The sequence below is a fragment of the Enteroscipio rubneri genome (assembly GCF_002899715.1).
GTDB lineage: Bacteria > Actinomycetota > Coriobacteriia > Coriobacteriales > Eggerthellaceae > Enteroscipio > Enteroscipio rubneri.
Genome location: NZ_PPEK01000015.1, coordinates 1 through 57,671 on the forward strand (window position 1 = coordinate 1; position 57,671 = coordinate 57,671).

Here is a 57,671-nt window from a genome sequence, read left to right on the forward strand (position 1 = left end):
AGTACGTGGCCGAGAGCGAGTGGGGCTCGAGGCGCTATCTGGACGTGACTCTGCTGGAGGGGTAGCCGCACCGGACGGCGGGCTTATGAGGCTGTCGGAAAAGTGCGCAAGATTCTTGACGGTACCAGTATAATCGCTTTTCCAAGGGTATTTTTTGCTGGGTTGGGTTCAAAACGGAGTGGATACCTTTCGAAAACGTAGAACGCGTAGCCGGAACTACAAATTGGAATTTCTTTTCGTTGCTGCTTTATGCTTTTGATGGGATTATTGGCTTTTCAACAATGCCACTATCTATCGCATCAATGACGGTCATACGTGAACGCAGTGCCTCCAATTTGTCTTAGGGACTGCAAAGAAGAGTAACGGATAGCGAACAATAATCAGAGCATTATTAGAAAGAGCTATTTATGAAACGAGCCATACCAGTTAATTGGGTTTTAATTGCAATCATTGCGATTATTGGCAGTGTACCGCTCTTTACTACGTATCTTCCCGGGCTCCTCGACATGACCTTATTTTTCACCTTTATCGGATAGAGTAAATTGCCCAAGGACTCGAGAATGGACAGTTCCCTGTATACCTCCAAACCTCTCAGATAGGGGGCTTCGGGTATTCTGTTTCAGTAATGTACGGAGACGCTTTCCTCTATTTTCCTGCAATTTTGCATCTCTGCGGACTCTCTGTAACAGCTTCATATAAAGTATTTGTTCTGCTCGTTAATGTTTTTACTGCGTCTACTGCGTATTATGCATTTTCGCGCATTTTTGCAAATAAAAGCATAGGTGTGATAGCTAGCCTACTTTGGACCCTTTCGCTTTATCGTTTGGAGTGCATTTACCTTAGAGCGGCCGTTGGCGAATACTCAGCCCTCTCTTTTCTTCCCCTTGTGGCACTTGGAATAGTATATATTTTTTCCAAAGACATAAAGCCTTCCCACTATGGTTGGGTTCTTTGCAGCATGGGTGCTTGTGGAGTTATTTTTCCCATGTATTAAGTACCGAACTGCTCCTACTCGTATCTTTACCGGTGATAGTTATTGGTTTATCCTATAATCACTCCAGAGAAGCAATAAAAAGGCTACTGCTCGCACTCGTGTTAGCTCTTTTGCTGTCACTGGCGTTCATCGTTCCTTTTCTCGATTATTACTTTAATGCAAACTTAGCCGCCTCATGGCTCGCAGAAAGTTCTGTACGGGAACGCGCTGCTAATCATGCTGCACAGATTTCTCAGCTTCTCACCCTTTCCCTAGAATTATCAAACGGCAGCAATCCCTTATCTGGGCATAGGTGGTGAAATGTCCTATGCACTCGGATGGTTGCTAATATCCGGGGATGTTCTCTGGTCGGTACTCCTTGCCTATGATTCAGAGCATAAACTTATCAATGGCGTTGCAAGAAAAATGGGCACCACTATCCTGGTATCTGCTTTTTTAATAGGATTTGCTGCAACAACGGTGTTCCCTTGGAACGCGCAACTAGGCGTCCTGAATAAAGCAATTGGCTTTTTAGCGTCGATTCAATTCCCATGGAGATTATTAGGTCTTACAAGTTTTCTTTTGGTGGTGGTTTCGTGTCTTGTAGTGCATGCGGTTCTGTCAATGAAAGAATGGCTTAATTTAATCATTGGGGTCTTTTTGCTTTCTGCTTACTTCCTGCGGGATATGCGATTGACAGCTTTTTGCAAAATAACGAACCATTGTCTGAATTTACCGTCGACATTGACCCTGTAGCAGATGGCGTTGCTGGCGGAGAGTACCTTCCCCAAGGCACTAATCTGGAAAGCTTGCTAAATTCGGATGCAGCCCCGTCGGATATAACGGGCGAGGTCGAGGTGCTTACATACGAGCGGAAGGGAACTTCCGTTTCGCTTTCAATACATTCGCACAGTGATGAGCAGCAGACTATTCTTCTACCGCTTCTTTACTACAGAAATTATGTTCTGACGAGCGAAGAGTCTTCCGAAAGCTGCGAAATGCAAGTTGGCGATAATAATAGAACTGAATTAGTGATTCCCCCGCATTTCGAAGGAACCGTGCAGGTGTATTATTCTGTGCCTATGGTGTGGCGAGTTGCCAGTCTCGTTTCTTTCGCTACTTTTGTCGCACTAATGCTTTCCTTTTAGAAAATGGTCTCAATAAGTACTTTGTGCAGCAGCACAGGACAGAATCGAACCTTACCTGCGTGTGTTGACGGTTGTGCTTCTGTCATCTCTTCTCCACAAAAGAGCAGCAAAGAAAGGGACAACGAAGGCAATGGGGAAAGTATAGCGAACGATGAAGTTGCATGGGCCGATCAGCGTTATGCAGAGCACGAGAAGCGTGGGCAGCAGGGCGAGTAAGACTCCGCTGCGGTGCTTCTTGCGAGCATGATAGCCGACAAGGAGTAGAAGAGCCCATATGTAGGTTGATCCCTGAGTGAACAAAGAGAGGAGAGGGGCATTGTCCCATAGGGCTTGGTATAGGGCGAACGATTTGCTCGCGATAGCAGTGAAGATGCTGTCGGTGTGTTGGAAATCATAAAAGGGAGCAATGGATGAAACGTTCTCTATGGATTCGCGGCTGGTTTCCAAGTTGTAGTTGTAGGGATTGGCTTCAGTGGGATAAAAATATCCATAGTAATTCATCATCGTCGCAGCAAGACAGGTTCCCGTATGCTCTGCCAGCAGTTGCCTCCAAACGGAAAAAAAGGTTTTGATGTCGTCTGGGGTGGCAAATTTATTGAAGGTGTTTTTCACAGGATCAGACAACAAGGGGTTGTACTTATCCTGCATTGTTTCGTAATCAAACACTTTATCGATTGCATCTCTTTGCGCCAATGTGATTTCGTCGCCAAAGGTGTTCACGCAACGCGCGACTTGCTGGGCTGGAATCGAGATCATTTCGCGGGAGCTTCCGGAAGTGATGCTTAGAGCCGGGAATAGTACGTTGGACAGCAAGATGCTTATAGCAATCGGTCCCATAAATGTGCAGATGACAGCCCTCCTGCTCATCGAAGATGTTTTTAAAAATGCGAGCACCATGATAATGAGCGCAAAAACGACGTAACCCTTTTTGAGCAAGCAAAATCCCAAAAGACTGATAACTAAAATTGCCCAATTCTTCTTCGTCATCTCGTATGTTTTCGATCCGATTCTGAAAAGTGAAATTGAAAGCAGTAGCAAAGAGCAGGCGAACAACGTATCTTTGGTTCCTAGGAGGGCGTATTCGGGAAACCAGGGAAAGAGAGCCACGAACAGTAACAGCCCAATGCGGATCCTTCGTGGCACATGGCACTGCTTCAGAAAATTGATACCATAGCCGATTGTGGCGATAGTGGCCAGGTACTGCCCGACGATATACAGAAAGTAGCCAATGCTACATGAGCCAAATACGTTCTGACCAAGCAAAACGCTTCCTCCCATGAGGAGGGTATGGACGACAGGATGGTGGGCGTTAAGCGTAACGTTTTGATCAATGAGAACAATGGATGCTGAGGTGGCTTCGGGAAGCCCGAAGAGCTGAGAGATTTGATTGAGGGTGTCGCCCGGGGCGAACAGCCCTGGGAAAAAGGCGATAAGCAGGGGAAGCCAAGCTACGCCCAGCACGCAGCTCGGTGCGAGAACGGGATGCGATTCGAAGAGAAATAGGATTCGGTTGCGCGTCCGTCCCGTATCGATAGCTTCTCGGCTACCGACGTTCGAGGCGGTCTTGTCAGCAAGGGAAAAGAGAAAGGCGAAACCCATATACCCCAAGCATGCGAAGGAAACGGCAGAGATAACCGTAACTGCCGTGCCGAGAAATCCATCGAAGACAGCCCACGGATCTCCGAATGACTCGCATGCTTTTCCGAAAACCATAGCGAAAGCGAAGAAAACCGAAAGGAAGAGGCAGGGTAAGTCTAACGATTGCTTTTTCGACAGAGCTCCGATGAGACATCGGGCAATTAATAGTATGAAAGCCAGTTCAAGAAAAAGAACAAGGCTTTCCGAGGGCGGAACTGCGATTGCGGCAATAAAACGGTTCGCGCTTCCCACAGCATCGAGCGGGCCTATATTGAGGTTAGTTCCGAACAACACGGCCAAGGAAATGACCGCAGCAATGCGGTTTTGCCTGCGTGATAGGCTAGGGAAGAAGAACGCTATCCAAAGATAAGTGCCTTTCGGCCGAGAAACTGCTTCTACCAAGGGAAGCTGCCTTTCCTTTAAGTCCATTGCCTGTAATTAGCATATCTCGTTATTTGCTGCGGCTTTTACGCGTAATTCTGCCGATCATTTTTCCAACAAGCTCCCGCTCTTCTTTATTCATGGAGCAACAATAGGCGACAAAGCAATATCCTATGGTAAAAATCGCAATTCCCAATGCCAGCAAAACCCAAGAGCCAAGTGATCCTTGAAAATGATACACGATGAAGAAACCAGCTGTGCTGTAAGCGGCTAGGGGAAGTGCCACGCGGGCGGTGTTCTTCCAGTAATCGCGCACGTCCAAATGCGCGGTTCGATAGTAATACACGTTCATGATGACGCCGTTCCCGATCAACATCGATAGACCCGTCACTATAGCTGCGCCCATTGCCCCGTAAACGGGCGCTATCAAAATGACAAGAAGGATGTTGGCTATGGCCATTCCAAGATATACCTTACCGCGAAAATAATATTTATTCATCACTTGCAAGATAACCAAGGCAAGATTTTGAATGAGATCGATGGTGAACGGAACCATGAGTACGGCAGCGAGATAGTATGCATCGGAGAACTCCGAACCAACCCATAGCCGGATAAAGTCTTTGCCGAAGACAATGAAGCCGAAGAGGATCAGCAGCAGGGGGTACAAGGCGATCCGACCAACTCTGGTAAACAGGTCGGAAATTCCCTTGGTGTCGCGATCTGAGAAATACATCTCAGACACTTTTGGCATAAATACCGATGATATAGCCGTTCCTATAGGCATGTAGCACATGCATATCTGCGATGCGATCGAGTAAAGAGCCACCGTGGATGTGCCATAGATATAGCCCAGTATAAGCTGATTCGAGCTCCAGAATACCTGGTCGGCAATCTGAACCAACAGCATGCCGGATGAAAAGAAGAGCAGGCTTTTTAGCAAATGATCGGTATCTGCGTGCTTTCTGACTTTTGCTCCAAGATGCCGACGGGCAAATAGGCGCTGCGCAAGAGCGCATAGCACGTTAAGGGCGAGTTGTACGAGGCATGCGGTCAACGCATAGGGGAAAACGCTCAGCAAAAGCACAACCGCTATCGGCTGAATGAGAACGGAGGCAAGTTGGGTGCTTTTCAGAAAGGCAAACCGTTCGTGCGCGTTGATCACGGCGACGTTGATGGTGTTGTTCATGGTTACGATAAGGTTCACGACCAAGACGGCTATCATAACCGAGCCTTCAAGCAGCTGGTTTTCCGACAAAGAGGCTGCATATGCCGATCCGAACAACAGCACGACTACGCCGCCGATGAGAATGGCGGCTAGGGAAACCACCCTATATATGTTCCTGCTAATCGCAAGGGTGTTTTCCATGCCATTAATGTCTCTCGAAGAGAAGTATTTGCAGTAAAATCTTGTGACACCTCCAGCGAACGTCGAATTAAGTATGGCCATGTTTGCCATGACGGAGCCGATAAGCTGGTAGAGGCCGTACTCGTTGGTTCCTAGTCCATTTATAAGCAAGGGAACGTAGATGATCCCCACAATGGCTTGAGCAAGCGTGTAGGCGTATGAGAGAACCACGCCCGACATGCGTCGGGCGTTTCGCTTCTCAGCGCTTTCGAGGGGAGTGCTCATGCGTGATTCCGAAAGCTGCGAACCGTTCGGAATAGTTTGTTGAGGCTCCGCCTGGCACGGTAAGCTGCAATCGGATGGAGTAGAGTAATACGCTTAACCGTTCGTTCGAGCAGGGGCCGGCGTGCATAATAGGGATTAGACAAGTAGTCGGGAACCTGTTCGATCACATGCTGCGCTAGCGATCGGATGAAGGCTTTCGATGAGGGCAGTTCGGATCCTGTGAGCATGGCGACTGTATTGAAATAGCATATATCCATGAAGTAGCAGCTCAGTTCATCCTCGTAGATGTTGTACATTCCGAGAGAGCGCGCGTCATTGAGGATCATGTCAGAGGACGCGATCCTATCGTGTAGCGCTTGGCTGCTCTTTACCGTTGTGGATACAGTGGAGCTGCCGTATTGGCGGTAGTTATAAAAAGACTCGCCTTCTATGACGCTCATAGTGTGAATGCCGTAGAGCCAACGCAGCAAAGTCGGCGTGTCTTCGTAGAGCATGTCTTCTGGAAACAGCATGTCCTGCCGCTTGATCAGCGAAGCCTTGAAAAGATGGGCCCAAATGGGATCATGGCAGAGGACGAGCGTTTTGCGTTCGTCGATACCAATAGGCCCGTCGCAGCTCAACGGGGTGTTCCTTTTCTGGGGTTCAATGATTTTATCGTGTAGATCGACAAGCTGATACGGCGCGACGACCGCATCAGCTCCGCTTGTAGTGATTGAGTCATGCAGTGTTGAAAAGGCAAGGGGCGACACGGAGTCATCTGCGTCGACAAAGCCAATATACCGACCACGGGAAAGCGCTATTCCCCTGTTTCGGGCAGTGCCTTGCTTTCTGTTCCTATCCATGGAGACAACGGTTATGTTATCTACCTTTTCAGCATAGGAGAGAGCCATGGCAAGAGACTCGTCATCGGAGTGATCATCGACGCAGATAATCTCAAGAGCAGCGATGCTCTGGTCTATCAGGGACTCCAAACACCGTGAAAGCAGGTGGTCATGGGCTTTGTTGTAGATGGGGACAATAACACTCACCTCGGGGGACGTGAGGCGGGATTGGCGCAAGATGGAAAAATCGGAAGGAGTATTGATATCGGTAGAAGCCAAAGCGATCCTCGATCATTACATGTGCGACCCAAAGGGGTTCGCCGAGTCTTTCTTGCGGTGGGTTGCCGCTCATAAGCCCAAACGAATGATCATATTAATGTGTATCAAAGCCATTGTGTAAGGCGTTCGGAGATATCCGCATTATAATCATTGACGCTGTGCTGAATCTAGAGACGCGGGAGATAAGAGATGCTCGATAACAAGACGATACTGGTCACCGGTGGCACCGGCTCGTTCGGCAATGCGTTTACGCGCTATGTGTTGGAAAACTACGACCCGAAGAAGATCATCATCTACTCGCGGGACGAGTATAAGCAGTTTATAATGCGCAACAAGTTCATGGAGTTCGATTCGAAGCTTCGGTACTTCATTGGGGATGTTCGCGACTCGGAACGCCTCCATCGTGCTCTGCGCGATGTCGATTACGTTGTTCATGCGGCAGCGCTCAAACAAGTTCCCGCTTGCGAGTACAATCCCATGGAAGCCGTCAAAACCAACATCGATGGCGCCATGAACCTCGTGAATGCTTCTCTTGATTCAGGCGTGGAGAAGGTCGTTGCCCTTTCCACCGATAAAGCGGTCAACCCCGTTAACTTGTATGGCGGCACGAAGCTCGTGTCGGACAAGCTCTTCATCGCGGCAAATGCTTATAGAGGGCAATCGGGCACCACGTTTTCGGTGGTTCGGTATGGCAATGTTGCGGGCTCACGCGGTTCCGTCATCCCGTTTTTCGATAATCTGATAAAAAGCGGTGCGGCAGAGTTGCCCATCACCGATTTCCGCATGACGCGCTTTTGGATATCGCTAGACGAAGGTATTCAGTTGGTCATTAAGGCGCTCAACGAGGCAGAAGGTGGCGAGACGTTCATATCGAAGATTCCCTCGTTCAAGGTGACTGATCTTGCTACGGCCATGGCCCCTGAAGCCAAACAGATCGAAGTCGGTATCCGGGAAGGGGAGAAATTGCATGAATGCATGGTTCCCGCAGCCGACAGTTTGACGACTTACGAGTATGAGAATAATTTCATTATCTACCCGCATATGGAGTGGTGCGATCTTTCGAAGATCGACTTGCGCGACGGAAAGAAAGTCGAGTCAGGATTCGTATATGATTCAGGTACGAATACCGAGTGGCTTTCTGTGGATGAACTGCGCAAGCTTCTTTCAGAAATGACCATTAAGTACTAGGGGTTACTGTGCAAACACTTGCCATCGAGGGCGGAAAGCCGACTAGCGATCACATGATCGGGTATGGGCATCAAAGCATATCGGAAGAGGATGTGAGGGCGATTGTCGACGTGCTGCACGGCGACTTCCTCACGTGCGGACCAGCTACAGAGGCGTTCGAGGAAGATCTCAAGGAGGTAACCGGCACCTCCTTTGTTACAGCAGTTGCCAATGGAACGGCGGCGTTGCACGTTGCCTGCCTTGCGGCGGGCATTGGATTTGGCGATGAGGTAGTCGTATCCTCCATAACCTTCGCAGCCTCTGCCAATTGCGTGCTGTACTGCGGGGGAACACCCGTCTTCGCCGACATCGACCCCGATACTTGGAATATTTCGCCCGATGCCATACGGAGCCGAATCACGTCGAAAACCAAAGCGGTGATCGCTGTTGACTTTGGTGGTGTGCATGTTGATTCGGATGCCATTCGTGCTATTTGCGAAGAGCATAACCTCGTATTTATTGAGGATGCCGCACATGCGATAGGAACGAGCCATAACGGCGCTGCGGTCGGTTCTTTGGCGGACATCACCACGTTCAGCTTCCATCCGGTCAAAACTGTGACTACGGGCGAGGGTGGTGCAGTGACAACCAACGATCCCGCCTTAGCCGAGCGCATTGCTCTATTTGCAAAGCACGGTATCACGCGTGATGTGAATCTTTTGCGCAATCCTGATGAAGGCGGCTGGTATTACGAGCAGTTAGAACTCGGCTATAACTATCGCATGAGCGATATCCAAGCAGCCCTCGGTTCGAGTCAGCTAACAAGGTTGGGCGAGTTCTCTGCTCGCAGGCGAGAGCTCGTTGCGTTTTATAATCGCGAGTTCTCAGATATTCCAGAGGTCTCTTTCCAGAAAGATGTTTCGCCAGGTGAGACGACTCGTCATCTCTATGTGCTGCGTTTCGATGTTGAAACATTGAAAACATCTCGCAGATTTATCTACGACGCATTGCGCGCCGAGGGCATTGGGGTAAATGTGCATTATCTCCCCGTCTATCGACTGCCGTACTATCAGGACAAGGGGTACCCGGCAGATTGCTGCCCGCAAGCCAATTGCTTTTATGAGGAGGCGATAACGCTGCCGCTTCATTTTGGCTTAGCGGACGAGGAGGCTCAGCATGTGGTAGACGCGGTGCGAAAAATCATAGATTATTGCCGAGCGGTCAGCCGATGAGTATCGTAGCTGTCATAACAGCTCGAGGAGGCTCCAAAAGGATACCTCATAAGAATGTGAAGAGCTTTTGCGGTAAACCTATTATTGCATACTCCATTGATGCTGCTTTGAGGAGTAGTCTATTTGATGAGGTGATGGTGTCCACCGATGACGTGGAAATTGCGGATATCTCTCGACAATACGGAGCGCGAGTGCCGTTCATGCGAAGTACAGAAACAAGCAACGATTTTGCAACGACGGCTGATGTGCTGGCGGAGGTTTTAGAGGTATACGCTAGAGGCGGAATGGCTTTCGATGAAGTTTGCTGCATATACCCAACGGCGCCTTTTGTGACACCGCAGAAGCTTAACGAGGCTAAGCGGCTTTTTGATCGCGGCTGCGATTCGGTTCTCAGTGCCGTTCGGTTCTCGTTTCCGCCGCAGCGAGGGTTTGTCGTTTGCGAGGGTCGTCTTTCCTGGTGGTTTCCTGAATGTTCCAATATGCGAAGCCAGGATCTTGAGCCTATTTACCACGATGCCGGACAGTTTTACTTTGTTCGCTCGAAAGTTATCATTGAAGAACGGTCGCTCATAGGCCCGTATTCGCAGCCATACGAAGTGGCTGAAGATGAGGCGCAGGATATCGATACACCGAGCGATTGGAAGATCGCCGAGATGAAATTCGAGAGGATGCTCGCTCATGAGTAGGCTGAAGGATGCATTAGCTTCGAACCGTCCGTATTATATCGCCGAGATGAGCGCCAACCATGGAAACGATCTTGCGATTGCGCTGCGCATCGTAGATGCCGCAGCGGAGGCTGGCGCAGACTGCTTGAAAGTGCAAACATATACGGCGGACACATTAACGCTTGATTGCGATAACGAGTATTTCACCATTAAAGGGGGGCTGTGGGACGGTAGACGTCTGTACGATCTCTACTCCGACGCATCCTTTCCTTGGGAGTGGCATGAGCCGGTAAAAGCCCGGTGTGAGGAATGGGGTTTGGACTTTCTGTCCACGCCGTTCGATGCTGGAGCTGTCGACTTCTTGTGTGAATTGGGTGTAGACGCGTTCAAGATCGCCTCCTTCGAGTTGGTGGACATTCCGTTATTGGAATATGCTGCTTCCAAGGGCAAGACGATGATCGTTTCAACCGGTATGGCTTCTGTTGAGGACATAGAAGAGGCGGTGGCTGCGATTCGGGGCGCAGGCAATCAGGATATATGCCTCTTACGCTGTTGCAGCGAATACCCCGCCGATCCCGCCGATATGAATTTGGCCAGCATACCCGATATGGCCAATCGGTTTGGTTGTCATGTGGGATTCTCCGACCACTCAATGGGGCACCTTGCTGATGTCGCTGCGGCGGTTTTGGGTGCTCGCATCATTGAAAAGCACTTCTGTTTAGGGCGGGATATAGAGACGGCGGATTCCGAGTTCTCGATGACGCCTTCCGAGTATCGTGCCATGGTGGATGCGGTGAATGCTGCGGTCGATGCTGTCGGGGGGCCTTGCTACACCCCCTCCGAAAAAGAAGCGACGAGTCTTGTTTTTAGGCGTTCGATTTTCGCGGCCGCCGATATTGCCAAGGGGGAACCATTTTCCGAGAGAAATATCCGTGTGGTTCGTCCCAGCTATGGCGCAAAACCCAAATACTACCATCAGATGATCGGAAGGCCTTCAGATCGTACCTATGCCTTCGGTGATCCGATTGTGTGGGGTGAATGAAGCTATGGTGGACAAAAACTTCGCGTTCCGATCAGAGCGGCTTTCCTATCGGGGTATAACAAAAGAAGATGCCGAGATCATCGTCGGCTGGCGTAGTGATCCTGATAATTACAAAACCTTTTTTAATCGGCGCCCGATTACGCTGGAAGAGCATTTGGCGTGGTTTACGAACTACCTTGACGATATGACTCGCTACGACTTCATGGTCATAGATGAAACGGGCGCGCCCATCGGAACCGTCGGTTTGTCCGGGATATCGACTGATGCATGCGAGATCAGCTATATGATCGGAGCAAAGACGGCTCGTGGCAAGGGGTATGCGAAAGAGGCGGTGCGAGCCGCTACGCAACTTGCGTTTTCGGAGTTCGGTGTGAGGTATGTGGATGCGCGCATTCTTCCAGGAAATCACGCATCAGAAAAAGTGGTTGAGGGATGCGGTTACGCAGAAGTTGAACATGTGTTTCGCATTGAGCGAGCGGATGACGCGGGTGGTGGATGCTTTTGATGGACGGATCGCTTGTCATTCGAACTGACGCTAATCCTTCCATAGGCTCGGGACATGTCGTTCGCTGCGTGTCTATCGCGCGTGAGGCGCGTTTGCGAGGCCTGCAAGTACTCTTTGCGGTTTCCGATAAAAAGTCTCAGGAGGTTGTGGAGGGTCGAGGAGAAACGGCCGTGATTGTGGGTGGTGACCCACGTTCTTTCAATGAGCGCGATGCTCATACCGTTGCTGATTTTGCGCAACGCGTGCAAGCTGTCTCCGTTTTGGTTGATTCCTATGCCGTATCACATTCTTTCATGGATAGACTCCATCGGCGCTGCCACGATTCTGGAAGTCAGCTCGTGTATATTGATGATGTATACACGTTTTCCGAGGGCTTCGTACCCGATCCGATCCCTTGGAGCCTCGATGTGGTGATCAACTACGGCTTCATCTTTTCTGAAGACCAGTACCGAAACTTGTACGGCCCAAATGTCCGATTGTGCATCGGGCCGCGATACGCACCGGTGCGAAAAGAGTTTCATAATGCAGGGTATATCGTCAGAAACGATGTCGGGCGTATTCTGATCACGAGTGGGTCAACCAATCCGAATCGAACGCTTGAACGTATGGTGGAAGGTTGTCGGCTCGCGTCGGTCGACGCTGCCCTGGATGTGATCGTCGGAGGGCAGGCGGACTTCGACGATCATGTACTAGATGGATTGGACGCCACAATTCATCGCGGGGTTTCTAACCTCGCTCCGATTATGAAGCGGGCCGATATAGCCATATCTGCTGCGGGATCGACTTTGTATGAACTCGCATGTGTTGGCGTTCCGACCATCGCCGTTCCGATCGCCGAGAACCAGATGGGAAATATCCGAGGTTTTGACTCCTTGGGGCTTGGTCTCGGCGTAGCCGAACTCAATTGGGCTTCGGCTGCTGTCGCCAGCGACCTTGATACGTTGGTTCGAGATTCGCGAATGCTCCGATATTTATCGAAGAGAATGACTTCATGTATTGATGGCGCTGGCGCAAGACGGATGCTGAATGAATTCGGTTTCCTTATGCATTGAATGCACGCTTTTTATTCGTCCATGAACTTAGAGATGGCCAACACGGCATCATCGATTGACACGGGAACCGCGATGCGATTGGCGTCGATGCCGTATCCCTGTGCTGCGATGCTTGCAATCTGATCGTAGGCTTCGTAACTGCGATTCCCTTGTTCAAAAGCAAGTTTGTACAAAAAGATAAGAAAAGGCTTCTTGCCAGATTCTATAAAAGGCGCAAGCTGAGCCGAAGACCCTAAGCTTATTAGAATGGAGTCATCGAAGCACGGTGTCTGGCACAGTAACTCCCACGATCCCTCGGAAAAGTCTATGCAGCTTTCACCGAAAGCCGTTGCAAGAGTAGATCTTGGATGCGCTCGCACATAGCAAGGGCTGTCAAATATTTGAGCTGCTTGAACCATTTGATCAATGAGCTGCGACCCTTCGTTCTCCTGTTTTGTTCGGGGGACATCAAGGATGATGGTCTTTTTTTCATTGCGGAGCAGCTTTTCGTTTTGGGGTGCGAGGCAAGCCAAGGGTTCGAGAACATGCGGGGCCACTTCTATTGCCTCGCAAGGGATATTCGGACTATATTGCAGTAGTTCGGGTTTTTTGGCATATAGCCTGCATGGATTGTAAAGCATTTTTTTTGCATGCAGTTTTGTGAGTGTGGACTGTATGGCTCGTACATAGGGGAAGCCGCAGAGGGATGTGTCGGGAGGTTTGTCAAAGTAGAAGGGCTGAAGAAAAACATTACCATTGTAAATACCCGTCCCGTCCTCGAATAGTACCGTTTTAACGTCAGGATTTATTTTCCGTAAAGTTTGAAGAACATCAAGGGCTGCTGGGGTAGGGCAGGCAAAGGCAAAATAATCGTAATGGATGTTTTTGAGGTGCGATAAATTAAGGCGGCTTCCGCCTAAGCATGCGTAAAGTTGCCACAAAAAGCGTTGTTTGAAGTTCGCACAATAGTGTTCTGTGCAGAGGTATACAAAACGAAAGCGGTTGGTTTGACGATACACCTCGCCTAATTCTGCGGCACCGCTGAATTGGCTGTAAATTATGACATCAGAAGCGTCGTCCTTGTTCGCTTTGCTCGAAGCTAAGAGATACGAGTTGTAGAGCTGGAGAGGAGTATCTGCGAAATAAAGCCAGTTTGTCATGTTTGCTCAATTCAAGTACTTCTCGTATTGCTGCAACGAGATATGGTAAAACATACTCCGTGATTATAGCAATGAAAGACAAACTATCGCATTTATATTCGAAGTCGGTGCTGACGCTGGTATTCCGAATGCGCTGCCGGCGTCAACGTATATATTTTCGAAAGAATGTCTAATATGCGCGCTCCTCTATTATCCATAATCATCCCTGTATATAACGCCGACCGTTTCATCGGCAAATGTCTTGATAGTTTGATATGCCAATTCGATGCTGCAGAAGTTGAGATCGTCTGTGTTAATGATGGCTCGGAAGACCGGTCGGGAGTGATCCTTGCAACCTATGTCGGCCAATATGCTTCTTTGATTGTGGAAACGCAGGAAAATCAAGGTGTGAGCGCGGCTCGAAACGCCGGCATCCGGCGTGCGAGTGGTCATTATGTTATGTTTGTAGATGGGGATGACTGGCTATGCGCGGATGCGGCTGAGAACCTCCTGCCCATTTTAAGATCCCTGCAGTATGATTGTGTATTCTTCGGGCTGCGTGAATCCGGGGCTCCAGGCGACGAGCCTTGTGCGGAATCCCGTTCGATTGAAGGCGTTAAGGGCGGTCCTGATGATGTTGCGGCTGCGATTCTGGGATTTCAAAGTCCGTTCCAAGGCTATGCGCCCGGAAAGGTGATCCGTAGAAGCATTCTGCTAGCTGGCCCTTCGATTATGTTCGATGAACGGGTCTCCATTCTGGAAGATGAATGGTTTTGGATAAATGCAAGCTGCCGATGCGAGAGAGCTTTCATTCTGAACGAATCTTTTTATGTTTATCGTCGACGACAGGGAAGCCTGTCGTCGGGGCTCAACGAAGACCGTAGTCGACAAGAGTTATGTATGCGCAGACGGGTGCACAAGTATGTTCGGATCCATTATCCACGTCAAGAAAGACTGGCTCGGGGGAGAGCGGCGCAATGCGTTGCCGGTCTCGTCCGCTATTATTATGTTCATGAAGACAATGCGTCGCTCAGAAGCATCAGATCTGCTTGGAAAGCTTATCCCGGGTCAACCCTTCTTCTTTTGCCCGGAGTGCCGGTAGGGAGGAAGGTGAGTGTCTTACTGTGTGATGCGGCCATGGCATTGCATGTTTCGCCGATCCTTTTGAAGCCGCTCAGATCCTTGCTTTCAGAGGGCATGCCTGAACAGTGAGCAATAAGGGCGTTCGGGCCTCCGAGGCTTGATTAAACGTCTAAAGCATGTACTTAACGAAAGGTATCCACTTAAACATTGATATAAGCTTGCAAATTGCTGGAGTATAACCGTTATACGCGCACAGGATTTTGAGCTTTTGTGCTAAAGGAATATCAAATGAGTGAAAGTTCGGTTTATGCGTGGCGCGCAAATTGGAGATGATCGTCATAAGCTCATGCTCGGTGTCCTTGTCGCCCCTCTCCGACCAAATGATCTGCTTCTCCATTGAAAAAAGCATTCCGAGCACAAAGTTATCGACTGAGATGCTCGGATCGACCTTTTGAATATAGGAGCAGATATCGACGACGTCAAGATAGATGTCGTGTGCTTTCTTCAACGAGTATGAACTGGTGAGCGATTCGTTTTCCCTCACGTAATCATATAGGGTTTCACGAACAAGGGCGACGGTGTCTGCATAAAGAAAGATGCCGACGCTTGTCGGGGTATCTTCGGCGTAGCGAAATTGTTCAGGGAACCAGACTCCGTGGTCGAAGAAAAGGGATTTTCGAACAAGCTTGAAGCAAACGCTGTTGAAGAGAATGGGCACAATATAGTTGATTTGAAGCGTAAGCGCTTCTTTACCATTTATGGTTTCGGCCTTTCCCGGTATTGTGTAAATGCCGAGGGATTTAATTCTTTCTCCATCGGAATACAGGACATTATCAGCTTGGCATATCGCTACATCTGCTTCATGGGCTTCCACGGCACGCAGCATTTTTTCAAGCATAGTTGAGTCAATGAGGTCATCGCTATCAACACATGCTATGTAAGTACCGCGTGCTGCTCGGATCCCTGCATTCCTCGCAGCACCCAGCCCTTGGTTTTCCTGAGTGACCACAACGATCTCGGGGTGAGTAGCCGCATAGGAAGCTATGACCGCGTGCGACTCGTCCGTACTACCATCGTTGACGATGATAATTTCGAAATCCGTGAACGTTTGTCCAAGGATGCTATCCAGGCAACGGGGCAGTGTGGAGGCTGTGTTATAGACGGGAACCACGACGCTTATCTTTACCATGCGAGCGCTCCATGTAAAACTGTTGTTTGTCTGTCGAGGTTAATTGCAGTTGCTTTCAATTAAATAGGCTTTGCTTTTTCATTTATCATTATAGTATAGGAGAAGATGCGGATTGTTATGGCGGATCCTGTGGCATGACTGAAACTCCAGGAGTATGCTCGGCTCAAATGCGAAGGCATTGACGCATAGATACTTCAAAGCTCGTGCCGCTTTGGCTTTCAACTTAAGGTGTTGGCATGTATACCCCTCAAGACCATACGTTTGTGGTGTGCGCTTATCAAGAAAGCGAATATCTAGAAACATGCGTAAACTCACTCACGAGGCAGTCGATTGCAACGAATATACGGTTCGCCACCTCGACACCTAACGCGCTTATCGAAAAGCAGGCGGCGCGATGCGGCGTTCCTGTTACGGTGAACAAGGGAGAGGCCGGTATCGCCGGTGATTGGAACTTCGCCATTTCGTGTGCGGAGACTCCTCTGGTTACTATAGCCCACCAAGATGATGTGTACTGCGAATGCTATGCTGAGCGAATGATGGAAAGGGTGAACGAAGCGGTTCGCCCATTAATATATTTTTCAGATTATGGTGAGTTGCGAGACGGCGTCGAAGTCGATTCTTCTGAGCTTTCGGGGATGAAGCGTCTATTACTGAATCCATGCAAAATTCGGGCGTTGCAGAGTTCCCCCTTCATCAAACGCCGTGTCTTGTCGTTGGGTAATCCAATATGCTGTCCAGCGGTAACGTACGTGCTCGACAACTTGGAACAGCCTTTGTTCCGCTCGGGGTTTAAAAGCAATTTGGACTGGGATGCATGGTACCGTTTCTCCCAGCGTGACGGTTCGTTTGTGTTCGACGATTGGGTTGGAATGTATCACAGGGTCCACGAGGGATCGGAGACGTCGGCTTGCATAATGGATGATGTAAGGACAAAGGAGGATCTGGCGATGTTGAAGAGATTCTGGCCGGCGCCTTTCGCCCGCATGATCAACCGTGCGTATTCCGGTGCCCAGCGATATAATTAACGGAAGTGCTTCATGAGCGAAAGAGATAAGTTTGCTGAAAACCCTACTGATCATACCTGCGTATAATGAAGAAGAGTCGTTGAAAACGACTATCGATTCACTGCGAAAAACAGTCTCGCAAGTTGACCTGCTTATCGTGAACGATGGTTCTCGCGACGGCACCGTACGTGTGTGCCGCGAGAACAGATACCCTTTCCTTGATCTCTCGACGAATCTTGGACTGGCCGGAGCCTTCCAAGCGGGAATGAAGTACGCATACCGCCATGGGTACGACTGCGCTATCCAATTCGATGCCGACGGGCAGCATCTGCCTGAATACATCGAGCCGTTGGCGAAGGCCGTGGAAACCTACGACATCGTAATAGGATCGCGGTTCCTAGGTTCGAAGAAACCGATGAGCATGCGCATGGTGGGCAGCACGCTGATTCAACTCGCCATCAGGCTCACTACGGGCGAGAAGCTCACCGATCCCACGTCAGGAATGCGTGCGTTCAACGCGCGCATGATCGAACAGATGGCCCACGGACTGAATTTCGGGCCTGAACCCGATACTGTTTCCTACCTGATTAAACGAGCCGATGCGAAAGTAGTCGAGGTGCCGGTGGAAATGGGAGAACGTGCGGCGGGGGAGAGCTACTTGAATCCGTGGTCATCGGCCATGTACATGCTGCGCATGGCGATATCGATTCTATTTATCCAGTTCTTCCGCAAGCGCATCGGGGGTGGTGCGAAATGACGCTGGAGCTGAGGATCACGCTGCTCGTCGTGTCGCTGCTCACTCTCGTGTTCATCACCCGCAAGGTGCGGGATGCGAAGGTGCGCCTCGAAGACTCCATCTTCTGGTTCTGCATTGCGGGCCTGCTGCTTCTGGTCAGTATCTTTCCCGGCATCTTTTTTTTCCTGTCCGATGTGGCCGGCACGTATTCGACGGTCAACTTCGTGTTCCTCTTTTTCATCTTCATTTTACTCATCCAGTGTTTCACGTTGAACATGCGTATATCGCAGGTGGATACGAAGCTCAAGGAGCTGACGCAGCAGTTAGCAATAGAGAAGTTCGAACGCTATCAGAACGATAGGGAACGCGCCGTGTCTGCAACCGGCACCGATGTGGACGATGCTGGAAAACCGTAAGATGTTTCCGGTTCGGTCGGACGATTTATCGGAGGTTTCATGAAAGGCATCATACTAGCAGGCGGCTCGGGGACGCGCTTGTACCCGCTCACCACGGTGACCAGCAAGCAACTGCTTCCCGTGTACGACAAGCCGATGATCTACTACCCGCTATCGGTTCTCATGATGGCGAGCATCAAGGACATCCTCATAATTTCTACCCCGTGCGACCTCCCCAATTTCAAGCAGTTGCTTAAGGATGGCTCCGATTACGGCATCAGGCTGTCGTACGCCGAACAGCCGTCGCCGGATGGGCTTGCTCAGGCGTTCATTATCGGCGAAGAGTTTATCGACGGCGATTCCTGTGCGCTCGTGCTGGGTGATAACATCTTCTACGGCAATGGTCTTGAGCGCCACCTGTGTCAGGCGGTGGAGAATGCTGAGAGCACGGGCGGCGCCACGGTGTTCGGCTACCATGTGGATGATCCTGAGCGCTTCGGTGTGGTGGAGTTCGACGAAGATTTCAATGCTGTCTCGATTGAGGAGAAGCCTCAGCATCCCAAATCAAATTATGCCGTTACAGGGCTCTACTTCTACGATTCCCGTGTATGCGATTTCGCAAAGCAGGTTAAGCCTTCTGAACGAGGTGAGCTTGAGATAACAACGCTCAACCAGATGTATCTGCAAGAAGGGTCGCTCAATGTCGTTACGCTTGGTCGAGGATATGCGTGGCTCGACACGGGCACCATGGAATCGCTCTTCGAGGCGAGCGAGTTCGTGCGCGCCGTCGAGCGTAGTCAGGGGCTGTCGGTTTCGGTTATTGAGGAAATTGCCTATCAGAATGGCTGGATAGGTAAAAGTCGTCTTATTGAGGCGGCGCAAAAGTATGGGAAATCAGTCTATGGCCAGCACCTCTTGAAGGTCGCTGAGGGCAAGATCATTCCGGCCAAGGAGCGTGGCTAATTGAATATCCTCATTACAGGGGCTCGTGGGCAACTTGGAAACGAGCTCAGGCGACTTCTGGAAACAGGATATGCTGAAATTGGCGCCATTCCTGCTGCATACGAAGGTGCACAGGTGGATTATGTTGACTTCGATGTGCTCGATATATCAAACGCTCCTGCAGTCGAGATATGGTTCGACGAACACGGTCCGTACGATATTGTGTTCAATTGCGCTGCGGCGACGAACGTCGATGGATGTGAAGCCGATGAGGCCCGCGCGTATCACGTGAACGCGGCAGGTGCGGAGAACCTTGCATTGGCGGCGGCATCGTGCGGTGCCAAACTCGTCCATGTGTCGACGGATTACGTGTTCCCCGGAGATGTGCCGGAGTCTCGTACTGAGGACGATCCCGTCTGTCCCGTGTCGGCATACGGCCGTACAAAGTGGGCAGGAGAAGTACTTGCCCAGGCTGCCTGTGATCGTGTATTTATCGTGCGCACCGCATGGCTTTACGGCTACGTCGGGAAGAACTTCGTTAAAACGATGCTTCGTCTTGTGCGCGAGAGTGGCAAGATATCGGTAGTGGCCGATCAGATGGGCAACCCCACTAGCGCCAACGACCTTGCCTACGAGATGCTCAAGATCGCGCTTACGGATGAGTACGGGACATACCACTGTACAAACAACGGAACCTGCAGCTGGTTCGATTTCGCTTCGGCCATCGTTGACGGGGCCGGCGTGCCATGCGAGAAAGAGCCTTTGAGTTCTCAGGAGTACAAGCGACGTTTCCCGCAATCGGCAGATCGTCCGCAGTATTCGAGTCTGTGCAACAAGCGCCTCGAAGCGACGCTGGGCGACGAGATGCGCCCCTGGCAAAAGGCCCTTGCCAGCTACCTGAACAACCTGGCCGAACGGGGAGGCACCGAGTGAAGACCTATCTTGTGACCGGAGGAGCCGGGTTCATCGGCTCGAATTTCGTATTGCACCTGCTGAACAAGCATGACGACATTCGCGTGGTGAACGTCGATGCGCTCACGTACGCAGGTAACCTGGAGAACCTGAAGTCCATCGAGGGCGACGAGCGTCACGTCTTTATCCAGGCTGACATCCGCGACAAGAGTGCCATGGAAAGGGCGTTTGCGGAATATCAGCCGGACTTTGTGGTGAACTTCGCCGCAGAGTCTCACGTTGATCGGTCGATCAGGAATCCTGAGGTATTCGCCGACACGAACGTCATGGGCACGGTCACCCTGCTCAACGTGGCGAGGGCGGCCTGGGGGCAGGCGGATGGCCGCTATGGCGTCCACAAGTTCGTTCAGGTGGGCACCGATGAGGTGTATGGTTCGCTGCCGCTCGACGATCCTGAAGTGTTCTTCCGTGAGGATACGCCGATCAACCCCCACAGTCCGTATTCTGCATCGAAGGCGGCAGCTGATCTCTTCGTCAAGGCATACGGCGACACCTACGGGTTCCCGGTGAACATCACCCGCTGCTCGAACAACTACGGCCCCTTCCAGTTCCCTGAGAAACTCATACCCCTCATGATCAATAACGCGCTGCAGCACAAGAGCCTGCCCGTGTACGGCGACGGCCTGAACGTGCGTGACTGGCTTTACGTGGAGGACCATTGCAAGGCCATCGACATGGTCGTTTCAAACGGTACGGTCGGGGAGGTGTACAATGTCGGCGGCCATAACGAGCGTCCAAACATCTTCATTGTGAAAAAGATTATCGAGGAGTGCTCGAAGGCGGCGGACGATGCGGAGATAACCGATCAGCTGATTGCCTACGTTGAAGATCGCAAGGGCCATGATCGCAGGTACGGTATCGCCCCGGATAAAATAAAGGCGGATTTGGGCTGGTATCCCGAAACGGCATTCGAAGTCGGCATCGTCAAGACTATTCGCTGGTATCTGAACAACCCCGAATGGGTTGAGCATGTGACGAGCGGCACTTATCAGGATTATTACCGTGCTATGTACGAGGGTAAGTAGGGAGATTGGCGTGACAACCGTAACATCAGGTAACTTCACGTTTTCGGATACGTCTATCGAAGGCGTGAAGATCATCGACGTTAAAGCCTATGGTGACGAGCGCGGCTACTTTATGGAAACGTACAAGCGGACCGATTTCGCCGTTGGCGGTATCGACTGCGAGTTCGTGCAGGACAATCAGTCTTCATCGACGAAGGGCGTATTACGAGGGCTTCATTTCCAAATCAACCACCCTCAGGCGAAACTCGTTCGCGTCACGAAAGGCGAGGTGTTCGACGTTGCGGTCGACTTGAGGAAGGGGAGTCCCACCTACGGCGCGTGGGAAGGGGCGATTCTGTCGGACGAAAACCGTCGGCAGTTCTTCATTCCGAGGGGCTTCGCGCATGGCTTTCTTGTGCTTTCCGAAACGGCCGAGTTTTGCTATAAGTGCGACGATGTCTACCATCCCAACGATGAGGGCGGGATCCGGTGGGATGATCCGGCAATCGGCATTGACTGGCCTGCTTTGCAGGGGGACGACGTATTCAATCCTTCGAAGATCATCTTGAGCGAGAAGGATAGCCTCCTTGGAAGCATTGCTGCCGTTAGATGATTTAGCTTGCACAGATGAAACTTTAGAGTTCCTTTCCCCTTGCGAATGCTAGATGGCGGGTAGAGTTGAGGCTTATGGCTCGCTGATGCATTTTCTGCAGCTTTACCCCACTTGAAGTATTATGTATCCCTCAAGTTGAAATCTATATTCTGGAGTGTTCTATACCGTCTGGGAGAGTCGAATGAGTTTGAAAGAATCGCTGTATAGATTCATGAACAGTAACGGCTTCGGCAGTGCGTTGCTTGAAGCGAGGCGAATTCGCCGACATAGGCAAAAGGTAGAAACGGTGCTTTCTTCGGAGCACCGTTTCGTCGATAGGAGCACGGGCAGCGAGAGACTTTGCATCGTGCTTGCGGGGTACAAGGAACCTCTGTGGGACAACGTGTTCTCACGCCTTGCCTATGCCGCTCCCGAGGATATGGACATCTGCATTATGACGAGCGGTTTGGAAAATGAGCAGCTCGCGCGCATTGCGGAAGAGAACGGCTGGTCGTATTTGTCAACGGAGGTCAATCACCTCTCGCTCATACAGAACCTCGCCATCGAGCTCCATCCGTCGGCTCAATGGATATTCAAGCTCGACGAGGATATGTTTCTGCCAAAGACGTTCTTCGAGCCGCTTATTGAAACTTACGGGTTGGTCGAACGCGACAGCTATTATCAGCCCGCATTCGTCTCTCCACTTATCAACGTCAGCTGCTATGGGCATATCAGGTTGCTTGAGAAATGCGGACTCATTGATGATTTCCGATCCACTGAGCTAAGCGACGTGAAGATAACGGACGGCATCCACCATAACAAGCGCGTACTTGAAGACGCAACAGTCGCTCGTTACCTCTGGGGCGAGACGCAGCCTGTACTGCGTGATGTCGACGAGTTGACGAAGCGCTTTATGATGGACGATCTTTCATACACTATCTGCTCGACCAGATACAGCATCGGGGCGATCCTTTTTACTCGCGATGCGTGGGAGGAATTCGGCAAATTCCCGCTCACGTTTGTCGGAAGCGACTTTGGTTTGGGCGATGACGAAGAGCATATCTGCCATTACGCGTGCTTCACGGGCCGGGCTATGGTCGTGAGCGAAAACGTGATAGCAGGGCACCTTGGCTATGGACCCCAGACCAAAGGCATGATGGAGTATTACGCCGAGCATGAAGACCGGTTCGTCCTGCCGTGCGTCAAGGAGGATGAGTAGCGTGGCCGGTACGGAAAACCCGAACATCAAGATACTGATTTCGTGTCACAAAGAGGTTCCCCGTCCGCAATCGGACTTGTTTCTTCCTGTGCAGGTTGGTGCGGCAAATACATCGCGGCGCTTCGAGGGTATGCAGCCCGATGACGAAGGGGAGAACATATCAGATCGGAATTTCACATTCTGCGAGCTAACCGCCCAGTACTGGGCTTGGAAGAACCTCGATGCCGACTACTACGGCCTCTGCCATTACCGGCGATACTTCTGCTTTGATGGCCTCGAGCATTCCGCGAACGATCACCTTCAAATTGAAGAGGACTCTCTGTCGTCGTTCTCTCTGCGCGATTACCGGCTAGACGATGCAGATCTGATCGAGCGATGTGTTTCGGAGTGCGATATGGTGGCCCCTCCCTATTGGGACATATCCAAGGCCGAAACCCCGGATGGGGTGAAGCGGACCATACAGGAGCATATGGTCGCTTACGGACTGTTTCTCGAGGACGATATTGCTTTACTTCGAGAGATCGTTCAAGAACGACAGCCGGAATACGCAAACGATCTTGATGCGTACCTAAGTGGCAGTAAATATCTTGGCTACAGTTGTTACATCATGCGAAAGGATCTGTTCCAGCGGTTTTGCGAATTCGAGTTCGATGTGTTGCTTGAGTTTGACAAGCGATTCAACTATGAGGGTTTGACGACGACGAGAAAACGTATTTGCGGCTATTTGGGTGAGATACTGTATAGCGTGTTCGTGCGTCGTATTGAAGAAGAAGAGCTGCGAATCGATCGATACCCGCTCGTTTTCTTCCTCGACACGTCCGTATCATGCGCTCCTTCGAAGGAAGATTCGACCGGAGCCGATCTGGCGAGGATTGTCTGGCGGTATCGTGATCGGCCGACAAGCGCGTTCGTTGTATGTCTGGAGAGCCTGATTCGTACCCTTGATCCGACTCGAAGTTACGAGGTGGAAGTGCTTCATGAAGTGGATTTCGTTTTCGACACGGTGCTCAATGCGCTCAAAGCCATCCCCGACAATCTCATAATCAAGCATTCGCAATGGTCGGTTTTCGATTGTCCCCAGGAGGTCGCAACCTTATCGCTTGACGATTTTGATATTGCACAGCCCTTGTTGTTGCCCTGGTTGAGCTCGGGATATGAAAATGTTCTCTGGATCGATGGGCTCGCACTCTTTCAGGATGATCCGGCTCAGATGTTGAATGCCGTAGACGGTGATTCGGCGTTCGTTTGCATGCAAAACATTCTTTTGCAGCGTGAGTTGAATAAGCCGACGACGCGCTATTTCTTAAGCGAGTATGGATTGGATACGAGAGTCGATGAGATTCTTGATACAACGGTGATGGCGATCAATTCGAAAATAGCGCGAGAAGCGGTCGATCCCGCATTGATCGTTAATGAGTTGCAAAAATTAAGAGGGGAATACCGCTATACCCAGCCCAAGAGGCCTGAGTATAAGCCGGAGGTGCGGAAAAGGACCGAAGTCCCTTCGGCGTACCTTTTGGGTAACCAGGCTTTCCGTGCACAACTCCTTTCGGTTATAGGAGCTATGCCGCTGCCATTTGAGAACGTGTCGACGTGCATCGACTTACCAGATACTATGACTTGGGCGAACGAAGACACCGCTCGGGCATGGAAGGCTGCGCGGCATCCGACGATAGTGTATCCTGAATACGGAAAACCTCCCTTGCTAAGCGGCAGTCATCGCTTCGGCGGGGCATTCTGGATTGCGGCGCGGGATACAACGGTATATGAGGTGCTGTTGGCTGAGGAGTTGGAGCCCGATGCGCCGTCCGCAAAAAGGTTGCTGTTTCCCGAAGGCAGTAAGAGAAGAAGGATTGCCAGCAAAATGATTCGAAAGTTTCGGAAGTAGTAGCAATGTGGGTTGAATTTTTGTTGGCATGTATAGTATTAGCCGGAATTGTATATGTACCGGGTTGCTTGTTCTTGAAGTCGTTCCGTTCGGATTGGTTGACGAGTATCGTGTGTGCTCCGGTATTCACAATACCGGTTTACAGCATGCTGGGTGTGGTGTACGCGCAGATAGGTGTCGCTGCTTCTATGGCGACTCTCGTCGTTCCTCTCGTGGTGCTGGAGGTTGTCATATTCGGCTGCTCTCTCGCGCGCGGAACAGTAAGGTTTGCCGCATCGCTCCGAGCTGGGCAGCAGAGAAGGCCAATCACTCGCTCAGCATGGTTTGGTCTGTTCTGCTACGTTCTCGTTGCCGCTATTCTTGCGTTCTTCTATTATGTGCAAACGCTTGATGGAGCCTGGTCATTTGCGCAAGATAGCGACAATAGCTGGCATCTTGCCCTTATTCAGTCCTTCAGTCAATCGGGAAACGCTTCGATGCTCGACGCCACGCTGTACCATGATCTGGAAGGTTTAGGGCTGACGACGCTCGTTCCGGTTACTGGTTCGTTCTATCCAGCCGCATGGCATATTTTAGCTGCTCTCGATGTGATGGCTTTGCAGGTGCCTGTTTCTCTTGCAGCGAATGCGGTGAATTGCCTATTTATAATTCTGGTATTTCCGTCGAGCATGTTCTTGTTTTTGCGGACTTTATTCGAGAAGCACAGCTGGTTGCTTGTATGTCTTGGTTCCATCATATGCTTGGGATTCGTTGCGTTCCCATGGGGCATGTTGCTCTCTGTTTCTGGTCCTCTATTTCCCAACCTCGCAGGCTTCTCGCTCGTGCCGCTGTGCTGCACGTTCTTTATACGGTTGTGTAGGGGGGGCTCGCGACGCCGAATGGCAATGCTTGCGATTCTGCTGGTATTCGGTCTAATGGCTTTGGTCGTGCTGCATGCTAATGCAGCGTTTACCACTGCGCTTATCCTTATCCCTTTCTGCGTCTATCAGATTTTCCTTCGCATCATGAATAGCGGCTTACGATCTTCGATTAAACCCTGGTATGCCGTTGCTGGATGCCTCGCATTTTTGGTTGGTGTAGCAGTGATATGGTATTTGCTGTATACCACGCCGTATCTTCAGAGTACAGTGCACTACAACTGGGCATCGTATGCAAGCATTCGTCAAGAACTGGTCAATATAGTCACACTGGGCTTTCGGGTTCCTGCTGCGCAAATATCGCTCGCGATACTGGTTTTTATTGGCGTCTTGTATACGCTATACGAAAGACGATATCTGTGGTTAACGGTTTCTTATGCTGTCATATGTGCATTCTGCTTTGTTGGAGCAACGACTGACGGTGCGCTCAAGAGCTTTCTTACGGGCTTCTGGTATACCGATCCTTATCGGCTCGCGGCGATGGCAGCCTTAATTGGCATTCCGCTTGCCACCCTGGGCCTCTATATTTTGCTCCAGGCGGTGAAAAAAATTTCGACAAGGATGGTGGCGCCCGAGAAGAGCAAGAGTCTGATAACTATTCTTTCGGTCGCGCTCGTTATCGGATTTATTGCTGTGAACTACTATCCAAGTTACACGCTTCCTGGGCGCGGAAATGTTGTAACCGCGTTCGGCGATTATGAGACGTGCAACATTCTTGCAAACTTGCAAGATCGCGACAATCTGTATGATCGGGAAGAAGCTGCGTTTGCGGGAAAGGTGAAGGATGTCGTTGATCCTGCATACTGCATTTACAACAATGCCGATGACGGTAGCCCATTCGCCTATGCTTTCGAAGGCCTCAATCTGTGCTATCGCAGATCGGCAGCCCAACTTCTTGATGGAGGCGAGTCTGTCCAGAGCGAACTCCTGAGAAATCGGATTGATGATCTCGCCTCTGATGACGAAGTGCAAAAGGTGATCAAGGATGCTAATATTAGGTACATTTTGATTCTTGACTTAGGTGGCGAGATAACCGACGAGCGTTGTTTCTATGGCTACTATACGCCGAGTAAATGGACGGGCATTAACAATATCGATGATGAAACGCCTGGACTTAAAACGTTGCTTGCTGAAGGCGACATGCGCTTGTATGAAATTCTTCCGGTGAACTAGTATTTAATCGTGTCGTCTTATGGGGATGCAGAGTGATCCCTAGCTTCTGAGAGACCTTTGCAGATCCTTCAGCAGCAGCATCTTGTCCAAATCGCTGAACTGCGTGGAGTCGCCGAAAAAGACCACTTTTGAAAGCGTATCTTTCTTTGCTTCGATGTAGCTGAAGTTGTTGGTGATGCTGTCGAGGTTCTGGGCATCTTCTACCAGCACGGTGGCATTACGCTGTTTCGTCAAAGGGCCCATGGCAAGGGCGTCGGACGGATTCCAGATAGACACGAAAAAGGCCTCGAAACTCTGGTCGGTCGTATTGTCTCGTGCTTCTACCCATGACGTAATGATGTTGTTGGCATCGAAGGGGTCTTTGCCGCAGAAGCGCGTGATCGGGATGCCGGCCTTTTCGAAGGGCGCCAGGCACTCCGCTGGGAACACGTCTTCTCCTCCGAGGAGGAGCACTTCGTCGAACGAGCCCGAGACGAGAGATTTGAGGACGTCTTCCCCAATCACGCCGCGTGAAACGCTGAAAAACAAGGGCATGCGATTGCGGTAGCTGTATGGCATGAAGCACAGGATGTCGCCGATGCCCTCCTGATAGGTAAGGATGGCTTTGCGTCCCCACCACTCGCTCTCGCCGTGCTTGAAAAGGGCGTAAGCCAAGCGCTCTTCCGAATTCTGATCGATGCGTGTGATAGTTGCAGCGGGGGAGATGACTTCAAGCCGTTTCACAACGGCATCCGAAATCAAGTCGCTTCCTCCCAGCACCGTGATGCTGGATATCTGCATCTGGCGGATTTTCTGATCCACAATATCTGGAAGACGGTCGGGTCGCGTGAGCAAAACAGGCATTTCGTTCAAGCTGGAATAGGCATTGGCAAGCATGCAGACGGCATGGTTTTCACCAGGCGCGAGAATGATCGAGCCTGATCGTTCGCCCCCTTCGAGGCTTTCGAGGAGGTTCACGGGCGTAGCGTAGCGGGTTTCGCCGGCGAACGTTTCTACAAGCTCGTCGCAAGGTATTGAGGGATCGCGCAGCAGTTCGAATATGCGCTCTTCCGATTCAGCCGATCCGATATGTCCCCCGAGGACGCGATACACCTGGCAGACATCCTGCGCGGTGCCATCGATGCGCACATGGCCCTTCTCAATCCATACTGCCTTATTGCACAAGCGTTCTACCTGGTTGTTGTCATGAGAGACGATAAGAACCGTCACCTGATGTTCTTTGATAAGCGTCTGTATTCGCCGTTCGCATTTCTGCTGGAACATGAAGTCGCCGACGGAGAGCACCTCGTCCACAATGAGGATGTCGGGAACGATGACGGTGGCGATGGCGAACGCAATGCGCGCTACCATGCCGGACGAATAATTCTTCAGGGGCATATCGAGGAATTTCTCGATTTCCGCGAATTCGACGATTTCGTCGAAATGGTCTTCGATAAAGCTCTTCGAATAGCCGAGCAGGGCGCCGTTCAGATAGATGTTCTCACGCGCCGTCAACTCCATGTCGAACCCGGCACCCAGCTCGATGAGCGGTGCGATGTTGCCGTTGATGGTGCACGTGCCTTCGGAGGGCTCGAGGACGCCGGCGATGATCTTGAGCAAAGTCGATTTGCCGGATCCGTTGGTGCCGAGGATGCCGAATACGTCTCCTTTGCACACCTCGAGGGAGATGTCGTCGAGCGCGCGGAATTCCTTGAAGCGCAGCTCCCGCCTGGCCAGGGCGATCGCATACTCCTTGAGGTTGTTCATCGTCTCATTGGCCATGTTGAATACCATCGAGACATGGTCGACCTTTACCATGACTTCTTCGCTTGAACTTTCCACTTCCTCGATGCTCGAACCGAGAAACGAAGTATTGACGACTTCGGGCATGCTGACCACCTATACGTAAAGGATGAATTTCTTCTCGAGCTTGCGGAATGTGAAGTAGCCGATGAGCAGCGCAGCCACGCCCATTCCGAGGCAGATCAGGTTCTCCGTGAGTCCTGGCGTCTGGCCCCACAGGGCGATCTCGCGCAAGTAGGTGACGTAGTGGTACATGGGGTTGAAGTTCATGACCGGCACCATCCAGTCCGGAAGAATGCTCACGGGATAGAACAGCGGCGTTGCGTACGTCCAGGCGGTTATCACTACGCTCCACAAATGACCGATGTCACGGAAGAACACGACGAGCGCAGAGAGAAGGAATCCCAGCCCTGCACTGAACAGAAGGACGTACAGCAGCAGCAGGGGGAGGAACAGCAGGTTGACGGTGGGCGCCACCTGGAAGTAGATCATAACAACGGCGACCGCGATAAGCGAGAGGCAGTAGTTCACCAGTTGGAACAGCACCTTTTCGAGAGGAAACAGGATCTTCTCGATGCGGATCTTCTTGATAAGCGACGACGAATCGATGATCGAGTTCATGGCGGTGGTGGTGGAATCGGCCATGAGCGTGAAAAGCGTGCTGCCCAGAATCAGATACAAGGGGAAGTTCTCGATGTCGAACCGGAAAAATGTGCTGAACACGGCCGAAAGCACGCACATCATGAGGAACGGATTGAGCACCGACCACACCACACCCAAAGCGCTGCGGCGATATTTCAGCTTGAAGTCCTTCGACACCAACGAGGTGAGAATGAACCAATTCCGGCGCATTTCAGGTTTCGATATGCTGCGCAAAGCAAATGCCTTCCCGTGTTGATTCGCTGAGCGGAATCCCCGTACATCGTAGAGTGCAAGTATAGCCTACTTGCCGATGCCGAAAGCGAAAGCATATAACGATTATATGGAACTGTCTTGCGGTTTGGCCTGGAGGTAGCTGCCGATTTCCACGCTATACGGTAGGGTGGAGGTATTCTTTTCCGACACCGTGCGCGAGCCGACGGATTATGCGGCCGGCCCAATGGAGGCAGCGATGACGAGCCATAAGCTTTCGAACGTCATGTTGAAGGTGGACGACCATATGTCCGCATACCCGCAGGCGTACTATCGGGCGGAAGGCTCGGCAACGTTCGATGCGGGGGCGCTTGCGTTCTCAGGAACGGTTGACTTCCTGGCCTACTTCAACGCCTGCTCCGTCAAAAAATGGCGTACCTATGCGGAAATCGAGTCGGTTCGGCTGCGTCTCGTTTTGTCGGGCGATCGGTGCATGCTGCGTTTTCGCGGGATTGCGAGCGGCGATGACGAGCCGACATCGCTTGGGGAAGACTTGATCTTGAAAGGGGATGAAGCGTGCTGCGTTCGTGCGGAAGGCGATCGCTTCATCTTCGACGTGTCTTTGCCCGAAAGCGACAAGGATATCGTCGCATTCGAGCTCGAATCGAGTGGAGCGACGAAGCTGCACGAAGCCTACTATCATGCTGACGTGGACGACGCGGACATCAATCCCGTTCGGCTTGCCTTGGCCACGACCACGTTCAAAAAAGAGCAGTATATCGTTCCGAACATCGGCCTCGTCAAGCGCGAGGTTCTGGGTTCCGACGATCCGATAGCTGAAGCATTCCATATGTTCGTCGTCGATAATGGGCGCACGCTCGATGCCGAGGAACTCAGCGACGACGGCGTGACGGTTCTGCCAAACCCCAACGTCGGAGGAGCCGGCGGATTCGCGCGCGGCATGATGGAGGCGCTGGCATCCGAGGAGGGCTTCACGCACGTGCTACTCATGGACGACGACGTCATCGTATCGCCGGAGAGCCTGAAGCGCACGTTCAACCTGCTCGCGCTCGCGAAGGGAAGGTACCGCAGCGCGTTCATTAACGGCGCCATGCTGGCTGTCGAGGAGCCGAACCTGCAATTCGAGGACGTGTCGTTCGTCCGCGACACTGGAGCGTACGCTCGCATTAAAGAAGACCTGCACATCGATCGCGCGCAGGATATCGCAGACAACGAGGCCATCAGCGTCGAGGTGCCGAAGGCATACGGCGCCTGGTGGTACAGCTGCATCCCGTTGTCTGTCGTGCGCGAGAAGGGTCTGCCGTTGCCGTTATTCGTCCGCTGCGACGACGTCGAGTACGGCATGCGTGCCGAGCCCGTCTACATGACCATGAACGGCATCTGCGTGTGGCATGAAGGGTTCGAGGGCCGGTTCCGCCCTTCGGTCGACTGCTACCAGTACGTGCGCAACTTCCTCATCATGATCGCGATGGACGACTGCGCTTCCGAAAAGCTGTTCGTCACGCGCCTCGGGCGCAACATCCGCCTGCATCTTCGCACGATGTCCTACGACACGGTGGAGCTGTTCCTGGACGGCTTCGAGGACTACCTCAAGGGGCCGGACTATCTGGCGCATGTGAGCGGCGAGAAGCTGATGAAGACGAACGGGGCGAAGAACGAGAAGCTTGTGCCGGTGGGGGAGCTCGACCAAGACACGATAGCATCGCTGAAAATCGTTCCAGGCAACTTGGACGGCGGCGTGCGCAAGGACAGCTTGCTAAAATTGTGGCGCACGCTACCCTACGATCGCCACTACCTCCCCGATGCCTTCCTGCGCGATCGCCCCGAAGCGGTGTTCTACAGCGGCCTCTCGACGCTCGGCGCCTATACGATGGGCGCGAAGACGCTCGTTGCGCTCGATCTGGGCGGCAAGAACGGTTGCGTGCGCCATATGGACAAGGATCGCTGGAGGGGCCTGAAGCGTCGCTGGTCCGATCTGAAAAAGGACTATCGCGCGCGTGGCGACAAGGTGCGCGCGTCCTATAAGGCGGCGAAGCCCTATCTCGTCTCGTGGGAGTTCTGGAACGAGTATTTAGGAACGGACTTGAATCCAAGAGGATAGTCGAAGACGGAAGATGCCATTCGCTCTGCGATGGCCTTCGATATCCGACAACGAATTGCCAAGTGCCCCTATTGCACGTCGTGGGACGGCAGGCTCTCCTCCGTACCTGCATCCACGTACTCGATCTCGGGGTGGAACCCGAAGCCTTCCAGGTTGCCCTGCAGAATGGTGCGCCAGCGCTCGAGCTTCTTCGACTTCGCCTTGGTCAGCACGAGAACGGTATGGTACAAGCCCCTGACGACGATATACGCGTAGCCCTTGAGGCCCTCGCGCCGGTACAGTACCACGTCGTTGCGGTACGCCAGCTTGTAGCGCGCGATCTTCTCCTCGGAGTCCAACGCGATGTTTCCCACGCCGTTGCTCTTGGACGCATGGGTCACGACGCTCTTGCCGACCACGTAGCAGGGGTGCGCGCGCGAGATTCGCCGCGTGAACTCCCAGTCGTCGCTCCAGATGAAGAAGTCCTTGATGGGCAGGCCCAGCTCTTTGATGATCGCCGCGGGCACGAACAGCGACACGAACGAAGCGAGCGTCGCGGGCTGCAGCTTGGGTGCGAAGTCGACGATGCTGCGCGTCAGAGGGTGGCGCTGCACGTTCATCGTGCAGATGCCGCCGTCCGTCCAGCGGACCACGCTCGAGAGGTAGCCGTAGTCTCCTCCGAGCCGGGCGTCTGCGCGCAGGAGCTCCAGCAGCGTGTCCTCGTGGGGCATGCAGTCGTCGTCCATGATCCAGACGTAGTCGCAGCCCAGCTCGACCGCTTTGCGCATTCCGCAGTTGAAGCCGCCGGCGCCGCCCAGGTTGGATCCCGTGTTGGAATACCAGATGCCGCCCTCTTGTATGAGCTCGTCGAGCGCCTCGCGGGTGCCGTCGGTGCTCGCGTTGTCCACCACGATGACCTCGAGTTCGGCTTCGGGGAACTCTGCCCGATGATTCTGCGCCTGAAGGCGCTGGAGGCACTGCAGCAGCAGTTCTTTCCGGTTGTACGTCACGACCACTGCCGCGATACGGCTCATTGCGTCTCCGCCTTTCGTTGCAAAACGGGGTGGGGTGCTCGTTGCATGGTTCCTGTCGGCATGGAGCGCGCGCCCCTACCTATTCGCCTTCAGGCGCGCGAACAGATTCGTGCTGTGGCGGCGCACCCACGAGATGAACGCGCCCTCCCACATGGTCAGGCGCGCGTCGCCTCGGCGCAGCGGTGCGAGCATGAGCTTCATCATGGTCGAGCGGGGCTGCGCCTTCGCGAGCGCGTCTTTCGCGTGCGGGGTGGAGATCATGCGCTCGATCTCGGCTCGCTTCTCGGCTTTGGGCAGCGTGCAGCTCTTGTTGGTGACGTTCTCGACGCATCCCACAAGGCGCTCGGCATAGCGCCGCGCCAGAAACTCCCGGATCTCGTCCGAGTCGAGCCCCCATTGGCCGTACAGCTCGCAGAGCCACCGATGCTCCTCCTCGCGCTTGCCGTACATGTCGCTGCGGTACTTTGTGTTCTCGCTTTCGGCCCGCGCGCGGAGGAAGTGGTAGTAGCGCTCGGGAATGCAGCCCACATGCTCGATATCGCGGATGACGTCCAGATTGAAGGGGAGGTCGTCCCAGAACGTCTCGGGAAACACGATGCCGTGCTCGTACAGATAGGAGCGGCGGTAGAGCTTGTTCCACGGCGCGTACAAAAGCTGCGCGTCGAATAGCCGGTGTGCGTGCTCGCGAAATTGCTGCTGCGTCCCGTACACCGCGTCCGGAGCAGTGCGCAGTTCGCGGTAGAACTTGTCGTCGCCGTAGTAGGTGTCGATGTAGAAGCCTGCCACCACCAAATCGAGCGCATGCTCGGCCGCGAGCCGGTGCATGTCCTCGAGCATGGTCGGCTCGCACCAGTCGTCGCCGTCCATGAAGTAGAGGAACTCGCCCGTCGCCTGGGCGATGGCGGTGTTCCGGGCGCGCGCCGCGCCCCCGTTCCGCTGGTGGATCGCCTTGACGCGCCCGTCCTCGGCAGCCAGCTCGTCGCAGATCGCCCCCGTCGCGTCGGTGCTGCCGTCGTCGACGATCAGCAGCTCGAAATCCTCCAGCGTTTGCCGTTGCAGCGATTGCACGGCGCGGTGAAGCCACGCCTCGACGTTGTAGGCGGGAATGATGATGCTGATAACAGGGCGGTGCGCCACGGACGGCCTTTCCAAAAGCGTGCAAGCGAACATGCCTATAGTCAATTCTAAACGAAACGTTATAATATTCCTTCGGTGCGGCGTCAATTCGAAAAAATGGCAGAGATTGCCGAGACAAGGAGTGTGGTGCATGAACCTGGTCGAGTGCCTCGCGCTCTTCGTGCTCGCCGCACTCGCGACCATGCTCCTCGTCCCCGCGGCGAAGCGTTTGGCCGTCAGGTTCGATGCCATCGACTATCCCAGCGCACGCCGTGTGAACAAAGAGCCCGTTCCCCGCATGGGCGGCGTGGCCATGCTCGGCGGCCTTCTCGTCGCCCTGCTCGCGGTCTTTGTAGGCATGTGCGTACTCGGCTGGGCCGATCCTTTCGTACCGCACCCGTCTCTCAAGGTGAATTATATCGGCGTCGGAGCGGGTGTGCTATTCATGTTCGCTGTGGGCGTGGTCGACGACGTGGTCGATTTGAAGCCGAAGACGAAGCTGGCGGGGCAGGTGGCGGCCGCATGCATCGTCGTGGCCTCGGGGCTGTTGCTCTCGAGCGTGCGCAATCCGTTCGGTGCGGGCTTCTTGGAATTTGGCTGGTTCTCGTATCCGCTCACCGTGTTCTACCTTGTCGCATTCGCGAACGTCATCAACCTCATCGATGGGCTCGATGGGCTCGCCGCCGGGATCACGGCCATCTCGGCGTTCACGCTCTTCGCGTTTGCCGTGCTCACGTTCCGTCCCGATGCAGCTATCATGTCCATTGCGCTCGCCGGCGTCTGCGTCGGATTTCTCAGGTACAATTTCCACCCTGCATCCATCTTCATGGGCGATTCCGGTGCGCTGCTCCTCGGGTTCTCGCTTGGCATCGTGTCGCTGTTTGCGGTGGCGCGTTCGGCGGCGTTCGTGTCGCTGCTCGTGCCGCTTCTGGCCGCGGGTGTACCCATCATTGACACGGCGCTTGCTATTGTGCGCCGCACGCGTGCGCATAAGCCCATCGACCAGGCAGACAGCGGGCACATTCATCATCGGCTTATGGAGACGGGCTTTTCTCAGCGTGCTACGACGCTCATCATGTGGGGTTGGACGGCGGTGCTCGCGCTGTGCGGCGTGCTCATCACGCGACTGAGCGGCATGGGGCGTATCGTCGTATTCTGCATCGCTGCGGGCGTCACGGCGTATGGAGTGCTCAAGTTGCATCTGCTCGATCCCGTCTTGCTCCACCACTACCATCCCCGAAAAAAAACGAAGCGCGGGCGCGCCGATGGGGATGGCCGTACGGACGAGGAGGCCGGGGGATCGGACTCTGAAGGAGGATCTGGGCGCGACGAAAACGAAGGTGCTGGGAGCGGAACGCCCCGCTCGTAAGTCTCGCTCGAAGACGGCTTTGGCTCTCTACATGCGCTTCAGTTGCTCCACCCCGATGAGCGCCGAGGCGTGCGTCTCGCGCACCAGGCCCATCAGGGAATGTGCCGTGGTCATATCGCCGCAGCGCAGTGCTTCGGTCATATCGCTGGCCGCGCGGTAGAGGTTTCCCAGCGAGAGGTTGCCGGCTACTCCCTTGAGCGCATGCGCATGGTGGTACGCCCCTTCGACGTCGTTGCGGTCGATCGCGTCGTTCAAAGCGGCGAAGTGGGGATCGTCGCCGAATTTGACAGCTATCCGCTTGTAGAGCTCCTTGTTGCCGCCGAAGCGCTCAATGGCCTCGTCATAATCCACTCCGTTTGCGGCCAGTAGATCCTCGCTCATGGTCATCCTTCCGTATTACGGTTGCCCTGCGCGCGATCCGCCTCTGCGCGACAGGGGCGGAGTATAGAGCTCACACGCTGCGAGCGTCGAGGCGGAGTGCGAATTGTCATAGATTTGTTGAATTTTAATGCCGCGGCCCGTTTGGGCGTGTTTCCGACCGGAACGCCGTTTCGCGTCTTCGGGGTCTCCTGCTCGGTACATGGCAATTGTGCGAACAGTCAGCAAGGCTATCTGTATTATAGATATCTGATGTTTGGGGATTCGCATAGCGTTTCCCCGGATCGACCATTGACTCAGCGTTCGTTTCCCGTAAGATACCCAACTATGAGTTCGCGTTTCGCGCATACCGTGGCCATGTGCATGCCCAAGCCTGGGCCTCTCGGCGCATTCGCTGAGGCCCAGGCCTAGCTTCCGTGCGGCCTTCGTCTATAATAAATGGCCGCATTTCCGCAACAAGGACGAAACGACGACCGATCGAGACCACCATGATCCAGTTACAGCATCTGAGCAAGACCTACGAAGGCAGCGCCGAGACGGCCCATCATGCCCTGCGCGATGTCGACCTCGCAATCGCCGACGGCGACGTGTTCGGCATCATCGGCGCCTCGGGCGCGGGCAAGTCTACGCTTGTGCGGTGCATCAACCTGCTCGAACGTCCGACCGGAGGCCGTATCCTCATCGACGGCCGAGACGTGACGGATCTGTCCGGCAAGCAGCTTTTGGAGCTGCGCTCCTCCATCGGCATGATCTTCCAGAACTTCAGCCTGTTTCAGCAGCGCACCGTGCTGCGCAACGTGACATTCCCGCTGGAGCTTCGCCACGAGAAGAAGGAGCCGCGTGAGAAACGAGCGCGCGAACTGCTCGAGCTCGTGGGGCTGGGCGATCTGGCCGACCGCTATCCCAGTCAGCTCTCCGGCGGCCAGCAGCAGCGCGTCGCCATTGCTCGAGCGCTTGCCAACAATCCCGCCATCATGTTGTGCGACGAGGCTACGAGCGCGCTCGACACGCGCTCGACGGTCTCTATTCTGAAGCTGCTCGCCGACATCAACCGCGACCTCGGCGTCACGATGGTGGTCATCACACATTCGCTGGCTGTGGCGCAGAAGGTGTGCAACCGCATCGCGGTTATCGACGGCGGGCGCATCGTGGAGGAAGGGCTTACGGCGGAGGTGTTCGCAAACCCGCAGAGTCCGGTGACCCGTGAGCTGATCGAGAACGATAGCCTGTCGGGCGATCTAGCGGCGTGGAAGGAGCCTGAGCCGTCCGAAGGGAACCGGCTGGATGATCCTGCTACGGGTTCTCTGGAGCTTGTCGACGCGCCTGGGAACCCTGCGGTTCGCCTCGATCGGCAGGGGAGGTAGCATGGATTTCCTGATGCAGTTCTTCGACGCGTATGGCCTGCTGCTTGCGCAGGGCACGTGGGACACCATCGTCATGACGGGTGTGTCCACGCTGTTCGCCTACGTTATCGGCGTTCCGCTCGGCGTGGCGCTCATCGTGACGGGCCCGAACGGTTTGAAGCCTCATCGCGTGCTCAACGCGGTGCTCGGCTGGATCGTGAACATTGGACGCTCCATCCCCTTCATCATCCTGCTTGTGGCGCTCATCCCGTTTACACGTTGGATCGTGGGCACGTCGCTCGGCGTACCGGGGGCTATCGTGCCGCTCGTGGTGGCGTCCGCCCCGTTCGTGGGACGCATGGTGGAGCAGAGCTTGGCGGAGGTCGATGGCGGGCTGGTGGAGGCAGCGCAGAGTTTCGGCGCGAGTGTCTGGCAGATCGTGACGAAGGTGTTTCTCAAGGAGAGTTTGCCGTCGCTCATCCGTGGCGTATCCATCACGTTTATTACGCTGTTCGGCTACTCGGCCATGGCGGGCACGGTGGGTGCGGGCGGACTGGGCGATATTGCCATCCGTTATGGGTACCAGCGCTACCAGGACGACGTCATGATAGCAGCGGTCATTTTATGCATCGTGCTCGTGCAGGTATTTCAGAGTGCGGGCGACATCGCCGCCCGAAAAGTGGACAAGCGCTAACTCGAAAGAGCGCCTTGCGCCCATGCTGCGTTTTGCGTCCAGCGAGAGCATGCGCCGCGCGACGGGAGCGGGAGGCTGCTGCTCGCTGAAACGAGGGAACGCGACTCATAGCGCTTTGATGCGAGACAAGAGACGAAGAGAAAAAGGAAGGGAACAATATGAAGGCATCGAAACTGATCAGGGCGGTCGCTGCTGCGGCGGTCGCAAGTGCGGTGGCGGTTGCGCTGGCGGGCTGCGGCTCGTCGGGATCGGCTGCCAAGCAGATCGCCGTCCCGTCGGATCCTACGAATGAAGCACGTGCCCTGCTGCTCCTTCAGGATCAGGGGCTTATCACGCTGAAGGACGGCACGGGACTGTCGGCCACGAAGAACGACATCGAGGAGAATCCCTACAACATCGACATCGTCGAGACCGAAGCGGCATCTGTGCCGCGCACGCTCTCCGATGTGAACATGGGCGTGGTTAACGGCAACTATGCCATCGGCGCAGGCATCGACACTTCGACGGCGCTCGCCAAAGAGGCCACCGACTCCGAAGCGGCCGACAAGTACGCCAACGTGGTGGCCGTGCGCGACGGCGACGAGGATAGCGCCAAGATCAAGGCTCTCATTGCCGCGCTGCAGAGCACTGAGGTGCGCGACTTCATCGACGCTACCTACGGTGGTTCGGTTGTGCCAGTGGGAAGCGCGTCGGACGTCGAGATTCCGGACGCGACGGACGGCGACACGGTCATCAAGGTGGGTGCGTCTCCGGCTCCGCACGCTGAGATTCTCGCCCAGGCGAAGGATATCCTTGCCGAGCATGGCTATACGCTCGAAGTCGTCGAGTACTCTGACTACATCCAACCGAACGTCGCGCTCGACGACGGCGAGTTGGACGCGAACTACTTCCAACACATCACGTACCTGGAGGACTACAACGCCGAGAACGGCACCACGCTCGTGTCGGCCGGCGCCATCCACTTCGAGCCGCTGGGACTGTATCCGGGCAAATCGGCGAGTCTGGACGACCTGAAGAAGTAGTCCGAAGAGGCTTGCTGCTCATCCCTTCGAACGGGAACCGGCCCGATACGGTTCTGAGACGAGGAGCCGCTCGGGTTGTCATTCGGCTTGCGCGCGCCTATACTGTGCGCAGATTCCGCCCCGAACGAGAAAGGCGACGATCATGGCCGCTGGCAGCACCGCTCTTTTCGCCGATGTCGTGTTCTGCGCGCTGCTGATCGGCGCATGGTGGTGGAACAAGAGGCACTGAGCTCTGATCGGATGCCTCCGAAAAAATCGGCGCTCGACTTCGATACCGCGAGGAGCTCTCGGGATGCCGGGGGCTCCTCTGCTCGAATGGGTCCAACGTCGTTGAGAGGCGCGGCTGAACGGGGCAGGCGCCGGTCGAGTGCAGATGAGCGCCCAGGCAGGATGCCTGCATTCTGCAATGGATATTATCTGGACGAAGGCGCCTGCACCAGTGCAGTCCCGTATAATCGCTGATGATGCGAAAGGACGATCCCGTGAGTCTTGATCGAACCAGGTTCTCCCGTATAACCGTGACGAGCGACGAAGACGACGATGTTGTCATCCATGCGGGCGCGCGCGCCGAATCGACGCTGCCGGCAACGGAGGACGATGATGCGCGCTGCGGCGAAGCGATCGGCGGCGATATGGCAGGAGGCGACATGTCTTCTGACGTTCCGGCTGCCGAGGAGCAGACGAAACGGACGGTTGCCGCGGATGCGCCGAAGGAGCACGACTCGTCTTCGGATCGCCCCGTGCGCAAAACCGAGTTTGTCGGGTCTGATGCGAGCTCTCATAAGACGATCGCAGACGACCTCGAGCTGGCGCCCATGTCGCTCATGCAGAAGATCATCATTATTCTTGCGGGCCTCGCTGTGGTTGCAATCGTCGTGTATATCGCGCTCATGCGCTAGCACCGCCCATGTCAGGAAGGTACAACGATGGCCAAGCACATCAAACATGCATCTGATGAAACCCCCGCCGATCTTTCCGGCGCGAGCGAAGCCGATGAGCGTATCGGTCTGACCGAGGCATTCGCGCCTGTGTCCGACAGCGACGCTTCGCATGCGGGCGGGTTCAGCTACCGCGGCGACAGCGACGATGAATACCCCGATGCGCTTGACAGTCTCGAGCCGCAGGATCCTCCCGCCGTGGTGTTCGATGGCTCCGAGCCAGTGGTGCCGGATGAGCCTGCTGGCAAGCACGGCAGGCAGCGCAAGGACAACGTGCCGCCTTATCAGCGTAAGTCCCGCCGTATGCGCAGGATACTCATTGCTGTAATCGTATTGTTGGTCCTGCTTTTGGGCGCGCTCGGCTTTTTTGCCTGGCAATGGTTCAATCAGAGCCAACTTGTCGCAGCGCAGCAGGCGCAGGAGCAGAAGAGCGTTCAGGATGTCGATGCGCTGGCGAAAGACGGCACGTCTGACGCGGACACCGCCACAACGAAAACGACCGACGTACCCGATCTGGTCGCACTGCTGGGCAGGACGCAGGAGGAGGCGGTTGCGGCTCTGCAGCGCGGCGCCACGGTCACGAGCACACGCGAGGTCAACGAGGAGGGCAATCCCATCAAGACGAGTGTGACGGTGGCGCTATCAGGCGAGCCATCCGACACGCGTTCGGGAACGCCGACGGTTTACCTCGGCCTGGGAGAGGATGGCGCGATCGTGCAAGCAGGTTACTCGGCCGCCACGGCATCGCTCGGCTACGGATCTCTCAGCTTTGTTGACGCGGTAGAAAATGATCGCATCATCGAAAAGACGTTGCAGGAAGCCGGCATCGCCGTGTCTGAAAACACAGTCGAGCTTCCCGAGGATCGCTCCGGGTACTCCACGTATGCCTCCGATGGCACGACATTGGTGAAAGAGTCATGCTCGTTCAATGGCACTGCCGACATCGACGGAGCTGCGCACGAATGGTCGTCGGTATTGCTCTACGACTACACCACGGCCAATGCCTCCGGCAATCTTGCCGACACGATCCGCACAATTTACGTCTACATCAATGCATAGGCTTCAGTGCTCGGTCGAGAGCACGTTGCCTCGACCGGTGCTACCATGTACGCATGAGCCTGTTCCATGCTGAGCATATCACCTTGTCCTACCGTTGCGGCGGCGAAGCCGTGACGCTTTTGCACGATGAGTCGTTCGCGCTCGAGGCCGGGTCCGTCTACGATCTGGTGGGGCCTTCAGGAGTGGGGAAGTCGACGCTTCTGCGCGCATGCGCGCTCATGATGGAGCGCGATACGGGTGAGCTGTACCTCGATGGGCATCCCTCCTCGGGCTTTCAACCGGCTGCATGGCGTCGCGAGGTGTGCCTCGTGCCGCAGCAGGCGTCGCTTGTGGCGGGCACGGTGCGCGATAATCTGGTGCTCCCATGGAAGCTCAAGGTGAATGCCGAAATGCGCTCTCCCTCTGATGACGAGCTCGCGTGCCTGCTGGAGGCGGCGGATCTCTCCGAGGTGGGGCTCGCGCGCGACGTATCGCGGCTTTCGGGCGGCCAGGCCGCGCGTGTCGCCCTCCTGCGCGCCTTCGCTACGCGGCCGCACGTGCTTTTGCTCGACGAGGTGGATGCTGCGCTTGACGACGACTCCGCGCTCGCGGTGGGCCGCCTCGTGCATAGCTTCATGAATGCGCGCACGACCTGCCTGCGCATCCGCCACCGCGCCTCGGATGGCTTCGCGTCCGGCACGTTTGCGCTCTCGGACGGCGTGCTCTCCTTTGCGTCCGCGGCTGAGGACGGGGCGATCCTGTGACCGAAAGCGTGGTGGACATCGGCTACATCGAGCTGTTCGCGGCGAGCGCGCTCATGTTGGTAGCAGGTCTTGTATCGTGGAAGCTGGAGCTGGGGCAGACACGGCGCATCGTCGTGTCGTCGGTGCGTTGCTTCGTGCAGCTTTTGGCTGCGGGCTTCCTGCTTACGTACTTGTTCGAATTCCAGACATGGTGGCTTGTGCTGCTCGTGCTGGCAGCCATGGTCATCGCCGCCACGCAGATCGCTACCGCGCGCGTGAAGAACCGCGTCCCCGGACTCTCGGGCGCCGTGTTCGTGTCGCTCTTCGTATCGTCTTTCGCCGTCGGGTTCATCGTGGTGGAGGGCATCGTGCATGCCGAGCCATGGTACAGCGCTCGCCAGCTCGTGCCTATCGTCGGCATGATCATGGGAAACGCTATGGCGGCCGTAGCCGTGGCCATCGACCGGCTGTTCGCGGATATGGACGCCCGCGCCTCCGAGATGTTCTCGCTTGTGGCGCTGGGGGCGACGCCGAGCGAAGCGGCCGCCCCTTCGCTCAAGGCAGCCATCGGGGCGGGCATGACGCCGATTCTGGCGAACATGTCGGCAGCGGGCATCGTGACCTTTCCCGGCATGATGACCGGACAGCTGCTTGCGGGGGCTGACCCGGTGGCTGCGGCGAAGTACCAGATCGTGGTCATGCTCATGCTTTCGGCCGCCAACACTATCGCCATCGTTGCGGCTGTCTACCTCACCTATCGCAGGCGCTTCTCGTCCGATGGGTACTATCTGGACAAGGGCATTCGCGCAGACAACCCGTGAAGGCGCGGATAAGGCGGCAGGAGCATCCGTTACCGCAAGGCACGAACCTTTTTATCTCTATGGCATCCGACAGAATGCCGACATCGCAGCTGTCTGCGATGTCTGGTTCTCAACAGGACGGAGGGCTTGTGAATCGAGGTGCGCCGTCTTCAATTCCCCCGATAACGGGCACCACAGCCGCTCCTGCAGCCGAGCGACGTCGATTCGCATGGCTTTCCCGCGCCTCCCCGAGCGCGGCGGCATCGGTTCTCCCATTGACCTTACCGAACGTTGCGGGTAGAGTTGACCTCGACGATTACCGACAGGAAGGGGATGCCATGATCGATCGGGGCACGTGCAAGGCCATGCTGCGCGAAGGCGCGCGGCTCATGCTGGAGCATGCCGAGCGCTTAAGCGACATCGACTCGAAGTTCGGCGACGGCGATCACGGCATCACCATCACGAAGATTGCCAAGCTCGTGAACGAGCGCGTCGAGCAGTGGGACGACGCCTCCGTCAAAGACTTCCTCGACGATCTAGGCATGGACGTGATGGCCGTGCGCGGCGGCTCTGCGGGCCCGCTGTACGGCACGCTCGTCGGCGGCTTGGGCGCCCGGCTCGGCGACGACGAGAACGAGCTTTCCGCCGACGCCGCGCGCCGCATGTTCGCCGGCTGCCTGGCCGAGATGCAGGATATCACGAACGCGCAGGTGGGCGACAAGACCATGATGGACGCCCTGATCCCCGCCGTGGAAGCCGCGCAGACGTGCCCCGCCGCGGACGACGATGCGGCGGCCGTGTTCGCCGCAGCGGCCGAGGCGGCCGAGGTGGGAGCGCGGGCCTCCGAGGGCTTCGCGTCGAAGTTCGGCCGCGCGCGCAGCTACGGCGATCAGACCATCGGCACGCCCGACGCGGGCGCCGTGTCCACCTCGCTGTTCTTGCGGGGGCTGGCGCAGGGCGCCGCGCACTAGAGGGGAACCCGGCCTGCCGCAGCGTGCGGCGGGCCTTTCTTTTCCGGCTGTCAAACGACTGAGGAGGAGCACCATGCAGATGAAGAAGTTCATCAACGACCCCGACAACCTCACGACGGAGCTGCTCGAGGGCCTGGCCCTGGCGAACCCCGACATCCTCGAGCTCGGCGAGGACAACATGGTCATCAACAAGAAGCTGGCCGAGGCCGATCGCGTGACCATCGTGACGCAGGGCGGCAGCGGCCACGAGCCGGCCATCGAGGGTTTCGTGGGCGAGGGCATGGTGGACATCGACGTGGTGGGCGACATCTTCGCCGCGCCGGGACCTGCGGCCTGCGTCGACGCCATCAAGCTGGCCGACAAGGGCAAGGGCGTGCTCTACATCGTGCTCAACCACGCCGGCGACATGCTGACGGGCAACATGACCATGAAGCAGTGCAAGAAGCAGGGCCTCAATGTGGTGAAGGTGGTCACGCAGGAGGACGTGTCGAACGCCCCGCGCGAGAACGCCGATGACCGCCGCGGCCTCGTGGGCTGCATCCCCACCTACAAGATCGCCGGCGCCGCGGCCGCCGAGGGCAGAAGCCTCGAGGAGGTGGCGGCCGTCGCGCAGCGCTTCGCCGACAACATGGCGACGCTGGCCGTGGCCGTGCGCGGCGCCACGCACCCGCAGACGGGCACGCTGCTGGCCGAGCTCGGCGACGACGAGATGGAAATCGGCATGGGACAGCACGGCGAGGAGGGCGGCGGCCGCCAGCCGATGAAGTCCGCCGACGAGACGGCCGCCATCATGGTGAACGCGCTCGTGAAGGACATCGGCATCGAGCCGGGCGAGAAGGTCATGCTCATCGTCAACGGCTCGGGCGCCACCACGCTCATGGAGCAGCTCATCGTGTACCGCGCCGCGGTCAAAGAGCTCGCGAAGCAGGACATCGAAGTGGTGGCGAACTTCGTGGGCGAGATGCTGACCGTGCAGGAGCAGGCCGGATTCCAGATGTTCATGGCGCGCATGGACGACGAGCTGCTGCGCCTGTGGAACGCCCCCTGCACCACGCCGTACCTGAAGAAGTAGGGGAGGCCCATGCTCGTATCTTTGAGAACCGTCCTCGCCTGGGCGGAGGAGAACGGTTGCGCGGCCGCCGCCTTCGACACGCCGAACCTCGAGCTGTTGCTCGCCGCCATCGGCGCGGCCGAGGAGCGCGACGAGCCGGTCATCATCCAACATGCGCAGCTGCACGAAGAGGAGACGTCCATCGACGTGATCGGCCCCATCATGGTGGCACGCGCCGAGGCTTCGCGCGTGCCCGTGTGCGTGATGCTCGACCACGGCGAGGATGTGGGCTACGTGCGCCGCGCCCTCGAGCTAGGGTTCTCGGCCGTCATGATCGACGGTTCGCAGCTGCCCTACGAGGAGAACGTGGCGCTGACGCTGGGAGCGGTGGAGCTGGCCCACGAGTACGGCGCCGACGTGGAGGCCGAAATCGGCTTCACCACGGGCCACGAGGGGCTCGAGAACGCCGACGACGACCGGGAGAACGTGTACACCGATCCCGACGAAGCCGCGCGCTTCGTAGCCGACACGGGCATCGACGCGCTCGCGGCCAGCGTGGGCACGGTGCACGGCTTCTACAAGGCGGCGCCGAACCTCGATTTCAAGCTGATCGAGGAGCTGCGCATCCGTTGCGGCGTGCCGCTCGTCATGCACGGCGGCAGCGGTCTTACGTGCGAGGACACGCGGGCGGCCATCCGCGCCGGCATCCGCAAGATCAACTACTTCAGCTACATGAGCAACGCGGGCGTGCGTGCCGTCGAGGCGCTCATCGCCCAAGAGCATCCGAAGTACTTCCACGCGCTGGCCAACGCGGCGACCGCCGCCATGCAGGCCGACGCGGAAGCCGCCATGGACATGTTCAGTATGGTTCCGTCAGCCTGACGGCCGACGGAACGGGCACCACGGCCAGCCTCGCTGACTTACTACGCCAACCTGGAGACGAGAGGAGATCGGCATGACCGCAACCTATATGCACATTGGCATCCCCATCACGGAGAAGAAGCCGAACATGACTTACAACGAGGCCATGAAGTTCTGGGTGTCGAACGTCGACGACTACGATTACAAGGTGGAGTACCTCAAATTCGAGGAGGGCACGCCCTTCCCCGAGGAGCTGCACCGCCGTTGGCACGTGGCCTACGCGGTGGACGACCTCGACCGGTACGCCGACGATGCCGACCGCATCATCTGCGGGCCCATGGACGCCGGCCCCGGCGTGCGCCTCGCCTTTGTCGAGAAGGACGGCGCCGTCATCGAACTCTACGAGGATAAGAACTAACGTCGCGGTCCGATGCTGGTGGAAGCGCGCGCTCGGCATTGCCGGGCGCGCGCTTCATTGTGTCGAGGGCTCGCATACAGCGTCTCATGCGGATTGCTGCAAGTTCGAGCCGTTTTCGCTATCCCCGATCAGCTATAAAACAACGTTGAAAAGCGCTGATCCGGCATTTTCTCGAAGCCATGACGAAGCGGCGGCATATTGATGCCGTAAGGCTCACAAAACGGCGAGAACTTTCCAACATTTCCGCGAGACGTCCATCATGTGAGCGCTCTCTCGTGCGGTGCTCCCTAGCCTTCCTCTTTGGCGCGACGGACTAGCTGCACGCGCTCGGGCGAGATGGTGGGGATGCGCACGAGCATGAGGTAGAGCAGAAACACCGACACAGTTCCCAGCACGAACCACACGATAGGATTCTGCACGAACCATGCGGACAATCCCATAACAGTGAACGACACGGCCAGGATGCGCGCCTTCGTGCCGATCGGGATGCCGCCGGCTTCCTTGAACGCGGCGACGTACGTGCGGTACACCCGCGTCGACACGATCCAAGCATGGCAGCGCGGCGAGGACTTCGCGAACAGAAACGTCGCGAGCAGCAGCAGTGGGGTGGTCGGCAGCACCGGCACGAACACGCCGATGCAGCCGAGAATGCAAGCAGCCCAGGCGCTGACGAGCATGAGCAGACGGGCGAAACGGTTCAAGTGCGTCCTTCCATTCGGGAGGGCGAGCGCAACGGCGATAAGCTATCCGGTGCAAAAGTATAGCAAACCCAGTCGTGCTATGCGGCAAGGGAATTTCCTCCACCGTCTTGTGTTGCGGCAAAAACGGCAGGCGGCGCGAACTGTAACGAGACCTGCGAATCTCCAAATCTCCCTTCGAAGCAACCTCGATATGCCTCAAGGTCGTCTTCAAATTATTTGTTATACAATCATATGAACTGTTTTCAAAAAAAGGTGGTAGGTGTCATGTCGCAAGACTTACAGCCGACATTGAAGAATACTTCTGCTTTACAGGCCAATTCGCACGATACATCGCTCGATCTTTTCAAAGGCGTCTTAGTTGGAGGGATGGTAGCGGCTCACATTGTCCAGTTCTTTCCCTCGGGTGGAACCGTATCTGAGAGTTTTAGTGCGTACATTAACTTGATCACTTTTTCAGGATTCATGTTCGTATTCGGCTGCACCTGTTCAATAGCTTATTTGTTCAAGCGTATTTCGTATTCCCTTCTTGCGAAAAAGCTCCTGAAAGGATTCGTGCGAACAATAATCGCGTTTTATGTTTCTGGAATCGCCTTTACTATTCTTGTCGCTGAGAGGTGGTCGGCAACTAGCATCATTGAAATTCTGACCTTGCAGAATATCCCCGGATATTCGGAGTTTTTATTGAGCTTTGCATTCATCTTTCCGCTGCTTTTTGTGATGAAGCCTTTTGCTGAAAAGCTGAATGGCGTGATATGCGCCATCGTTGTAGTCTTGAGTTTGCTATCGTGCAATCTGCAATTCGATACGCATTTTTTGCCTGTGCTCGGTGTATTTTTCGGAGGAAACGCTTTCTTTTGTTTTCCGATCATTTCCTATTTTAGCTACTTTGTTGTCGGCGCATATCTATCAAAAAAGAAAACGTCCCTGAACCGGATCGTGTTGGTTTTTGCAGCCGTTGGGTCAATGATGCTGCTTGCGTATGTGTGGAGGACTGGAGGTATGCCGACCCGGTTTCCTCCGTCAGCGCTTTGGGTGATGGGAGGGTATCTGTTCGTCTATGCCTATTGGTTGATGTGCCGAAACGTGAAGCGTTGGAAGTTGATAAAGATGATCGAGGCAGTTGGATCAAAGAGCCTTCAATACCTTGTCGTAAGCAATGTCGTGATCTTCTCCGTATTCCAAGTATGCTCTCAAGCAGGCGGTTTTGATGTAAGCGGGGCGATGACGCTCGTTTTTTGGCTGGCCGTATTCGCTGTATGCATTGTCTGCTCATTTGCCTTTGTCAGATCGTGGGAGAGGTTGAGGATGACAATGAGAAGAGGTATTGGTCGGAAGGAAAGAAAAGGCTCTCATGAGCAAAGCGTTGCTGAGGAAGCGCAATCTTCTGGTATGGAGGGCTGATGCGCCCTTCAAGCGCTGTTCCCCGCTAGAGGAACGATGTTTGGGATGGCGAGCATGCAAGCTCACGTCCGAGCAATGATGTCTGAAGCATTCGCGTGCGCGCTCGAGCAGCGCGCAAGTTTTTTCTTGCATCTGCGTCACGCCATGCTACAATAAGCAAGTTGTTTACTCAAGCGAGGGGAGACCCTCCACCTGGTTCGGCGCTTCGGCTGCTGATGGGTCGCTCGAATGCTTGGATCGCCTGCGGTCCGGACATGCGAATGTGAGCCCGTCGCTTCTCGGAGTGGCGGGCTTTTCACATGAAGCGCCAAGGCGCGAAGGATTGGGAGGTGAGCGCGATAGCTGCTCAGGAGCCACGGCTCAATGAAGAAATTACGGTTCGGGAATGTCGTTTGATCGGCTTCGACGGCGAGCAGATGGGCATCTACGTTACGGCGGAAGCCCAGCGGGTGGCGGACAGCCAGGGGCTTGATCTTGTGGAGATCGCGCCCATGGCCGATCCTCCCGTATGCCGCATCATGGACTACGGCAAGTTCAAGTACGACCAGGCCATCAAAGCCAAGCAGGCTCGCAAGAACCAGAGCAAGGTCGAGACCAAGGAGATGAAGTTCCGTCCGAAAATCGACGTGGGGGACTACACGACCAAGAAGAAGCACGTCATGCGCTTTCTCGACGCGGGCAACAAGGTAAAGATTACCATTATGTTCCGCGGCCGCGAGATGGCGCATCCCGAGCAGGGTCTCACCATTCTGGAGCGCCTTGCTGACGACCTGAAGGAAACGGCGGTTATCGAAAGCCAGCCGAAGATGGAAGGTCGCAACATGCACATGCTCATCGCCCCGCTGCCTGCGGCGGTCTTAGCAAAGAAGAAAAAAGAGAACGAGAAGAAAGAAGAAGGGAACACAGACGATGCCTAAGATGAAGACCCATCGCGGAACCGCCAAGCGCTTCCGCGTGACCGGCTCCGGCAAGATCATGCGCTCGAAGGCTTTCAAAAGCCACATCATGACCAAGAAGAGCCAGAAGCGCAAGCGCAATTTCCGCCATGAGACCGAAGTGGCCAAGGCCGACCAGAAGGTCGTCGCCCGCAACCTCGGTCTTCGCTAATCGATAGGAGAGATCAGAAATGGCCCGTGTCAAGCGCGCAGTCAGCGCCCACAAGAAGCGTCGTACCGTCCTCAAGCGCGCAAAAGGTTACTATGGCGCGAAGTCCCGTTCCTATCGTGCCGCGAAGGAGCAGGTGCAGCATTCGCTGCAGTACATGTACCGTGACCGCCGCAACAAGAAGCGCGAGATCCGCCGCCTGTGGATCACTCGCATCAATGCGGCCGCTCGCCTCAACGGTCTGAGCTACTCCGTATTCATGAACGGCCTTAAGAAGGCCGGCGTGCAGCTTGATCGCAAGGTGCTCTCCGATATGGCCATCAACGATCCCGAGGCGTTTGCCGCCGTCGTGGATGTAGCTAAGAAAGCGCTGTAAGGTTTGAGCCTCTATCGCTCACGAAGAGGCCGGTAGCGTTCGAAGCCTCCCTGCACCGATCCTTGGCCTGCTTTTCGCGCGCTTTTGCTCGCCTGTGGTGCGCTCCGCTGCGAAAAGGACTGGTAGTCGGTGCGAGGAAGTTTCTTGTAAGCGGCGCGAACAACCGGCAGCCTCATATACGAAAGACCCCGCAAAAGCGGGGTCTTTCGTATATGCAGGAAGCGCAGCCTAATGTAACGTCATGCTTCGGCAAGGTCGAGATCGTCGTTGGGGGACAGATCGTCGTCAAGCATATCAGCGCCCAGAAAGAGGGTGGCAAGGAACCTCTCCACGGCGCGGTTGGTCGGTCCGGATGAGCCGGTAACCACTTCGATGCCGGCGGATTCAAATGCCTCGCGAAACGATGGGTCAAGCACATGCACGATAAAGACGCTGACGCCTATCTGTTTGAACAACTCGGCGGTGAGTTCAGGGGATAAGCAGGGATTGGGAGTGTTCTGGCATTCTCTGATGATGCCGCGCTCCACTGTGTAGCACATATAGCTCTCGCATCGGTTGCCATGCAGCGATACATCCAGACCGTCGCTGGCCACCGCAATTCTCATAGCACTCCCTTCCTTCGTTCATCGACTCACACCTTACCTTGTTCTACGATGTTCATGGACGCTCTTTCGCCCAGCGGGGATAAAAGACGAGCCGAACGACAAAGCACGGATTCGCTGCGTTCCGGCATGCAGCGCTTCCGTTGCGTGGCTGAGTGGTCGTACGGGTGCGCGAGGTACTTGAGTCGAAATCGCGTTGTCGTGCGGAGGCACGAGGATTGCATGCGTCCGATCGAATTTCAGCGGGATTCGCGGTTTGCATGACAGGCCTTTCGCTTACCGCTTGCGCATAGTAAGCTGTCTCCATGGATATCGAACTTCCTTTGCGAGCAGATGTGGTCGTGGTCGGTGCGGGCGTTGCCGGTTCGGCGACGGCGCGGGAGCTTGCCCGATGGCGGCTTTCTGTAACAGTGCTCGAAGCGGGCAACGATCTTGCTTGCGGGGCTACGCGCGCAAACTCGGCGATCGTGCACGCTGGCTACGATCCGCTTCCCGGGTCGCTGAAAGCTCGGTTCAACGCGCAGGGATCCGAATTGTTTCCCCGGTGGGCTGACGAGCTGGGATTCTCATATCGCAGGAATGGCTCGATGGTCCTCGCTTTCTCTGAAAGCGAGCTTGCCGGTGTGCGGCGACTCGTTGATCGGGCTCAGGCGAACGGCATTCGCGGCGTTCGCCTGCTGGACGAAGCCGGTGTTCGCTGTCTCGAGCCTGCGACGGGACCGGGGGTGAGCGGTGCATTGGCGGCCGAAACGGGAGCGATATGCGATCCGTACGAGGTTGCGCTGCGTGCGGCCGAGCAGGCGTCTCTGCATGGGGCGACGTTCCGTTTCAACGAGCGGGTCGTACGAATCCAGCATCTGGATGCGGCCGCCGCTGCCGCCCTCGACGAGGACGGGGATCCGCAGGGCCCGCTGGGTGGCCGGCGCAGACCGTTGCGCTATCTTCTGGAAACATCGGCGGGCGTGCGCTACGCGGCGCGGGCCGTGGTAAATGCGGCGGGCGTCTTCGCCGACGAGCTCAACAACGCCGTGAGCGAGCAGAAGCTGCATGTTGTCCCGCGGCGCGGAGAGTACTGCCTCTACGACGTCGACTTCGGCGGCATGTTCGAGCATACGATGTTCCAGGCGCCATCTGTGGCTGGCAAGGGGGTGCTCGTGACGCCGACCGTGCACGGGAATCTCCTTGTGGGGCCCAATGCCGTGGAGCAGGTAAGCAAAGACGATCTGTCCACCAGCATCGACGGCCTTCATGATGTCCTCGAGCGGGCGCGCGCAACTTGGCCCGGAGCGGGCGGTTCCGGCATAATCGCGAACTTCGCGGGGTTGCGAGCGGCCAATGCCGACGGAAGCGACTTCGTCATTGGCGAACCCGGCGATGCCCCCGGCTTCTTCAACATCGCCTGCTTCGATTCACCGGGGCTCTCGTCGACGCCGGCGGTAGCGCGTTTCGTCGCGTCCGCTATCGCGGAGAGGCTCAATGCGCAGGAGAACCGAGCGTTCGACCCCTGCATGATGCGGATTGTTCCGTTCTCGGAGATCGGCGAGTCTGAGCGCGCATCGCGTATCGCACACGATGCGCGATGGGGGCGGATTGTGTGCCGCTGCTGCGAGGTGACGGAGGCTGAGATCGTCGAAGCGCTTCACGGTCCGCTGCCGGTACATTCGCTCGATGCGCTCAAGTGGCGCACCCGCGCCATGATGGGCCGCTGCCATGCAGGTTTCTGTTCGCCGGAGATAGTGAAAATCGTCGCGCGCGAGCTGGACACGACTCCCGAGCGTATCGACAAGCGTCTGCCTGGTTCGCCAATGGTCGCGTCATCTCGTTTCGATTATCCCCGGCTCGCGCGCGTCGAGGCGCGAGCGTACCTCGACCGTTCCGCCCGCAATGCTCCATGCAACGCGCCCTTCGACGTTGCGGTCGTAGGCGGTGGGGCCGCGGGGATCGCCGCAGCGCGTGCTGCAGCGGAGCACGGCGCGCGCACGGTGCTCATCGACCGCGAGACACGTCTCGGCGGCATCCTCAAACAATGCGTGCACGACGGTTTCGGCCTCCATCGCTTCGGTGTCGAACTCACTGGTCCCGAGTACGCGAGTCGTGAAGCGGATGCGCTTGCGGCCTCCGACGTCGAGGTGCTACGGGACGCAACGGTCACAGCGCTCGATGTCTCGCGATGCGATCTCTCCGATCCGCTGCTCGTCCATGTGGTCGATGGCTGCGGTGCGCGTGCAATCGCGGCGCGTGCGGCGGTATTGGCGACAGGATCGCGCGAGCGAGGCCTCGGCGCTTTGAACGTGGCCGGTTCCCGTCCCTCCGGCGTATTTTCAGCAGGCAGTGCGCAGAATTTCATGAACCTGCAGGGCTGCCTGCCCGGGCGGCGGGCTGTCGTGCTTGGATCGGGGGATATCGGCCTCATCATGGCACGCCGGATGGTGTCGCAGGGCGCCGAAGTCGTAGGCGTTTACGAGCTTATGTCCCGTCCGTCAGGCTTGCGCCGCAATGTCGTGCAGTGCCTCGAAGACTTCGACATCCCGCTGCATCTCAACCGCACGGTCGTGCGCTTGGAAGGCGAAGGCCGGCTCTCGGCCGTATGCATCGCGCAGGTGGATCCCGAAACGCTGCAGCCTGTGCCCGGCACGGAAGAGCGCGTCGCGTGCGATACGCTGCTCGTGTCCATAGGGCTTCTGCCTGAGAACGAGGTAGCGAAGACGGCGGGCGTGACGCTCGACGGCGTGACGGGCGGTGCGCGTGTGGACAGCCGGCTCTCCACCGATGTGCCCGGGGTGTTCGCTTGCGGCAACGCATTGCACGTGCACGATTTGGTGGACCACGCTTCGGCCGAGGGAGAGCGTGCCGGCAGCTTCGCTGCCGCGTTCGCGCTTGGCGAAAAGGATGCGCAGCGGAGCGCGACCGTGCCCGTCGAAGCTGGCGCCGGCGTGCGCTACGTCGTGCCGCAGGAGATCGATGTCGCTTCCGGCCGGGGCGAGTCTCTTGCGCTGTCGCTGCGCGTTGCCCAAGCGGTGCGCGAGCCCCGATTTGTCGTGGAAGCCATCGACCAGGTGGGCCGGTGCCGAACGATCAAGCGTGCGAAGACGATGGTTGCCGTGCCGGCCGAAATGGTGCAGATCGGCCTGAGTGCGTCCGACGCGGCCGGAAGCGTCTCCGTTCGCGTGCGGGTGGAGAGCGGCGAAATGGAATCGAATGCACGCGTTCCGCGGGCTGCGCCTCCGCGGGAAGGAGGCGCATAATGCAGATCGCAACCGACATTGCATCGTTTACCTGCATCTGCTGCCCGCTTGGGTGCGAAGTCGAGGTATCGTTCGACGAGCAAGGCGGGGTGGCCGACATCGCCGGTCATTCCTGCAAACGGGGCGCGAAATATGCAGCGAACGAGGCTGTCCGCCCAGAGCGGACGATCACGGCGGTCTTGCCCGTGGCGGGCTGTCTTGAACCTGTCAGCGTGAAGACGGCCGGCGCTGTTCCCAAGGTTCTCGTCCGCGATGTGCTGCGCGCGATCGCAGGGCTTCGGCTGGAAGCGCCCGTGCATGCCGGACAGCGGCTGCTCGGCGACGTATGCGGGACTGGTGTGGACGTCGTTGCTACGAAAAGCGTATTCTGAAGTCTTGGAACACGTTTTATGTTGTATGCGTCGGGACGGCGGAGTAACCACACACCGCGGTCGCGGGCGTCCGTGCAAGAGAAGGGTAGAACCGTCATGGTCGAGTACGTCGAGGATACGCAAGAGGAGGGCCGCGGCACTCGCCTCGCCGTGACGGCAGGGGTGGCCATTGCCGCCGTGGCGTTGTTGTTCGCCGCGTCGGCCGCTCTATTCTTCCTGATCGCCGAGTTGCTGCAGGGCGAGTGGATGCTGGCCGGCAGCGCGTTCGTGGTGCTGGCGGGTTTGTATGTGCTTGCCAAGCGCTTCATGCGGGTTGCTGCGAACCAGAACAAGAACCCTTTGGGGTAGGCGGCTCGGCATTCGAGCTTGGGGGATCCGCGGCTTGGTTCGGACGCGAGTGCATGGGATTGACGTGCGCGTGCTGGTTCTTGCGACTAACATAAGATTTCGCCTGCAAAGCAGGCATTTCGCCTGTTCGTGAGAGTCCTTCGTTCTGCGGGTCCGCGTAAGCCGCTTCTAACGGCGTGCGCGGACATCGATCTCATGCACGCCGCCGGGCTCTTTGGACGAGCCCGGCGGCGTGTCGTTTCACCGGGCTTCCTAGCGTCGCTTGCCCTTGGAGCGCTGCTGAGCGAGGGCGGCGCGGTGCGCTCGTCCGGGGCGCAGATCGGAGCCGCCGTGCGGCTTGGAGGTGGCGCGCGGGGCGGCTCCGCTCGACCCTTGTTTGCGCGCCTGCTGGGCGGGACGCGGCCGGTTTGGCTGCGCGCCCTTCGCTCCGGCGGGCTTCTTCGGCGCCTTCCGCTTCGGCGCGGCTCCGCCCTTGGCTGCAGGCTGTTCCGTCGCAGCTTCGCGCGCTTTCGCCTTTTTACGCTCGCGAGCAGCCAGTTCCTTCGCCGCCTGCTTTATTTCGGGGTCGCGTCGCGCCTCGGAGCGCGCTTGGCGCGCCGCCTGCTCGGATGCGGCCTGTTCGAGGTCGAAGGAGGCGACGTCCATTTCGGGGATGGGCCGCTTGATAAGCTTTTCGATATCCCGCAGCGCATCCTCGGTCTCCGGGCTCACGAACGAGACGGCGAACCCTGCTGCGCCGGCGCGTCCCGTACGGCCGATACGGTGGATGTAGTCCTCCGGCTGGGTGGGCAGATCGTAGTTCACGACATAGTCCACCTCTTCGACGTCAATACCTCGTGCGAGCACGTCGGTAGCCACCAGGATGCCGGTTTGGCCGCTTGCGAAGTTATCGAGTGCGCGGCGACGCTGGTTCTGGCTGCGATCAGAATGGATGGCCTCTGCAGAGTACCCCGCACGTTTGAGGCGACGGCAGGTGGAGTCGGCGCGGCTTCGCGTGCGTGCGAACACGATAACGCGTTCGGCGCCCTTCTCGGCGAGCAGCGCCTTGAGAAGGTCGGGCTTGAGCGTCTGCGGGACGCGAACGATATGCTGCTCTACGGTGTCTGCCGTTTCGCCTTTGTGTGCGATCTCCACGAAGGCCGGATCGTGTAGGAGCCGCCCGACGCTGTTCTTGATGGATGAGTCGATGGTGGCCGAGAACAAGAGCGTCTGGCGCGAGTCGGGGGTGGCGCCGATAATCTTTCTCATAGCCGGCCAGAACCCCATATCGAGCATGCGGTCGGCCTCGTCGAGGACGAGCACCTCCACGTCCCCCAATCTCACCGCTTTTTGTTCCATGAGGTCAACGAGGCGTCCCGGCGTGGCGATGAGGATGTCCACGCCGTGCTTGAGCTTCTTGATTTGCGGTTCGTAGGACAGCCCGCCGACTACGGTGAGGATGCGGTGGTGTGTGGATGCGGCGATGGTCGTGCATACCTCGCCGATCTGCTGGGCGAGTTCGCGCGTGGGTGTTACCACGAGCATAAGGGGTCCCTGGCCGCCTTTGGCATGGTCGAGCCGATCGAGCGAAGGCAGCGAGAAGGCGGCGGTCTTGCCGGTGCCCGTCTTTGCGGCGGCGATGAGATCGCGCCCTTCGAGCGCAAGGGGGATGGCCTGTTCCTGGACGGGTGTGGGCGCTTCGTAGCCCAAACGTGCGACGGCTTGCAGGGCCTCGTCGGACAGGCCGAGTTCGCTGAATTGTTTCATGTTAGTATTCTCTGGTTTCTGTTCGGGTGCGGCGTTTGGCCGCAGATTGCAGGGCGGGTTCGATCCGCCGCCGTGTATCGGAAGATCGAAGGCGCTCCGAACCGACTTCGGAGGAGCGCCGGACGTTCATTATAGGCTTCGTGGTCGGGGTTCTCCGGACTTCTCGCAGAATGAGCAGAACTGGCAGCTCGGTCCGCCCTGTGCTCGCGTCAGCGTATATGGGCGGGCTTGCGGCCCCAATAGAACTGCAGGAAGTGCTTCCTGTAGTGAGCATCGTCGGCCATGGGCGTGCGGGCTAGGCATAGCGTGGCGCGCGCGATATCGAGGGCTGCGTCGGGGCGGCGCAGAAAGCTTCCGTTGACGAGCATGGCATGGACGCTCTCGGGATTTGCGGCGATATGGCGCAGAGCATCCACCAGCTCGCGCGCCGTGGTCACGTGCATCGCGGCGCCCACCGATGTGAGCATGCGCACATTGACCTTCTCTTGGCCATAGGCTTTCCCCAAAAGGATCATCGGCACTTGCGCGCAGAGGCACTCCGTCACGGTGAGGCCTCCCGATTTGCATATGACCAGGTCGCTTGCTGCCATAAGCGCAGCCATCTCGTCCACATAGTCGAGCACGGTAGCGTTTCCAACACCCAGCTCTGCGCATGCTTGGCGCAGGTGACGTGCATATTCGGCATCGCTGCCGGCCACGATGACCACGTGCGTGGAATCATCGAGGCTGTGGAGGTAGGGAAGGGTTCTGTCGATCGCCTCGCGGAAATGCACGTAGGGCCTTGGCAGGTAGGCCCCCGCCAGTGCGAGCACGACGCGCTTGTTCTGCGGCAGGTTCATTTTCTCGCGCGTGGCTCGCTTGTTGTAGCTGCGCCTGAAATCGTCTCGGGTGGGGATGCCGGTGATGAGGATGCGCTCCTCGGGAACACGCCGCGGGCGCAGCGTTTCCGCCATGGATTCGTTTGCGACGCAGAACAGATCTGCCGAACGATGGGGCCAGAGCCCCTCCGTTTCGTAGTCGGTGGGCACGCAGACGATGGGGAAGCGCTGCCCGGTGAGCATGCGCGCCGCCGTGGCCACGTTGGCGGCCGTGATGTGGGTGCATACGATCGCTGCAGGTCGCTTTTCGCGCACATAGTCGGTGAAGGCGGGGTACATGATGCGGTTCCACGCGGTCCCGCCGCCCCATAAAAGGCGGCCGGTGAGAGAGAAGCGCCAGGTGAGGTCGTAGATGGGACGGGTTGCACCGGTGAACAGGGAAGCTGCCTTGTTCCCATCGAACACAATGCGACCGAAGTCGAGCACATCGATGACCTCAACGTCGAAGTCGTGCGGCGTGCATGCGCTTCCCATCGTTTCGCGCGCCTCGTTTTCGGGCGCATGCGACGACAGGGCTGATGCGCACGCTGGGTCGGATGCGGCTGCTCTGTCGATTCCCGTCGCTGCTAGAGAGCTGTCGAGCGTCTCGTCGCTTCCGTCGCGCAACAGCTCGAACGCCTGCGCGACGGCGTTTGCCGCGCTGCGATGCCCTGATCCCACCGAGGCATGCATGACGATGATGAGAGGGCTGGGAGCGTCCGCGCCAAGCAGCACACCGGGCTCGACGGACTCGGGGTGCCTGTCTGGGGACGTCGGAGAATCTTCGCTGCTGCGTGGCGAGCCGGCCTCGGGGGCGGATGAAATGCCGTCGGAGTCGGCACGTGCGCTGTGTGGGTGCTGCGGCAAGGCAGATGCGTCAATATCCATAAGCGGTATCATACCGTAAAGGGAGCCCGTTCAGAAAGAGCCGTGCGTATTCCATGCATCCGGGATTTCTCGGGGTTCGCATGCGCTGGGCTTCGATGCGGGCAAACGGGGTTCGAAAAGAAAAGCCAGGAACTCTTCCAGCTCCTGGCCTTAGCATGTTGGTGCCCCCAACGAGAATCGAACTCGTGTCTCAGCCTTGAAAGGGCCGCGTCCTAACCTCTAGACTATGGGGACGGGTGCGCTTCTCCGTGAAAAGCAGCCCGTCTATTATTGCAAAGCGTCTGCGCCTTTGCAAGTGGTTTTTCCGTTCTGCCGTTCGCCTTGGCCGGCCGGGCATGCCGAGGCCGGGTACAATGGCGCCATGCCCATAGGACAGCGCATATTCGACAACGCGGATGCGGCGCTTGATGCCGCACAGGAGGTGCTCGCCGAGAGTCTTGCTGCGGGCGGATCGCCAGTGCTTCTGGTCCCCTCGTCTGCTGCTGTCTTGCGCGTTCGCGAAGCGCTCGCTGGCGGGCCCTGCGGGCTCGGGGTGCGTGTGGAAACGCCCGATACGTGGATTGCCGACCGTTGGGAGCTTCTTGGCGACGGGCGTCGCCTGGTGACGTCCGCCGAGCGAAATCTGCTCGTACAGCGCGCGCTGTACGAGGAGGCCTCGGGCGGCGGCGCGATCGTTCCTTCTCCTGGTATCGTTGAGCTTGCATCGACGCTCGCCCGCGATGCGCTGCCGCAGCTGCTCGCCACCGTCCGCGCAGA

Annotated in this window: 53 protein-coding genes and 1 tRNA gene (1 of these 54 running past the window's edge); 39 read left to right on the top strand and 15 right to left on the bottom strand. The window is 56.3% G+C overall.

Going from position 1 to position 57,671, the window contains the following annotated elements; all coding sequences use genetic code 11:
• Window positions 1-1,294 precede the first annotated feature (1,294 nt).
• Window positions 1,295-1,729: a hypothetical protein gene (locus C2L71_RS11945; RefSeq protein ID WP_129588506.1), complete on the top strand. Its 435-nt coding sequence runs from the start codon at window positions 1,295-1,297 to the stop codon at window positions 1,727-1,729.
• 443 nt (window positions 1,730-2,172) lie between these two features.
• On the opposite strand, the gene C2L71_RS10330 is transcribed toward C2L71_RS11945, so the two are convergent.
• Genes C2L71_RS10330 through C2L71_RS10340 form a run of 3 tightly spaced genes read right to left on the bottom strand, consistent with a single transcriptional unit; the run spans window position 2,173 to window position 6,870 of the window.
• The gene (locus C2L71_RS10330) at window positions 2,173-4,161 is read right to left on the bottom strand and encodes a DUF6020 family protein (protein WP_129588507.1); all 1,989 of its coding nucleotides are present in this window, start codon (window positions 4,159-4,161) and stop codon (window positions 2,173-2,175) included.
• A gap of 49 nt (window positions 4,162-4,210) precedes the next feature.
• Complete coding sequence (locus tag C2L71_RS10335; protein ID WP_103265681.1) at window positions 4,211-5,770, bottom strand: oligosaccharide flippase family protein; 1,560 nt, start codon at window positions 5,768-5,770, stop codon at window positions 4,211-4,213.
• Window positions 5,767-6,870 carry a glycosyltransferase family 2 protein gene (locus C2L71_RS10340; RefSeq protein ID WP_157938967.1) on the bottom strand — a complete coding sequence of 368 codons (1,104 nt, stop codon included), beginning with the start codon at window positions 6,868-6,870 and terminating at the stop codon, window positions 5,767-5,769. The genes C2L71_RS10335 and C2L71_RS10340 overlap by 4 nt, the downstream gene beginning before the upstream one ends.
• Window positions 6,871-7,059: 189 nt before the next feature.
• On the opposite strand from C2L71_RS10340, the gene pseB reads away from it, so the two are divergent.
• From pseB to pseG, 6 genes are read left to right on the top strand one after another with little or no spacing between them, the layout of a single operon-like run.
• Window positions 7,060-8,058: a UDP-N-acetylglucosamine 4,6-dehydratase (inverting) gene (gene pseB, locus C2L71_RS10345; protein WP_103265683.1), complete on the top strand. Its 999-nt coding sequence runs from the start codon at window positions 7,060-7,062 to the stop codon at window positions 8,056-8,058.
• Between the two features lie 8 nt (window positions 8,059-8,066).
• The gene (gene pseC, locus C2L71_RS10350; RefSeq protein ID WP_103265684.1) at window positions 8,067-9,269 is read left to right on the top strand and encodes a UDP-4-amino-4,6-dideoxy-N-acetyl-beta-L-altrosamine transaminase; all 1,203 of its coding nucleotides are present in this window, start codon (window positions 8,067-8,069) and stop codon (window positions 9,267-9,269) included.
• Entirely contained in the window at window positions 9,266-9,955 is a 690-nt protein-coding gene (gene pseF, locus C2L71_RS10355; RefSeq protein ID WP_103265685.1) for a pseudaminic acid cytidylyltransferase, read from the top strand. Before pseC ends, pseF begins: the two co-directional genes overlap by 4 nt.
• Window positions 9,948-10,976, top strand: a complete 1,029-nt coding sequence (gene pseI / locus C2L71_RS10360; RefSeq protein ID WP_103265686.1) for a pseudaminic acid synthase — start codon at window positions 9,948-9,950, stop codon at window positions 10,974-10,976. The genes pseF and pseI overlap by 8 nt, the downstream gene beginning before the upstream one ends.
• A gap of 4 nt (window positions 10,977-10,980) precedes the next feature.
• Window positions 10,981-11,481, top strand: coding sequence for a GNAT family N-acetyltransferase (locus tag C2L71_RS10365; RefSeq protein WP_157938968.1), 501 nt, complete (start codon window positions 10,981-10,983; stop codon window positions 11,479-11,481).
• A complete protein-coding gene (gene pseG, locus C2L71_RS10370) occupies window positions 11,472-12,533 on the top strand; it encodes a UDP-2,4-diacetamido-2,4,6-trideoxy-beta-L-altropyranose hydrolase (protein ID WP_103265688.1) in 1,062 nt (353 codons plus the stop codon). The genes C2L71_RS10365 and pseG overlap by 10 nt, the downstream gene beginning before the upstream one ends.
• An 11-nt stretch (window positions 12,534-12,544) precedes the next feature.
• Here the strand turns inward: pseG and C2L71_RS11950 are convergent, their stop codons facing one another.
• Complete coding sequence (locus C2L71_RS11950; protein WP_129588508.1) at window positions 12,545-13,672, bottom strand: hypothetical protein; 1,128 nt, start codon at window positions 13,670-13,672, stop codon at window positions 12,545-12,547.
• Window positions 13,673-13,846: 174 nt separating this feature from the next.
• On the opposite strand from C2L71_RS11950, the gene C2L71_RS10380 reads away from it, so the two are divergent.
• Window positions 13,847-14,863 (top strand): glycosyltransferase family 2 protein, encoded by a 1,017-nt coding sequence (locus tag C2L71_RS10380; protein ID WP_157938969.1) that lies wholly within the window; start codon window positions 13,847-13,849, stop codon window positions 14,861-14,863.
• Between the two features lie 40 nt (window positions 14,864-14,903).
• Here the strand turns inward: C2L71_RS10380 and C2L71_RS10385 are convergent, their stop codons facing one another.
• Entirely contained in the window at window positions 14,904-15,923 is a 1,020-nt protein-coding gene (locus C2L71_RS10385) for a glycosyltransferase family 2 protein (RefSeq protein ID WP_103265691.1), read from the bottom strand.
• Window positions 15,924-16,159: 236 nt separating this feature from the next.
• Here C2L71_RS10385 and C2L71_RS10390 point away from each other — a divergent pair, with 236 nt between their 5' ends.
• From C2L71_RS10390 to C2L71_RS10435, 10 genes are all read left to right on the top strand, one after another.
• Window positions 16,160-16,948 carry a glycosyltransferase family A protein gene (locus C2L71_RS10390; RefSeq protein ID WP_103265692.1) on the top strand — a complete coding sequence of 263 codons (789 nt, stop codon included), beginning with the start codon at window positions 16,160-16,162 and terminating at the stop codon, window positions 16,946-16,948.
• 31 nt (window positions 16,949-16,979) lie between these two features.
• Complete coding sequence (locus C2L71_RS10395; RefSeq protein ID WP_103265693.1) at window positions 16,980-17,684, top strand: glycosyltransferase family 2 protein; 705 nt, start codon at window positions 16,980-16,982, stop codon at window positions 17,682-17,684.
• Window positions 17,681-18,079, top strand: a complete 399-nt coding sequence (locus C2L71_RS10400; protein ID WP_103265694.1) for a DUF2304 domain-containing protein — start codon at window positions 17,681-17,683, stop codon at window positions 18,077-18,079. The genes C2L71_RS10395 and C2L71_RS10400 overlap by 4 nt, the downstream gene beginning before the upstream one ends.
• Window positions 18,080-18,118: 39 nt before the next feature.
• A complete protein-coding gene (rfbA, locus tag C2L71_RS10405) occupies window positions 18,119-19,021 on the top strand; it encodes a glucose-1-phosphate thymidylyltransferase RfbA (protein WP_103265695.1) in 903 nt (300 codons plus the stop codon).
• Window positions 19,022-19,933 carry a dTDP-4-dehydrorhamnose reductase gene (rfbD, locus tag C2L71_RS10410; RefSeq protein ID WP_103265696.1) on the top strand — a complete coding sequence of 304 codons (912 nt, stop codon included), beginning with the start codon at window positions 19,022-19,024 and terminating at the stop codon, window positions 19,931-19,933.
• Window positions 19,930-20,997 carry a dTDP-glucose 4,6-dehydratase gene (gene rfbB / locus C2L71_RS10415; RefSeq protein ID WP_103265697.1) on the top strand — a complete coding sequence of 356 codons (1,068 nt, stop codon included), beginning with the start codon at window positions 19,930-19,932 and terminating at the stop codon, window positions 20,995-20,997. Before rfbD ends, rfbB begins: the two co-directional genes overlap by 4 nt.
• Window positions 20,998-21,007: 10 nt before the next feature.
• The gene (gene rfbC, locus C2L71_RS10420) at window positions 21,008-21,589 is read left to right on the top strand and encodes a dTDP-4-dehydrorhamnose 3,5-epimerase (protein WP_103265698.1); all 582 of its coding nucleotides are present in this window, start codon (window positions 21,008-21,010) and stop codon (window positions 21,587-21,589) included.
• Window positions 21,590-21,875: 286 nt separating this feature from the next.
• Window positions 21,876-22,787, top strand: coding sequence for a hypothetical protein (locus tag C2L71_RS10425; RefSeq protein WP_129588509.1), 912 nt, complete (start codon window positions 21,876-21,878; stop codon window positions 22,785-22,787).
• A 1-nt stretch (window position 22,788) separates the two neighbouring features.
• Window positions 22,789-24,675: a DUF4422 domain-containing protein gene (locus C2L71_RS10430; RefSeq protein ID WP_157938970.1), complete on the top strand. Its 1,887-nt coding sequence runs from the start codon at window positions 22,789-22,791 to the stop codon at window positions 24,673-24,675.
• 5 nt (window positions 24,676-24,680) lie between these two features.
• Window positions 24,681-26,765, top strand: coding sequence for a DUF6541 family protein (locus C2L71_RS10435; protein ID WP_103265701.1), 2,085 nt, complete (start codon window positions 24,681-24,683; stop codon window positions 26,763-26,765).
• Window positions 26,766-26,804: 39 nt separating this feature from the next.
• On the opposite strand, the gene C2L71_RS10440 is transcribed toward C2L71_RS10435, so the two are convergent.
• Window positions 26,805-28,634, bottom strand: a complete 1,830-nt coding sequence (locus C2L71_RS10440; protein WP_103265729.1) for an ATP-binding cassette domain-containing protein — start codon at window positions 28,632-28,634, stop codon at window positions 26,805-26,807.
• A 9-nt stretch (window positions 28,635-28,643) separates the two neighbouring features.
• Entirely contained in the window at window positions 28,644-29,399 is a 756-nt protein-coding gene (locus C2L71_RS10445) for an ABC transporter permease (RefSeq protein WP_103265702.1), read from the bottom strand.
• A gap of 259 nt (window positions 29,400-29,658) precedes the next feature.
• Here C2L71_RS10445 and C2L71_RS10450 point away from each other — a divergent pair, with 259 nt between their 5' ends.
• Window positions 29,659-31,521, top strand: a complete 1,863-nt coding sequence (locus tag C2L71_RS10450) for a glycosyltransferase (protein ID WP_157938971.1) — start codon at window positions 29,659-29,661, stop codon at window positions 31,519-31,521.
• 68 nt (window positions 31,522-31,589) lie between these two features.
• Here C2L71_RS10450 and C2L71_RS10455 read toward each other — a convergent pair whose 3' ends face one another.
• Window positions 31,590-32,534 (bottom strand): glycosyltransferase, encoded by a 945-nt coding sequence (locus C2L71_RS10455; protein ID WP_103265704.1) that lies wholly within the window; start codon window positions 32,532-32,534, stop codon window positions 31,590-31,592.
• Between the two features lie 75 nt (window positions 32,535-32,609).
• Window positions 32,610-33,671, bottom strand: a complete 1,062-nt coding sequence (locus C2L71_RS10460; RefSeq protein WP_204600481.1) for a glycosyltransferase family 2 protein — start codon at window positions 33,669-33,671, stop codon at window positions 32,610-32,612.
• A 130-nt stretch (window positions 33,672-33,801) separates the two neighbouring features.
• On the opposite strand from C2L71_RS10460, the gene C2L71_RS10465 reads away from it, so the two are divergent.
• The gene (locus tag C2L71_RS10465) at window positions 33,802-35,019 is read left to right on the top strand and encodes an MraY family glycosyltransferase (RefSeq protein WP_157938972.1); all 1,218 of its coding nucleotides are present in this window, start codon (window positions 33,802-33,804) and stop codon (window positions 35,017-35,019) included.
• 27 nt (window positions 35,020-35,046) lie between these two features.
• On the opposite strand, the gene C2L71_RS10470 is transcribed toward C2L71_RS10465, so the two are convergent.
• Entirely contained in the window at window positions 35,047-35,400 is a 354-nt protein-coding gene (locus C2L71_RS10470) for an Hpt domain-containing protein (protein ID WP_103265706.1), read from the bottom strand.
• Between the two features lie 485 nt (window positions 35,401-35,885).
• Here C2L71_RS10470 and C2L71_RS10475 point away from each other — a divergent pair, with 485 nt between their 5' ends.
• The 11 genes from C2L71_RS10475 to C2L71_RS10525 all read left to right on the top strand — a co-directional run bounded on the left by C2L71_RS10475 (window position 35,886) and on the right by C2L71_RS10525 (window position 45,276).
• The gene (locus C2L71_RS10475; RefSeq protein WP_103265707.1) at window positions 35,886-36,761 is read left to right on the top strand and encodes a methionine ABC transporter ATP-binding protein; all 876 of its coding nucleotides are present in this window, start codon (window positions 35,886-35,888) and stop codon (window positions 36,759-36,761) included.
• A 1-nt stretch (window position 36,762) separates the two neighbouring features.
• Entirely contained in the window at window positions 36,763-37,434 is a 672-nt protein-coding gene (locus C2L71_RS10480; protein WP_103265708.1) for a methionine ABC transporter permease, read from the top strand.
• A 158-nt stretch (window positions 37,435-37,592) separates the two neighbouring features.
• Complete coding sequence (locus C2L71_RS10485) at window positions 37,593-38,456, top strand: MetQ/NlpA family ABC transporter substrate-binding protein (protein ID WP_103265709.1); 864 nt, start codon at window positions 37,593-37,595, stop codon at window positions 38,454-38,456.
• A 482-nt stretch (window positions 38,457-38,938) separates the two neighbouring features.
• The gene (locus C2L71_RS10490) at window positions 38,939-39,355 is read left to right on the top strand and encodes a hypothetical protein (protein WP_129588512.1); all 417 of its coding nucleotides are present in this window, start codon (window positions 38,939-38,941) and stop codon (window positions 39,353-39,355) included.
• A 27-nt stretch (window positions 39,356-39,382) separates the two neighbouring features.
• Window positions 39,383-40,453 carry a histone-lysine N-methyltransferase gene (locus C2L71_RS10495; protein WP_239926627.1) on the top strand — a complete coding sequence of 357 codons (1,071 nt, stop codon included), beginning with the start codon at window positions 39,383-39,385 and terminating at the stop codon, window positions 40,451-40,453.
• 53 nt (window positions 40,454-40,506) lie between these two features.
• Window positions 40,507-41,196, top strand: a complete 690-nt coding sequence (locus tag C2L71_RS10500) for an ABC transporter ATP-binding protein (protein ID WP_157938973.1) — start codon at window positions 40,507-40,509, stop codon at window positions 41,194-41,196.
• Window positions 41,193-41,996, top strand: a complete 804-nt coding sequence (locus C2L71_RS10505; protein ID WP_103265712.1) for an ABC transporter permease — start codon at window positions 41,193-41,195, stop codon at window positions 41,994-41,996. Before C2L71_RS10500 ends, C2L71_RS10505 begins: the two co-directional genes overlap by 4 nt.
• Window positions 41,997-42,313: 317 nt before the next feature.
• Window positions 42,314-42,946 carry a DAK2 domain-containing protein gene (locus C2L71_RS10510; RefSeq protein ID WP_103265713.1) on the top strand — a complete coding sequence of 211 codons (633 nt, stop codon included), beginning with the start codon at window positions 42,314-42,316 and terminating at the stop codon, window positions 42,944-42,946.
• Window positions 42,947-43,019: 73 nt separating this feature from the next.
• Window positions 43,020-44,018 (top strand): dihydroxyacetone kinase subunit DhaK, encoded by a 999-nt coding sequence (locus C2L71_RS10515; RefSeq protein ID WP_103265714.1) that lies wholly within the window; start codon window positions 43,020-43,022, stop codon window positions 44,016-44,018.
• 9 nt (window positions 44,019-44,027) lie between these two features.
• A complete protein-coding gene (locus C2L71_RS10520) occupies window positions 44,028-44,879 on the top strand; it encodes a class II fructose-bisphosphate aldolase (RefSeq protein WP_103265715.1) in 852 nt (283 codons plus the stop codon).
• A 73-nt stretch (window positions 44,880-44,952) separates the two neighbouring features.
• Entirely contained in the window at window positions 44,953-45,276 is a 324-nt protein-coding gene (locus tag C2L71_RS10525) for a VOC family protein (protein WP_103265716.1), read from the top strand.
• A gap of 287 nt (window positions 45,277-45,563) precedes the next feature.
• On the opposite strand, the gene C2L71_RS10530 is transcribed toward C2L71_RS10525, so the two are convergent.
• Window positions 45,564-45,977: a YbaN family protein gene (locus tag C2L71_RS10530; RefSeq protein WP_239926629.1), complete on the bottom strand. Its 414-nt coding sequence runs from the start codon at window positions 45,975-45,977 to the stop codon at window positions 45,564-45,566.
• Window positions 45,978-46,241: 264 nt separating this feature from the next.
• On the opposite strand from C2L71_RS10530, the gene C2L71_RS10535 reads away from it, so the two are divergent.
• The 4 genes from C2L71_RS10535 (at window position 46,242) to rplT (ending at window position 48,858) form a co-directional block, all read left to right on the top strand.
• On the top strand, window positions 46,242-47,378 hold the full coding sequence (locus C2L71_RS10535) for an acyltransferase family protein (RefSeq protein WP_103265717.1): 1,137 nt from the start codon (window positions 46,242-46,244) through the stop codon (window positions 47,376-47,378).
• Between the two features lie 299 nt (window positions 47,379-47,677).
• A complete protein-coding gene (infC, locus tag C2L71_RS10540) occupies window positions 47,678-48,295 on the top strand; it encodes a translation initiation factor IF-3 (protein WP_103265718.1) in 618 nt (205 codons plus the stop codon).
• Complete coding sequence (rpmI, locus tag C2L71_RS10545; protein ID WP_103265719.1) at window positions 48,288-48,485, top strand: 50S ribosomal protein L35; 198 nt, start codon at window positions 48,288-48,290, stop codon at window positions 48,483-48,485. The genes infC and rpmI overlap by 8 nt, the downstream gene beginning before the upstream one ends.
• Window positions 48,486-48,504: 19 nt before the next feature.
• Entirely contained in the window at window positions 48,505-48,858 is a 354-nt protein-coding gene (rplT, locus tag C2L71_RS10550; protein WP_103265720.1) for a 50S ribosomal protein L20, read from the top strand.
• 239 nt (window positions 48,859-49,097) lie between these two features.
• On the opposite strand, the gene C2L71_RS10555 is transcribed toward rplT, so the two are convergent.
• Window positions 49,098-49,463: a NifB/NifX family molybdenum-iron cluster-binding protein gene (locus C2L71_RS10555; RefSeq protein ID WP_103265721.1), complete on the bottom strand. Its 366-nt coding sequence runs from the start codon at window positions 49,461-49,463 to the stop codon at window positions 49,098-49,100.
• Between the two features lie 302 nt (window positions 49,464-49,765).
• Here C2L71_RS10555 and C2L71_RS10560 point away from each other — a divergent pair, with 302 nt between their 5' ends.
• The 3 genes from C2L71_RS10560 (at window position 49,766) to C2L71_RS10570 (ending at window position 53,424) form a co-directional block, all read left to right on the top strand.
• Window positions 49,766-52,705 carry an FAD-dependent oxidoreductase gene (locus C2L71_RS10560; protein WP_103265722.1) on the top strand — a complete coding sequence of 980 codons (2,940 nt, stop codon included), beginning with the start codon at window positions 49,766-49,768 and terminating at the stop codon, window positions 52,703-52,705.
• Window positions 52,705-53,076 carry a DUF1667 domain-containing protein gene (locus C2L71_RS10565; RefSeq protein WP_103265723.1) on the top strand — a complete coding sequence of 124 codons (372 nt, stop codon included), beginning with the start codon at window positions 52,705-52,707 and terminating at the stop codon, window positions 53,074-53,076. Before C2L71_RS10560 ends, C2L71_RS10565 begins: the two co-directional genes overlap by 1 nt.
• Before the next feature lie 96 nt (window positions 53,077-53,172).
• The gene (locus tag C2L71_RS10570; protein WP_103265724.1) at window positions 53,173-53,424 is read left to right on the top strand and encodes a hypothetical protein; all 252 of its coding nucleotides are present in this window, start codon (window positions 53,173-53,175) and stop codon (window positions 53,422-53,424) included.
• 252 nt (window positions 53,425-53,676) lie between these two features.
• Here the strand turns inward: C2L71_RS10570 and C2L71_RS10575 are convergent, their stop codons facing one another.
• The 3 genes from C2L71_RS10575 to C2L71_RS10585 all read right to left on the bottom strand — a co-directional run bounded on the left by C2L71_RS10575 (window position 53,677) and on the right by C2L71_RS10585 (window position 57,149).
• A complete protein-coding gene (locus C2L71_RS10575) occupies window positions 53,677-55,170 on the bottom strand; it encodes a DEAD/DEAH box helicase (protein WP_103265725.1) in 1,494 nt (497 codons plus the stop codon).
• A 209-nt stretch (window positions 55,171-55,379) separates the two neighbouring features.
• Window positions 55,380-56,915: a glycosyltransferase gene (locus C2L71_RS10580; RefSeq protein WP_239926631.1), complete on the bottom strand. Its 1,536-nt coding sequence runs from the start codon at window positions 56,913-56,915 to the stop codon at window positions 55,380-55,382.
• A 159-nt stretch (window positions 56,916-57,074) separates the two neighbouring features.
• Window positions 57,075-57,149 (bottom strand) — tRNA-Glu (locus C2L71_RS10585).
• 127 nt (window positions 57,150-57,276) lie between these two features.
• Between C2L71_RS10585 and C2L71_RS10590 the strand changes: the two genes are divergently transcribed.
• Window positions 57,277-57,671 carry the beginning of a PD-(D/E)XK nuclease family protein gene (locus C2L71_RS10590; protein ID WP_103265733.1) on the top strand. The gene runs 2,503 nt beyond the window's last position, so the window shows 395 of its 2,898 coding nt (coding positions 1-395); it begins with the start codon at window positions 57,277-57,279; the stop codon falls past the right edge of the window.

Bases quoted from the DNA above. Each gene is read 5' to 3' on its own strand.
- C2L71_RS10335 (WP_103265681.1), bottom strand. From the start codon at position 5,770: ATGAGCACTCCCCTCGAAAGCGCTGAGAAGCGAAACGCCCGACGCATG.
- C2L71_RS10465 (WP_157938972.1), top strand. From the start codon at position 33,802: ATGAACCTGGTCGAGTGCCTCGCGCTCTTCGTGCTCGCCGCACTCGCG.
- C2L71_RS10380 (WP_157938969.1), top strand. From the start codon at position 13,847: ATGCGCGCTCCTCTATTATCCATAATCATCCCTGTATATAACGCCGAC.
- C2L71_RS11945 (WP_129588506.1), top strand. From the start codon at position 1,295: ATGTCCTATGCACTCGGATGGTTGCTAATATCCGGGGATGTTCTCTGG.
- C2L71_RS10500 (WP_157938973.1), top strand. From the start codon at position 40,507: ATGAGCCTGTTCCATGCTGAGCATATCACCTTGTCCTACCGTTGCGGC.
- rpmI (WP_103265719.1), top strand. From the start codon at position 48,288: ATGCCTAAGATGAAGACCCATCGCGGAACCGCCAAGCGCTTCCGCGTG.
- C2L71_RS10565 (WP_103265723.1), top strand. From the start codon at position 52,705: ATGCAGATCGCAACCGACATTGCATCGTTTACCTGCATCTGCTGCCCG.
- C2L71_RS10475 (WP_103265707.1), top strand. From the start codon at position 35,886: ATGATCCAGTTACAGCATCTGAGCAAGACCTACGAAGGCAGCGCCGAG.
- C2L71_RS10560 (WP_103265722.1), top strand. From the start codon at position 49,766: ATGGATATCGAACTTCCTTTGCGAGCAGATGTGGTCGTGGTCGGTGCG.
- C2L71_RS10525 (WP_103265716.1), top strand. From the start codon at position 44,953: ATGACCGCAACCTATATGCACATTGGCATCCCCATCACGGAGAAGAAG.
- C2L71_RS10435 (WP_103265701.1), top strand. From the start codon at position 24,681: ATGTGGGTTGAATTTTTGTTGGCATGTATAGTATTAGCCGGAATTGTA.
- C2L71_RS10440 (WP_103265729.1), bottom strand. From the start codon at position 28,634: ATGCCCGAAGTCGTCAATACTTCGTTTCTCGGTTCGAGCATCGAGGAA.
- pseB (WP_103265683.1), top strand. From the start codon at position 7,060: ATGCTCGATAACAAGACGATACTGGTCACCGGTGGCACCGGCTCGTTC.
- pseF (WP_103265685.1), top strand. From the start codon at position 9,266: ATGAGTATCGTAGCTGTCATAACAGCTCGAGGAGGCTCCAAAAGGATA.
- C2L71_RS10365 (WP_157938968.1), top strand. From the start codon at position 10,981: ATGGTGGACAAAAACTTCGCGTTCCGATCAGAGCGGCTTTCCTATCGG.
- C2L71_RS10520 (WP_103265715.1), top strand. From the start codon at position 44,028: ATGCTCGTATCTTTGAGAACCGTCCTCGCCTGGGCGGAGGAGAACGGT.
- C2L71_RS10515 (WP_103265714.1), top strand. From the start codon at position 43,020: ATGCAGATGAAGAAGTTCATCAACGACCCCGACAACCTCACGACGGAG.
- C2L71_RS10480 (WP_103265708.1), top strand. From the start codon at position 36,763: ATGGATTTCCTGATGCAGTTCTTCGACGCGTATGGCCTGCTGCTTGCG.
- rfbA (WP_103265695.1), top strand. From the start codon at position 18,119: ATGAAAGGCATCATACTAGCAGGCGGCTCGGGGACGCGCTTGTACCCG.
- C2L71_RS10445 (WP_103265702.1), bottom strand. From the start codon at position 29,399: ATGCGCCGGAATTGGTTCATTCTCACCTCGTTGGTGTCGAAGGACTTC.
- infC (WP_103265718.1), top strand. From the start codon at position 47,678: ATGAAGCGCCAAGGCGCGAAGGATTGGGAGGTGAGCGCGATAGCTGCT.
- C2L71_RS10570 (WP_103265724.1), top strand. From the start codon at position 53,173: ATGGTCGAGTACGTCGAGGATACGCAAGAGGAGGGCCGCGGCACTCGC.
- C2L71_RS10470 (WP_103265706.1), bottom strand. From the start codon at position 35,400: ATGAGCGAGGATCTACTGGCCGCAAACGGAGTGGATTATGACGAGGCC.
- C2L71_RS10455 (WP_103265704.1), bottom strand. From the start codon at position 32,534: ATGAGCCGTATCGCGGCAGTGGTCGTGACGTACAACCGGAAAGAACTG.
- C2L71_RS10485 (WP_103265709.1), top strand. From the start codon at position 37,593: ATGAAGGCATCGAAACTGATCAGGGCGGTCGCTGCTGCGGCGGTCGCA.
- C2L71_RS10385 (WP_103265691.1), bottom strand. From the start codon at position 15,923: ATGGTAAAGATAAGCGTCGTGGTTCCCGTCTATAACACAGCCTCCACA.
- C2L71_RS10510 (WP_103265713.1), top strand. From the start codon at position 42,314: ATGATCGATCGGGGCACGTGCAAGGCCATGCTGCGCGAAGGCGCGCGG.
- C2L71_RS10535 (WP_103265717.1), top strand. From the start codon at position 46,242: ATGTCGCAAGACTTACAGCCGACATTGAAGAATACTTCTGCTTTACAG.
- C2L71_RS10555 (WP_103265721.1), bottom strand. From the start codon at position 49,463: ATGAGAATTGCGGTGGCCAGCGACGGTCTGGATGTATCGCTGCATGGC.
- C2L71_RS10495 (WP_239926627.1), top strand. From the start codon at position 39,383: ATGGCCAAGCACATCAAACATGCATCTGATGAAACCCCCGCCGATCTT.
- C2L71_RS11950 (WP_129588508.1), bottom strand. From the start codon at position 13,672: ATGACAAACTGGCTTTATTTCGCAGATACTCCTCTCCAGCTCTACAAC.
- C2L71_RS10400 (WP_103265694.1), top strand. From the start codon at position 17,681: ATGACGCTGGAGCTGAGGATCACGCTGCTCGTCGTGTCGCTGCTCACT.
- C2L71_RS10390 (WP_103265692.1), top strand. From the start codon at position 16,160: ATGTATACCCCTCAAGACCATACGTTTGTGGTGTGCGCTTATCAAGAA.
- C2L71_RS10580 (WP_239926631.1), bottom strand. From the start codon at position 56,915: ATGGATATTGACGCATCTGCCTTGCCGCAGCACCCACACAGCGCACGT.
- C2L71_RS10575 (WP_103265725.1), bottom strand. From the start codon at position 55,170: ATGAAACAATTCAGCGAACTCGGCCTGTCCGACGAGGCCCTGCAAGCC.
- pseG (WP_103265688.1), top strand. From the start codon at position 11,472: ATGCTTTTGATGGACGGATCGCTTGTCATTCGAACTGACGCTAATCCT.
- rplT (WP_103265720.1), top strand. From the start codon at position 48,505: ATGGCCCGTGTCAAGCGCGCAGTCAGCGCCCACAAGAAGCGTCGTACC.
- C2L71_RS10450 (WP_157938971.1), top strand. From the start codon at position 29,659: ATGACGAGCCATAAGCTTTCGAACGTCATGTTGAAGGTGGACGACCAT.
- pseI (WP_103265686.1), top strand. From the start codon at position 9,948: ATGAGTAGGCTGAAGGATGCATTAGCTTCGAACCGTCCGTATTATATC.